The sequence below is a fragment of the Chryseobacterium mucoviscidosis genome, assembly GCF_002177115.1.
GTDB lineage: Bacteria > Bacteroidota > Bacteroidia > Flavobacteriales > Weeksellaceae > Chryseobacterium > Chryseobacterium mucoviscidosis.
Genome location: NZ_MVAG01000064.1, coordinates 1 through 57671, shown reverse-complemented (window position 1 = coordinate 57671; position 57671 = coordinate 1). Strand labels below are relative to the sequence as shown.

The 57671-nt window shown below is 36.4% G+C and carries 54 protein-coding genes, 3 tRNA genes and 1 pseudogene (1 of these 58 running past the window's edge); 34 read left to right on the top strand and 24 right to left on the bottom strand.

The features are described from left to right. From B0E34_RS02810 to pckA, 6 genes are all read left to right on the top strand, one after another. Window positions 1–934 carry the end of a putative porin gene (locus B0E34_RS02810; RefSeq protein ID WP_076391768.1) on the top strand. 1001 nt of this gene lie to the left of the window's left edge, so only the last 934 of its 1935 coding nucleotides appear in the window; the start codon falls outside the window, past its left edge; it ends in the stop codon at window positions 932–934. A gap of 13 nt (window positions 935–947) precedes the next feature. Beyond that, window positions 948–2534: a bacillithiol biosynthesis cysteine-adding enzyme BshC gene (gene bshC / locus B0E34_RS02805; protein WP_087706563.1), complete on the top strand. Its 1587-nt coding sequence runs from the start codon at window positions 948–950 to the stop codon at window positions 2532–2534. Between the two features lie 259 nt (window positions 2535–2793). Continuing rightward, a complete protein-coding gene (locus B0E34_RS02800; protein WP_228423000.1) occupies window positions 2794–4734 on the top strand; it encodes a LysM peptidoglycan-binding domain-containing protein in 1941 nt (646 codons plus the stop codon). Between the two features lie 70 nt (window positions 4735–4804). Next, window positions 4805–5680, top strand: a complete 876-nt coding sequence (fabD, locus tag B0E34_RS02795) for an ACP S-malonyltransferase (protein WP_087706559.1) — start codon at window positions 4805–4807, stop codon at window positions 5678–5680. A 14-nt stretch (window positions 5681–5694) separates the two neighbouring features. Beyond that, window positions 5695–6597 carry a GYDIA family GHMP kinase gene (locus B0E34_RS02790; RefSeq protein ID WP_087706558.1) on the top strand — a complete coding sequence of 301 codons (903 nt, stop codon included), beginning with the start codon at window positions 5695–5697 and terminating at the stop codon, window positions 6595–6597. Between the two features lie 130 nt (window positions 6598–6727). Next, window positions 6728–8347 (top strand): phosphoenolpyruvate carboxykinase (ATP), encoded by a 1620-nt coding sequence (gene pckA, locus B0E34_RS02785; protein ID WP_087706556.1) that lies wholly within the window; start codon window positions 6728–6730, stop codon window positions 8345–8347. A gap of 65 nt (window positions 8348–8412) precedes the next feature. Here pckA and B0E34_RS02780 read toward each other — a convergent pair whose 3' ends face one another. Both B0E34_RS02780 and B0E34_RS02775 read right to left on the bottom strand, forming a co-directional pair. After that, on the bottom strand, window positions 8413–8820 hold the full coding sequence (locus tag B0E34_RS02780; RefSeq protein ID WP_087706554.1) for a type II 3-dehydroquinate dehydratase: 408 nt from the start codon (window positions 8818–8820) through the stop codon (window positions 8413–8415). Window positions 8821–8862: 42 nt separating this feature from the next. Beyond that, on the bottom strand, window positions 8863–9846 hold the full coding sequence (locus B0E34_RS02775; RefSeq protein WP_087706552.1) for a helix-turn-helix domain-containing protein: 984 nt from the start codon (window positions 9844–9846) through the stop codon (window positions 8863–8865). 480 nt (window positions 9847–10326) lie between these two features. On the opposite strand from B0E34_RS02775, the gene B0E34_RS20975 reads away from it, so the two are divergent. The 13 genes and pseudogenes from B0E34_RS20975 to B0E34_RS02710 all read left to right on the top strand — a co-directional run bounded on the left by B0E34_RS20975 (window position 10327) and on the right by B0E34_RS02710 (window position 22317). Beyond that, window positions 10327–11619, top strand: a complete 1293-nt coding sequence (locus tag B0E34_RS20975; RefSeq protein ID WP_106408101.1) for a phage tail-like protein — start codon at window positions 10327–10329, stop codon at window positions 11617–11619. Between the two features lie 156 nt (window positions 11620–11775). Continuing rightward, window positions 11776–12195, top strand: a complete 420-nt coding sequence (locus B0E34_RS02765; protein WP_087706550.1) for a Fur family transcriptional regulator — start codon at window positions 11776–11778, stop codon at window positions 12193–12195. 44 nt (window positions 12196–12239) lie between these two features. Beyond that, on the top strand, window positions 12240–14192 hold the full coding sequence (locus tag B0E34_RS02760; protein WP_087706548.1) for a heavy metal translocating P-type ATPase: 1953 nt from the start codon (window positions 12240–12242) through the stop codon (window positions 14190–14192). Window positions 14193–14639: 447 nt separating this feature from the next. Further along, entirely contained in the window at window positions 14640–15002 is a 363-nt protein-coding gene (locus B0E34_RS02755; RefSeq protein ID WP_087706547.1) for a hypothetical protein, read from the top strand. 235 nt (window positions 15003–15237) lie between these two features. Continuing rightward, the gene (locus B0E34_RS02750) at window positions 15238–15513 is read left to right on the top strand and encodes a YHS domain-containing protein (RefSeq protein ID WP_050378248.1); all 276 of its coding nucleotides are present in this window, start codon (window positions 15238–15240) and stop codon (window positions 15511–15513) included. Beyond that, on the top strand, window positions 15500–16180 hold the full coding sequence (locus tag B0E34_RS02745; protein WP_087706545.1) for an SCO family protein: 681 nt from the start codon (window positions 15500–15502) through the stop codon (window positions 16178–16180). The genes B0E34_RS02750 and B0E34_RS02745 overlap by 14 nt, the downstream gene beginning before the upstream one ends. A 112-nt stretch (window positions 16181–16292) precedes the next feature. Continuing rightward, window positions 16293–16952 (top strand): annotated as a pseudogene (locus B0E34_RS02740) (superoxide dismutase); the annotation flags it as partial. 444 nt (window positions 16953–17396) lie between these two features. Continuing rightward, entirely contained in the window at window positions 17397–17762 is a 366-nt protein-coding gene (locus tag B0E34_RS21085; protein WP_123956515.1) for a hypothetical protein, read from the top strand. A gap of 429 nt (window positions 17763–18191) precedes the next feature. Then, entirely contained in the window at window positions 18192–19007 is an 816-nt protein-coding gene (locus tag B0E34_RS02730) for an NHL repeat-containing protein (RefSeq protein ID WP_123956512.1), read from the top strand. Between the two features lie 24 nt (window positions 19008–19031). Beyond that, entirely contained in the window at window positions 19032–19430 is a 399-nt protein-coding gene (locus tag B0E34_RS02725) for a T9SS type A sorting domain-containing protein (protein ID WP_087706539.1), read from the top strand. A 41-nt stretch (window positions 19431–19471) separates the two neighbouring features. After that, entirely contained in the window at window positions 19472–20299 is an 828-nt protein-coding gene (locus tag B0E34_RS02720; RefSeq protein ID WP_087706537.1) for an MbnP family protein, read from the top strand. After that, a complete protein-coding gene (locus tag B0E34_RS02715) occupies window positions 20292–21368 on the top strand; it encodes a cytochrome-c peroxidase (RefSeq protein ID WP_087706535.1) in 1077 nt (358 codons plus the stop codon). The genes B0E34_RS02720 and B0E34_RS02715 overlap by 8 nt, the downstream gene beginning before the upstream one ends. Window positions 21369–21375: 7 nt before the next feature. Next, on the top strand, window positions 21376–22317 hold the full coding sequence (locus B0E34_RS02710) for a transporter (protein ID WP_087706533.1): 942 nt from the start codon (window positions 21376–21378) through the stop codon (window positions 22315–22317). Window positions 22318–22470: 153 nt separating this feature from the next. Here the strand turns inward: B0E34_RS02710 and B0E34_RS02705 are convergent. The 6 genes from B0E34_RS02705 to B0E34_RS02680 form a co-directional block, all read right to left on the bottom strand. Continuing rightward, window positions 22471–22542: transfer RNA gene (locus B0E34_RS02705), tRNA-Glu, on the bottom strand. A gap of 94 nt (window positions 22543–22636) precedes the next feature. After that, window positions 22637–22708, bottom strand: a tRNA-Glu gene (locus B0E34_RS02700). Window positions 22709–22719: 11 nt separating this feature from the next. Further along, complete coding sequence (gene rpsT, locus B0E34_RS02695) at window positions 22720–22974, bottom strand: 30S ribosomal protein S20 (RefSeq protein WP_076391798.1); 255 nt, start codon at window positions 22972–22974, stop codon at window positions 22720–22722. Between the two features lie 67 nt (window positions 22975–23041). After that, the gene (locus tag B0E34_RS02690; protein WP_087706585.1) at window positions 23042–23362 is read right to left on the bottom strand and encodes a hypothetical protein; all 321 of its coding nucleotides are present in this window, start codon (window positions 23360–23362) and stop codon (window positions 23042–23044) included. 10 nt (window positions 23363–23372) lie between these two features. Then, window positions 23373–23447 (bottom strand) — tRNA-Glu (locus tag B0E34_RS02685). A 57-nt stretch (window positions 23448–23504) separates the two neighbouring features. Beyond that, window positions 23505–24791, bottom strand: coding sequence for an N-acetylmuramoyl-L-alanine amidase family protein (locus B0E34_RS02680; RefSeq protein WP_165762942.1), 1287 nt, complete (start codon window positions 24789–24791; stop codon window positions 23505–23507). A 65-nt stretch (window positions 24792–24856) separates the two neighbouring features. Here B0E34_RS02680 and B0E34_RS02675 point away from each other — a divergent pair, with 65 nt between their 5' ends. From B0E34_RS02675 to B0E34_RS02665, 3 genes are read left to right on the top strand one after another with little or no spacing between them, the layout of a single operon-like run. Continuing rightward, window positions 24857–27445, top strand: coding sequence for a putative LPS assembly protein LptD (locus B0E34_RS02675; protein WP_087706581.1), 2589 nt, complete (start codon window positions 24857–24859; stop codon window positions 27443–27445). A 56-nt stretch (window positions 27446–27501) separates the two neighbouring features. After that, window positions 27502–27882: a RidA family protein gene (locus B0E34_RS02670; RefSeq protein ID WP_076391804.1), complete on the top strand. Its 381-nt coding sequence runs from the start codon at window positions 27502–27504 to the stop codon at window positions 27880–27882. Then, window positions 27882–28334 (top strand): hypothetical protein, encoded by a 453-nt coding sequence (locus tag B0E34_RS02665; RefSeq protein WP_087706531.1) that lies wholly within the window; start codon window positions 27882–27884, stop codon window positions 28332–28334. The genes B0E34_RS02670 and B0E34_RS02665 overlap by 1 nt, the downstream gene beginning before the upstream one ends. A gap of 266 nt (window positions 28335–28600) precedes the next feature. Here B0E34_RS02665 and B0E34_RS02660 read toward each other — a convergent pair whose 3' ends face one another. Next, window positions 28601–30124, bottom strand: a complete 1524-nt coding sequence (locus tag B0E34_RS02660; RefSeq protein ID WP_087706579.1) for a trypsin-like peptidase domain-containing protein — start codon at window positions 30122–30124, stop codon at window positions 28601–28603. Between the two features lie 357 nt (window positions 30125–30481). Here B0E34_RS02660 and trhO point away from each other — a divergent pair, with 357 nt between their 5' ends. Next, complete coding sequence (gene trhO, locus B0E34_RS02655) at window positions 30482–31849, top strand: oxygen-dependent tRNA uridine(34) hydroxylase TrhO (protein ID WP_087706529.1); 1368 nt, start codon at window positions 30482–30484, stop codon at window positions 31847–31849. A 5-nt stretch (window positions 31850–31854) separates the two neighbouring features. After that, the gene (locus B0E34_RS02650) at window positions 31855–32430 is read left to right on the top strand and encodes a 5-formyltetrahydrofolate cyclo-ligase (protein ID WP_087706527.1); all 576 of its coding nucleotides are present in this window, start codon (window positions 31855–31857) and stop codon (window positions 32428–32430) included. Here the strand turns inward: B0E34_RS02650 and B0E34_RS02645 are convergent. Together B0E34_RS02645 and B0E34_RS02640 are read right to left on the bottom strand one after the other, a co-directional pair. Then, window positions 32379–32960 (bottom strand): hypothetical protein, encoded by a 582-nt coding sequence (locus B0E34_RS02645; protein WP_087706525.1) that lies wholly within the window; start codon window positions 32958–32960, stop codon window positions 32379–32381. The two genes, B0E34_RS02650 and B0E34_RS02645, sit on opposite strands and share 52 nt — an antisense overlap. Beyond that, complete coding sequence (locus B0E34_RS02640) at window positions 32944–34122, bottom strand: hypothetical protein (RefSeq protein WP_087706524.1); 1179 nt, start codon at window positions 34120–34122, stop codon at window positions 32944–32946. Before B0E34_RS02640 ends, B0E34_RS02645 begins: the two co-directional genes overlap by 17 nt. A gap of 183 nt (window positions 34123–34305) precedes the next feature. Here B0E34_RS02640 and B0E34_RS02635 point away from each other — a divergent pair, with 183 nt between their 5' ends. After that, window positions 34306–34575, top strand: coding sequence for a hypothetical protein (locus tag B0E34_RS02635; protein WP_076391816.1), 270 nt, complete (start codon window positions 34306–34308; stop codon window positions 34573–34575). Window positions 34576–34698: 123 nt separating this feature from the next. On the opposite strand, the gene B0E34_RS02630 is transcribed toward B0E34_RS02635, so the two are convergent. Together B0E34_RS02630 and B0E34_RS02625 are read right to left on the bottom strand one after the other, a co-directional pair. After that, window positions 34699–35466 (bottom strand): TrmH family RNA methyltransferase, encoded by a 768-nt coding sequence (locus B0E34_RS02630; protein WP_087706522.1) that lies wholly within the window; start codon window positions 35464–35466, stop codon window positions 34699–34701. A 66-nt stretch (window positions 35467–35532) separates the two neighbouring features. Further along, the gene (locus B0E34_RS02625) at window positions 35533–37041 is read right to left on the bottom strand and encodes a DNA recombination protein RmuC (RefSeq protein WP_371263835.1); all 1509 of its coding nucleotides are present in this window, start codon (window positions 37039–37041) and stop codon (window positions 35533–35535) included. Window positions 37042–37315: 274 nt separating this feature from the next. Between B0E34_RS02625 and B0E34_RS02620 the strand changes: the two genes are divergently transcribed. Beyond that, window positions 37316–37975 carry an SGNH/GDSL hydrolase family protein gene (locus B0E34_RS02620; RefSeq protein WP_087706520.1) on the top strand — a complete coding sequence of 220 codons (660 nt, stop codon included), beginning with the start codon at window positions 37316–37318 and terminating at the stop codon, window positions 37973–37975. A 49-nt stretch (window positions 37976–38024) separates the two neighbouring features. Here B0E34_RS02620 and B0E34_RS02615 read toward each other — a convergent pair whose 3' ends face one another. Further along, window positions 38025–38780, bottom strand: coding sequence for a DUF5995 family protein (locus tag B0E34_RS02615; RefSeq protein WP_087706518.1), 756 nt, complete (start codon window positions 38778–38780; stop codon window positions 38025–38027). A 141-nt stretch (window positions 38781–38921) separates the two neighbouring features. Between B0E34_RS02615 and B0E34_RS22395 the strand changes: the two genes are divergently transcribed. Next, on the top strand, window positions 38922–39095 hold the full coding sequence (locus B0E34_RS22395) for a bacteriocin-like protein (protein ID WP_214588322.1): 174 nt from the start codon (window positions 38922–38924) through the stop codon (window positions 39093–39095). A gap of 268 nt (window positions 39096–39363) precedes the next feature. Here B0E34_RS22395 and B0E34_RS02605 read toward each other — a convergent pair whose 3' ends face one another. The 3 genes from B0E34_RS02605 to B0E34_RS02595 all read right to left on the bottom strand — a co-directional run bounded on the left by B0E34_RS02605 (window position 39364) and on the right by B0E34_RS02595 (window position 41630). Continuing rightward, a complete protein-coding gene (locus tag B0E34_RS02605; protein ID WP_087706515.1) occupies window positions 39364–39876 on the bottom strand; it encodes a YciI family protein in 513 nt (170 codons plus the stop codon). Window positions 39877–39880: 4 nt separating this feature from the next. Continuing rightward, complete coding sequence (gene pncB, locus B0E34_RS02600; RefSeq protein WP_087706513.1) at window positions 39881–41059, bottom strand: nicotinate phosphoribosyltransferase; 1179 nt, start codon at window positions 41057–41059, stop codon at window positions 39881–39883. Between the two features lie 94 nt (window positions 41060–41153). Continuing rightward, window positions 41154–41630 (bottom strand): Dps family protein, encoded by a 477-nt coding sequence (locus B0E34_RS02595; RefSeq protein WP_087706511.1) that lies wholly within the window; start codon window positions 41628–41630, stop codon window positions 41154–41156. Window positions 41631–41831: 201 nt separating this feature from the next. On the opposite strand from B0E34_RS02595, the gene B0E34_RS02590 reads away from it, so the two are divergent. The 6 genes from B0E34_RS02590 to B0E34_RS02565 all read left to right on the top strand — a co-directional run bounded on the left by B0E34_RS02590 (window position 41832) and on the right by B0E34_RS02565 (window position 47490). Beyond that, complete coding sequence (locus tag B0E34_RS02590; RefSeq protein WP_165762941.1) at window positions 41832–43337, top strand: DUF8728 domain-containing protein; 1506 nt, start codon at window positions 41832–41834, stop codon at window positions 43335–43337. A 103-nt stretch (window positions 43338–43440) separates the two neighbouring features. Continuing rightward, the gene (gene rpsL / locus B0E34_RS02585) at window positions 43441–43854 is read left to right on the top strand and encodes a 30S ribosomal protein S12 (RefSeq protein WP_027381287.1); all 414 of its coding nucleotides are present in this window, start codon (window positions 43441–43443) and stop codon (window positions 43852–43854) included. A gap of 23 nt (window positions 43855–43877) precedes the next feature. Next, window positions 43878–44354, top strand: a complete 477-nt coding sequence (rpsG, locus tag B0E34_RS02580; RefSeq protein WP_066695920.1) for a 30S ribosomal protein S7 — start codon at window positions 43878–43880, stop codon at window positions 44352–44354. Window positions 44355–44360: 6 nt separating this feature from the next. Further along, the gene (gene fusA / locus B0E34_RS02575; RefSeq protein WP_087706507.1) at window positions 44361–46478 is read left to right on the top strand and encodes an elongation factor G; all 2118 of its coding nucleotides are present in this window, start codon (window positions 44361–44363) and stop codon (window positions 46476–46478) included. Window positions 46479–46495: 17 nt separating this feature from the next. Then, a complete protein-coding gene (gene rpsJ, locus B0E34_RS02570) occupies window positions 46496–46801 on the top strand; it encodes a 30S ribosomal protein S10 (protein WP_002661363.1) in 306 nt (101 codons plus the stop codon). A gap of 188 nt (window positions 46802–46989) precedes the next feature. Further along, the gene (locus B0E34_RS02565; protein ID WP_087706505.1) at window positions 46990–47490 is read left to right on the top strand and encodes a low affinity iron permease family protein; all 501 of its coding nucleotides are present in this window, start codon (window positions 46990–46992) and stop codon (window positions 47488–47490) included. Window positions 47491–47513: 23 nt separating this feature from the next. Here the strand turns inward: B0E34_RS02565 and B0E34_RS02560 are convergent, their stop codons facing one another. The 7 genes from B0E34_RS02560 to B0E34_RS02530 form a co-directional block, all read right to left on the bottom strand. Next, complete coding sequence (locus tag B0E34_RS02560) at window positions 47514–50228, bottom strand: hypothetical protein (protein WP_087706503.1); 2715 nt, start codon at window positions 50226–50228, stop codon at window positions 47514–47516. 141 nt (window positions 50229–50369) lie between these two features. Next, window positions 50370–51347: a hypothetical protein gene (locus B0E34_RS02555; RefSeq protein WP_087706576.1), complete on the bottom strand. Its 978-nt coding sequence runs from the start codon at window positions 51345–51347 to the stop codon at window positions 50370–50372. Beyond that, the gene (locus tag B0E34_RS02550) at window positions 51347–51760 is read right to left on the bottom strand and encodes a hypothetical protein (protein WP_087706501.1); all 414 of its coding nucleotides are present in this window, start codon (window positions 51758–51760) and stop codon (window positions 51347–51349) included. The genes B0E34_RS02555 and B0E34_RS02550 overlap by 1 nt, the downstream gene beginning before the upstream one ends. A gap of 280 nt (window positions 51761–52040) precedes the next feature. Continuing rightward, window positions 52041–52841 carry a hypothetical protein gene (locus tag B0E34_RS02545; RefSeq protein WP_087706499.1) on the bottom strand — a complete coding sequence of 267 codons (801 nt, stop codon included), beginning with the start codon at window positions 52839–52841 and terminating at the stop codon, window positions 52041–52043. Window positions 52842–52855: 14 nt separating this feature from the next. Beyond that, on the bottom strand, window positions 52856–53587 hold the full coding sequence (locus B0E34_RS02540) for an MIP/aquaporin family protein (protein ID WP_087706497.1): 732 nt from the start codon (window positions 53585–53587) through the stop codon (window positions 52856–52858). Window positions 53588–53605: 18 nt separating this feature from the next. Continuing rightward, on the bottom strand, window positions 53606–55102 hold the full coding sequence (gene glpK / locus B0E34_RS02535) for a glycerol kinase GlpK (protein WP_087706495.1): 1497 nt from the start codon (window positions 55100–55102) through the stop codon (window positions 53606–53608). Window positions 55103–55122: 20 nt separating this feature from the next. After that, complete coding sequence (locus tag B0E34_RS02530; protein WP_087706494.1) at window positions 55123–56712, bottom strand: glycerol-3-phosphate dehydrogenase/oxidase; 1590 nt, start codon at window positions 56710–56712, stop codon at window positions 55123–55125. Between the two features lie 115 nt (window positions 56713–56827). Here B0E34_RS02530 and B0E34_RS02525 point away from each other — a divergent pair, with 115 nt between their 5' ends. Then, window positions 56828–57592 carry a DeoR/GlpR family DNA-binding transcription regulator gene (locus B0E34_RS02525; protein WP_165762940.1) on the top strand — a complete coding sequence of 255 codons (765 nt, stop codon included), beginning with the start codon at window positions 56828–56830 and terminating at the stop codon, window positions 57590–57592. Window positions 57593–57671 lie beyond the last annotated feature (79 nt).

The following is a 57671-nucleotide window of genomic DNA, read 5'->3' as shown; positions in this document are numbered from 1 at the left end:
ACTTGATGCCGGTCTTCGTTACCAGATGCTGAAATTTGGCTCCAATGAAATTACCCTTCCGATTTTAGTGATTCCTACAGAAATTAAAGAAAGCCGAATCGGGGCAGTCGGAAACTTACAGATTAAACTTTTTGATAAAATCCAGTTAAATTCATTTTTGGAATTTTCTAACGGAAGCCAGTTCGGAACCTATTTAAAAACAACCAACAATCTGAAATTCGAACCGGTAAAAGATTACTTTGTGAATGCAAAAGTAAACTTTCAAAGCGCATATCCATCATTCAATTATCTGTTGAATACTTCTGTGTATAATAATTACAACTATTATTTTCAAAACGCACAGAACCAAACCATCTCAGAAATCGGAGGAAGTGTTGGCTTAAAGTGGTTCAAAACAGAATTGTTCGCAAACTATTTCAGAATAGATAATTATACCTACTTTGATGCAATTGCCATGCCTCAGCAAAGCGGAAGTCCCGTTAATATTTCGCAGATCGGAGGTGACGCTACATTCAGCTATGGTAAATTTCATTTAAATACAAGACTGCACTTCCAGAACGTTTTAACCAACAAAGATTTACTTCCGTTACCCAGTTTTATAGGTCGTGCCAATTTCTTCTTCCAGTCCAAAGCCTTTAAAAATGCGGCAGAAATTCAGACCGGAATTAAAGTATATTATTTTTCGAAATTTGCATCTCGGGAATTTTTCCCTATTCTTAACGAATATATTTTGCCGGGTTCCAATTCATTTTCTATCGGAGGACAGCCGATTGCCGATGTTTACTTCAATCTGAAAGTTAAAAAAATGTTCTTTTTTATCGAAGGACAACAGGTCGGAACTTTCCTTTCTAACAACAAAGCATATGCATTTCCAAGTTATCCGGTCTACGATTTTAGGCTGAATCTGGGAATCGTATGGTATTTGTTCAACTAAAATATATATCAAGTTGAAAACTATAAAAAAAATATCTTTTCAGGATATCCAAAGCATCCCTCAGTTAATCAAAGATTTTTTAAATCATGATATCGAGGGATTTGAAGAAAAAACATTTTCTTTAGACCATTTTAAGAAACAGATCGCGCAGAAACAGAATTCTTTCACGGCGGATCAGAGAAATATTTTAGCCGGTAATTTAGAAAGGCAGCTTGCCCATCTTGAACTTTCTTCTAAACAGAACGAAAATATAGATCATTTAAGGCTTTCCAATACCTTCACCATTACAACCGGTCATCAGTTGAATCTCTTTTCAGGACCCGTCTTTTTTATATACAAGATTTTACAGACCATTAAAACCTGTACTTACTTAAAAGAAAATTTTCCTGAATTTAATTTTGTTCCTGTATACTGGATGGCTTCCGAAGATCACGACTTTGCGGAAATCAATCACTTTAAAACCGAGAACAATTTCTACGAAATAAACGAAAAATCAGGTAGTCCGGTTGGAAGGATAGAAATTAACGATACATTTTTCATATCTGAATTTGAAAGAGAATTCAAAGACTATGTTTTCGGAACCGAACTGATTTTAATGCTGAAAGAAGCTTATAAATCCGGAAATACATTAACTCAGGCAATCCAGATTTTAGTCAACAGACTGTTTTCAGACTTTGGTTTATTAATTTTAGATGGTGATTCTAAAGCGCTTAAAAATCAGATCAAAGAAACCTTTAAAGATGAACTGCTGAACTTCAGCTTATATAAAAATTCAAAAGAAAAAGTAGATTTCTTAACCGGAAAATATGGTAAAGTTCAGGTAAATCCTCGCGAAATTAATTTATTCTATCTTTCCGATACAAGAGACAGGATTGATTTTGACGGTCAGAAATACTTCGTTGTAGATAAAAATATTCAGTTTACCAAAGAAGAAATTTTAAATGAACTTGAAAATTATCCGGAAAAATTTAGCCCGAATGCTCTGATGCGTCCAGTTTATCAGGAAACAATTCTTCCTAACCTTGCTTACATTGGAGGAAATGCAGAAATCATGTATTGGCTGGAACTCAAAGATTACTTTTCAAAAATAAATATTCCTTTTCCGATCCTGATTCCCCGAAATTCCATGCTGTTTTTAAAAGAAAAAACACTCGGGAAAATAGAAAAACTGAATCTGAAAGTAGAAGATTTCTTCCAGAACTTTACAACAGTCATCAACAATAAAATGTTGGAAGATAATTCCATTCTGGAAATGTTGGAACAAAAGGAAAATACACTCATCAGTCAGTTTGCCAAACTTAAAAATATCGCCGAAACCACCGAAAAATCTTTCGGAAATATGGTGAAAGCCGAAGAAATAAGACAGTTGAAATCTTTTAAAAGAATGAAAAAACGTCTTCTTCATGCAGAAAAGATTAAAAAAAGCGAATTGATGGAAAGACTGGAAAAACTGTTTTTAGATGTAAATCCTTCTAAGAATTGGCAGGAAAGAGTTTATAATTTTAGCGTATTTTTTGCAGATCATGGATATCAGTGGTTAGATTTTTGTTTAGAAAAAATAGAAATAGAAAAATCAGAATTTATAATTATTGCTTATTAAGGATAAAGAATCTATTATTGCGTTTTAAAAATAAATGAAATGATGCAGAAAAATTCTTCTCTTTCGTCTACAAAAAAGATGTTCTGAAATTCTCAGGATAATAATTCTTAAACTGAAAGATCTATTATTTGGAGCATAACGAAGAAATTCAATTCTATCCCAAAGTAACACTCTGAATGTTAACAGAAAGTCTTTTCAAAACCAATAATTATTGTCATTTAATTTTAAAGAAGTATTTTTGCATTTATAATCACCGAATATGATAAAGAGGTTTTTTATTCTATCCAGTTTATGTATGGTTTTGGGTATGTCTGCCCAGAAATCGCACACCGTTGTAAAAGGAGATACTCCTTATAACATTGCTAAAAAATACGGACTTACTGTAGAAGAATTGCTAAAACTAAATCCTAAAGTGAAGGACGGTAAATTGGCGCTTGGAGATGTTCTTACAGTAAAAAATGATAAAGCAGCTCCTGCTTCATCAAAAACACCTGCTGGTTCAAAGCCTGTAAATAATTCTCAGCTTGGAAAAATAATTCTTCAGCCAAAACAAACCATCTACGGAATCACAAAACAATACAGAATATCCGAAACAGACCTCAGAAAAATGAATCCTGAATTGGATGCTCACATGAAGATCGGAGATGAAGTTACCCTGCCTCTTGAAAGCATTAAAAAATATGGCGGAGAACAGAGTATTGCCGTACATACTTCTCCGGTAGAAAAAACTGTTGAAACTGTTGCTGAAACTCATAGAGCAAAAGCTTCGGAAGACGAATATATTGTACAGCAGAAAGACAATTACTACAGAATTTCAAGACAGTTCAATATTACAAAAGAAGAATTGTTTGCCCTTAATCCCGGATTGGAAGAAAAAGGACTAAAACCGGGGGAAACAATTAAAATAAAAAAAGCAGGAACAAAAAATTCCGGAGCTGATATTTTTGAAGAAAATTCAAATCCGAAAACCAAAGTAGATTCAGGTAATGAAAAATCTTCATCGAACACGGTTTCTTCGGAAGACGATTATGTAACCTATACTGTTCAGCAGGGAGATACCGTTTTCTCGATTGTGAATAAATTTGGAGTTACAATAGATGAACTGATTGCGCTGAATCCTGAACTTTCCAAAGGACTGAAAACAGGAATGGTTTTAAAAATTAAAAAACTGGATCCTGCCTATGTAAAGAAAAACGGTGATGCGTTAAGCGTTGTAATGATGCTTCCTTTTGGCTACAGCACAGGAGAAACACAATATCGTACAATGGCTTTGGATTTTCTTACGGGGGCAAAACTTGCCATTGAAAGAAATGCCAGAAACGGACAAAAATTAGATATAAAAATTGTGGATTCCGGAAACGAAGCTTCGTTCCGAAATTCATTAACCCAGATAAATCCGGATAATACAGACTTAATTATCGGTCCCTTCTTCAAGTCGAACGTTGTAGATGTTCTGGACTTCACGAAAAACCAGAAAATCCCGATTGTTGCACCATTTGCCAACTCTCCTGAATTATACAACTACAGCAACCTGATTATTGTGGAAACCAACGATCAGACCTATGCCGATAAAATTGTAGAAGAAGTAAAATCTGCATTCTCGGATCAGAAAATTTATGTGGTTGCCGATTCCAAAAAAGAAAATGCCAACTACATTAAAGCTGGTCTTGAAAAAACGCTTAAAAATCCAAACATCACCATCGTAAATTCATCAGCGGATATTCAGCTTGATAAAAATATGATGACAGGACAGTCTGCTCCGGTGATCGCGATTTTAGCAAGTGATAGTGATTCGGCAGGTGAAGCTTTCGCCAACAGAGTAATCGCTTTATCCAAAGAAGTTCAGGGAGTAAAAGCTTTCAGTATGCATTATGCTCCGGTTTTCGAGAAAAAAGTAGATGATCTTAGTCTGGCAAATCTTGTCTATTTAATGGACAGAAAGATCAATACAGAAGGAAGCTTTGAAAAAGAAATTCTTGCCGCTTATAAAAATAAATACTGTAAAACACCTCCAAAATTTGCCATCGTAGGTTTTGATATTGTGAATGATATGCTGACCAGAGAAAACAAAAAAGGAGAAATTTTCAAGCAAATGAATAAAGTTCAGACTCAGCTTGCCACAAAATTTGAGTTTGTAAAATCCAAAGCAAACGGAGCCTATGTAAACACAGGATACCGTGTTATCAGATTGGTTCCATAATCATTTGATTGTGTTTTAAAGAATATTGTTAACATTATAATTATATTTGCATAATATTTTAAATTAATACATGAAAGCACTTGTATTTCCAGGGCAGGGTTCTCAGTTCGTAGGAATGGGAAAAGAATTATACGATTCTAGAAAAGACATCAAAGATCTGATGGAATCTGCCAACGAAATTTTAGGGTTTGATATCCTTTCGATGATGTTCAGAGGAACGGATGAAGATCTTAAAAAAACGGAGGTTACCCAGCCTTCAATTTTTATCCACTCGGTTGCTGCCCTGAAAGCAGTAAACGGTCTTGGAGCTGAAATGGTTGCAGGACATTCTTTAGGAGAATTTTCAGCATTGGTTGCCAATGGAGTTTTATCTTTTGACGACGGTCTGAAACTGGTTTCCGAAAGAGCAAAAGCAATGCAGGAAGCCTGTGATGCCAATCCAAGTTCTATGGCAGCTATTTTAGGACTGGAAGATGCTAAAGTGGAAGAAATCTGTGCAGCAATCAGCGGAGTTGTTGTTCCCGCAAATTATAACTGTCCGGGACAGTTGGTTATTTCCGGCGAAACAGCGTCTGTAGAAGAAGCTTGTGCAAAGCTGAAAGAAGCAGGAGCAAAAAGAGCCTTATTATTGCCTGTAAACGGAGCATTCCATTCTCCATTGATGCAGCCGGCGCAGGAAAGATTGGCTGCGGCAATAGAAAAAACAAAATTCAGAAAAGCAACCATTCCGGTATACCAGAATATTACCACCACCGCAGTTTCTGATCCTGAAGAAATTAAGAAAAACCTAATTGCACAGCTTACAGGTCCTGTAAAATGGACGCAGTCTGTTCAGAATATGATTAAAGACGGTGCCAATAACTTCGTGGAAGTAGGACCGGGAAAAACATTACAGGGACTCATCAAAAAAATTGATTCTTCTGTAGATGTAGCTTCAGCAATCTAATTAATAAAAAAATCATGGGCGAGATATTTTCACCGGGAAAGCTGATGCTTACTTCAGAATATTTCGCAATGGACGGAGCTCTTGTCTTAGCGGTACCTACCAAGCTGGGACAAGAGTTTTCTTTTGAAGAAATTCACGATGAAAAATCTCTCATTTTCTGGGAAGCCTATCATCAGAATAAATTATGGCTGAAAGCTGTCATCGATTACCAGAACTGGCAGATTTTAGAAACCAATATTCCGGCAAGTGCTGAATTTATTTTAAGGACATTAAAAAATGTTCAGTCACTTTCTACAACTACATTCAAAAATAACTTTACTTACCATTTAAAAACCAACCTTCAGTTTCCTGCAGATTACGGTTTAGGAAGCAGTTCAACTTTAATGACCAATCTTGCGGAGTGGGCGGAGATCGATCCATTTTATTTGAATAAGATAAGTCTGGGCGGAAGCGGATACGATATTGCTGTGGCAAAAGAGAAATCGGCAGTGCTGTATCAAAGTGTTCCTGAAATTAAATATGAAAAGATAAATTTTAATCCTTCTTTTAAAGATGAATTGATTTTTATTCACTTAAATCAAAAACAGGACAGCCGTGAAGGAATCAGTTTTTACAAGTCTAAAACCAGGTCCCAAAAAAGGGTTGATGAATTTTCGGATATTACAAGAAATATTTTACTATGCAATGAATTGGAAAATTTTTCTGAACTAATGTTGATTCATGAGCAAAAAATATCGAATTTTCTTGAAATTCCTACAGTTAAGGCTAAATTTTTTCCAGATTGCCCTATTTTTGTCAAAAGTTTGGGAGCTTGGGGAGGAGATTTTGTAATGAGCTCAAAATTTGATGGCTTTAAGGACTATTTTTGGGGAAAAGGTTTTCACACAATTTTCGAATGGTGTGAAATAATTGCTTGATTTTCAATTTTTTACAAGGTTTATTTTTTATTTGTCATTCTGACTTATATCATTATATTTAACCACCTTTAACAATTAATTAATATTTAATTTTGTTATACCCAAAAAAGAAATAGAAAATATAAGTAAAATGAAACACGCTAAAATCATCCAAGATTTAGAAAAATTAGGGATTAAAGGAAATTACGAAGTAGTGTACAATCCGTCTTACGAAGAATTGTATCAGGCTGAAGTTTCTCCTGAAAATCAGGGCTTTGAGAAAGCTGAGCTTACGGAATCTGGTGCAGTATCAGTAAAAACAGGAATTTTCACAGGTCGTTCTCCTAAAGACAGGTACATAGTTCAGGATGATGTTACAAGAGAAACGATTTTCTGGGACGGAAAAGTAAACTTGCCGACTACTCCGGAAATTTTTGCGTCTTGTAAAGATTTAGTGCTGAACCAACTTGCTGCTGCAAAGAAAATTTATGTAGTAGATGCTTTCTGCGGAACCAATGCAGATACGAGACTAAAAGTGAGGTTCATCGTTGAAGTAGCGTGGCAGGCACATTTCGTTACCAATATGTTTATCCGTCCTTCTCATTATGAGCTGGAAAACTTTGGTGAGCCGGATTTTACCGTAATCAATGGTTCTAAAACAACGAATCCAAACTGGGAAGCACAGGAACTGAATTCTGAAAACTTCGTGATGTTCAACCTTACTGAAAAACTTCAGATCATCGGAGGAACATGGTACGGCGGAGAGATGAAAAAAGGAATGTTCGCAATGATGAACTATTACCTTCCGCTAAAAGGAATGGCTTCAATGCACTGTTCTGCAAATGTTGGAGAAGAAGGAGACGTAGCTCTTTTCTTCGGACTTTCAGGAACAGGAAAAACAACTTTGTCTGCAGATCCTAAAAGATATCTGATCGGAGACGACGAACACGGTTGGGATAACAACGGAGTGTTCAACTATGAAGGAGGTTGCTATGCAAAAGTAATCGATCTTTCGGAAGAAAAAGAACCGGATATTTTCAGAGCCATTAAAAGAGATGCGCTTTTGGAAAACGTGGTGGTAAACAACGGAGTTTCAGATTATACAGACGGATCAATCACAGAAAATACAAGAGTTTCTTATCCTATTTATCATATCAATAAAATTGTTCTGCCTTCAAAAGCAGGACACGCAAAAAAGATCGTTTATCTTTCAGCAGATGCTTTCGGAGTATTGCCTCCGGTTTCTATTTTGGATGAAGATCAGGCACAATACCACTTCCTTTGCGGGTATACATCGAAATTAGCGGGAACTGAAAGAGGAATTATCTCTCCGGAACCGTCTTTCTCTCCTGCATTCGGGGAAGCTTTCTTAACATTGCACCCAACAATGTACTCTAAAACATTAATCGGGAAAATGAAAGAACACGGTGCAAAAGCATATCTGGTAAACACAGGATGGAACGGAACAGGAAAGAGAATTTCTCTGAAAGATACAAGAGCTATTATCGATGCGATCATCGACGGATCTATCGAAAATGCTCCGAAAACAAGAATTCCGATCATAAATCTGGAAGTTCCTACCGCATTGCCAAATGTTTCAGAAGGAATCTTAGATCCTAGAAATACGTATAATGATGCTTCTGAATGGGAAGAAAAAGCAAAAGACTTAGCTTCAAGATATATTAAAAACTTTGAGCAGTACTGCAATACCGAAGAAGGTAAAAAATTAATTCCTTCCGGTCCTCAGTTACAGGAGCAGACAACCAACTAAAAATAGAAATCCTCATCGTGCGATGAGGATTTTTTTATTTGTATTCCTGAAAATTTCTAGGGAAATTATTTCAGACTTAAAACAGCCAGTCTGTAGCCTTCCATCCCGAAACCGGATAAAACAGCATCCGTATTTGCCGCAGTTACAGATTTCTGGCGGAATTCTTCTCTTTTGTAAATATTGCTGATGTGAACCTCAACTTTTGGTTTTCGGATATTCTTTAAACAGTCGGCAATAGCATAAGAATAATGCGTAAAAGCTCCCGGATTAATAATCAGGGCATCAAATTCATCTTTCTGAAGCTGGTTGATAATTTCACCCTCGATATTAGACTGATAATATTCCAGTTTATGCGAAGGAAAATCGGCTCTGAGACGATCCAGATAATCCTCCATGGAAACTGTTCCGTAAATTTCTGGCTCTCGGGTTCCTAATAAATTCAGATTGGGACCATTCACGATAAGAATTTTCATTGAAAATAATTTATTCAAAGATAGCACATTTTAAAAACACAATTAAATGGTATTTTTAAGATGTTTCTGGAAATATTCCGAAGGCGTTATCCCTTCAATCTGTTTAAAAGCACGGTTAAAAGTCGACTGGTTCGAAAAACCGGCTTCCGTGTACAAATACATTAACGTTGCTTTCTGAAAATCGATTTCGGTGAATAGTTTTTTCACATAATTTACCCTGCACGTATTCAGATAACTGTTAAAATTAGGATACCCTTTGTAACGGATTGCTTTTGAAATATAACTGCTGTTAACTTCCAATGCAACACTCAAAGCAGAAAGGTTGAATTTCATATCCTTAAATAACAGTTTTTCATTCATGGAAATTTCAATTCTGGAAAAAAGTTTTTCCATACTCTCTATGTTTTCGGCAGTACTTTCGGCAGAGATATCCGCTGTTTTTTTATCCTCTGCAATTATTATCTTTTCTGTTTTCTCAAATTCCGAAAGAATTTCCAGCCTTCTTATTTTGTCTTTATAATAAATAAGCAGCGTAACCACTAAAATATTAGAAATAATGATGATAATATCTGTGAACAAAACCGTTTTCTGGGTACGTTCAGGAAATTCCAGATTGAAATTTGCGGTAATAAAATAACAGGCTAAAATAATAAGTACGGTATAAAGCGTGTAAAGAAAAACCTCTTTTTTTGAAAAGAAAATGTAGGCTCCGATAGGAATTGGCAGATACCAGCAAAAACTTACCACAGAATAATCCCAAAATGCCAGTACAATATAAATATTGAAAAGAGGCGCAATTAAAAGATGAAGATGAACAATTGTAGATTGTTTAAATCTTCCTCTCATCAGAAAATAAGTGTATCCCAGAAAAAATAATGCCGATCCCAAATACCAGATAAGAAAATTATCATAAGTATAAAATGTAAAGATAAAAATATAAAAAGCTAAAATGGCAAGCATGAGAATCACATACCTGTCCATGAGTTCCTGTTTCAGTTTTTCAATTTGTTCAAATTTTGTACTCATTTGTATTTTACTTCATTTTTACAAGTTTAAGCAGGCATTTTCAATAAATGACTTTTTTAAAGTATTGATATGTAAGCAAATATAATCATTGTAAATCATTTTCAGAATTATGATTTGCATAGCTCTTTTTTTGATTTATCAGAGGAAATAACTTTGCAAAACAATTTTTAACTAAAAAATGTACAAGATCAATGCTTCTAAGAATAGGGCATTTTTGTGACAAGGTGATGAAGATCTTTTTATTTATTACAAACAAAAAGAACAATAGAGTTCAAAATTAGAGAAAATAAATTGATAATGAATATTAATTAAACACGTCATTCCGATTTTTCATAAAGTCAGTATATAAAGAATATTTAATCTGCATAAAAAAATAAACAGATCAATCAGAGTCTATAAATTCTAAAAACAACAAATGAAGCAAAACTGAAAATGAGTTTTTAAAAAGTCTTTTTCAAAATCCCTTAAAAAAACATTCTTATGAGAAAAATTATTTTATCGATGACCATCGTGGCCTTTAATCTTTTTTATTCCCAAGTGGGGATTAATACATCCAATCCAAAAGGTATTTTTCATGTAGACGGAGCAAAAGACAATCCGTCAACAGGAAATCCTACGGCTGCACAACAGGCAAATGATTTTGTGGTAACCTCTTCTGGTAATGTTGGGATTGGAACCAACTCGCCGAATTCTTCTGCACTGCTGGACGTGAATGTGGACGGACTGGCTTCAGGAAGCAAGAAAGGCTTTTTGGGTCCGAAAGCAGCGCTAACTTCACAGACAGACCAGACAACCATCCCTTCTCCGGCAACAGGACTCTTGGTTTACAATTTAGGAACCGGAGGATTAGTCTATAACGGCTATGTTTTTTGGAACGGAACAGAGTGGAGAACCTTTAATAACGGATCTTTAGCGCCCGGAACAGTAGGAACAATTACCTGTAACGGAATTACCCTCTCTCCAAGTACATACACAACAGGAGTTCCTTATACCGGCACAATGAATGTCCCTTATACCGGAGGAAACGGAGGAATTTATGCTGCACAGACAATAGGTCCTGTAAACGGACTTACCGCAACTTTATCCGCAGGAAATTTTAACTCCGGCTCAGGAACGCTGAGTTATACCGTTTCCGGAACACCTACCGTAACAAGTCCCATTACAACTACATTTTCTTTAAATATCGGAGGCAAAACATGTAATGCCGTAATTGGAGCAGGAGACGGGCTGGCTCCCGGTGATCTCGTATTTTACAAAGCCGGATTTTCCGCAAATGTCTCTGGCTGGATGAGTGCTTTTGTTACAGATTTGCCGATTATCGGAGGAAAAATAAGACTTGATGCATGGTTCAACGGAGCTTCCAACGGAGGAAACGGAAGCGTAACGATGTGGCCAAGACTGGTAAATACATCTTCATCTCCGGTGAAACTGTGGTTTAGTGCCTTAACCAACGTAGACCGTTTTAATGCCTCAAATTATCTTTTGGCTCCAAGTACACCTACAGGTTCAGGAGCTACCCTTGCTCCTTCTGCGTATATGGAACTCGATAACGGAATTTACTACGGAGTAGGATATAATGATATCTTAGGATCTACAACACCAAGAGCAACAGGAAGCGGGGAAGGCGGACATCAGGAAGTTCTTACAATGGATCTTTCTTTAGATGATAAATGGTACAGAGTCTATTATTTCCCAACAGTTGATAATATGAATACAACAAGTACAGCAGATAATATGAGAGTAATTTATCTGTCGATCCAAAGATTATACTAACACTTCAGTATTTTGAAGCAGTGTGTTTTTCAAGAGTGGTTTGTAATGAACCGCTCTTTTTTGCTGTTTAGCTTTTTTTATTAAAATAGAATGAACATTCACAGAAACAAATTTTAAAACCACTAACTTTGAAATGGATATGCTAAATAAAATCGTATGAAAAAGGACATTGAGAATAAATTAATAAATAAAAATACCAAACCTACAAGCATGAGGATTTTGGTGTACGATTTTTTGAGTTCTCAGGAAGCCGCCCTTTCTCTTTCAGAAATTGAAAATCATTTTGAAAATGCAGACCGGACAACCATTTACCGCACTCTGAAAACATTTGAAGAAAAAGGAATCGTACACAGCATTCAGGAAAATACGACAACAAAATACAAACTCTGCCACGATGGATGCGATGAACATACCCACAAAGACTGGCATCTTCATTTCTACTGTAAAATCTGCAAACAGACCACCTGTAAAGAAGATATTTCGTTTCCCGAAAACATTCAGACCCAATTCAGGATCGACGAAATAAGGCTTTTTGCTAAAGGAATCTGCGAAAACTGTCTGGAAAGTTTGCAATAGCATTGCACGCATTTTGACTGTAATTTTGAATAAAAATTTAAGTTATGGAAGAATGCTGCAGCACAAAACCGAAAAAAGATCACCAACATCATCATGAAGGTCACGACCACGATCATTCTCATGAGACGGGAGATCAGTCTGTTTTCAGGATGTTTCTTCCTGCAATCATCTCTTTTGGATTGTTATTAATAGGAATCGCTTTGGATCATTTCATCAAAGCTGAATGGTTTTCCGGCTGGATTCGTCCGGTTTGGTATCTCATCGCCTATATTCCGGTTGGTCTTCCGGTTTTGAAAGAAGCGTTCGAAAGCATAAAAAACGGAGATGTATTTTCCGAGTTTTTCTTAATGGGAATCGCCACCGTAGGTGCTTTTGCCATCGGAGAATATCCGGAAGGCGTTGCGGTCATGCTTTTTTATTCCGTTGGCGAGGTTTTTCAGGCAATGGCGGTAACAAGAGCCAAAACCAATATCAAATCTTTACTCGATCAGCGTCCCGATGAGGTGACCGTTTTAAAAGACGGAAAACCTCAGATTATGAAAGCCGAAAAAGTAAACATCGGAGATGTCATTCAGTTAAAATCCGGAGAAAAATTAGGCTTAGACGGAGAATTATTATCTGAAACTGCCTCATTCAACACTTCTGCTTTAACCGGAGAAAGTAAACCCGATACCAAAACAAAAGGCGAAACTGTTTTAGCCGGAATGATCAATCTCAATACAGTAAGCGAAGTAAAAGTAACCACCGCTTACAAAGATAGCAAACTGAGCAAAATTTTAGAACTCGTTCAGAATGCGACTGCTCAAAAAGCTCCCACCGAATTATTCATCAGGAAATTTGCTAAAATCTACACCCCGATTGTTGTATTTCTTGCCATCGGAATCACATTTATACCCTATTTATTTGTAGAAGATTACCAGTTCAGAGCGTGGCTGTACAGAGCCTTGGTTTTCCTTGTGATCTCCTGTCCGTGTGCTTTGGTGATTTCCATTCCGTTGGGATATTTCGGAGGAATCGGAGCGGGAAGCCGAAACGGAATTTTATTTAAAGGAAGCAATTTCTTAGATATTTTGGCAAACGTTCAGAATGTAGTGATGGATAAAACCGGAACGATGACGGAAGGCGTATTCAAAGTTCAGGAAGTTAATTTTAATGATGAATGTAATACAGATGATATTTTAAAACTCGTTAATGCTCTGGAAAGTAAAAGCTCACATCCCGTAGCAACGGCTATTCATGAATATGTGGGAGAAGTCGATCATTCGATTCTGTTGGAAAATGTGGAAGAAATCGCAGGTTATGGTTTAAAAGCAGTCATCAACGGAAAAGAACTGTTGGTCGGAAACTTAAAACTGATGGATAAATTCAACATCAGATATGATATTCAGACTGAAAATATCGTCTATACTTTAATTGCTGTTGCATATGACAACAAATTTATAGGGTATTTAACAATTGCAGATTCTGTTAAAACTGATGTACAATTAACCATCAATAAATTAAAATCTTTAGGAGTAAAAACCACAATGCTGAGCGGAGATAAATCCTCCGTCGTGAAACACGTTGCCGATACATTAGGCATTCAGAACGCTTACGGAGATCTGCTTCCCGAAGACAAAGTCAATAAAGTGAAGGAAATAAAAGCAAAAAATCAAACCGTTGCTTTTGTAGGCGACGGAGTAAATGATGCTCCCGTTGTTGCGTTAAGCGATGTCGGAATTGCTATGGGCGGATTGGGAAGTGATGCGACGATTGAAACAGCAGATGTTGTCATTCAGGATGATATGCCGGGTAAAATCCCGATGGCCATTAACATTGGAAAACAGACAAAGAAAATTGTGTGGCAAAATATCATTCTGGCATTTTCGATCAAAGCGGTTGTTCTAATTCTCGGAGCAGGAGGTTTGGCAACCATGTGGGAAGCCGTTTTCGCCGACGTCGGAGTGGCGTTACTTGCCATTTTAAATGCGGTAAGAATTCAACGGATGAGGTTTTAATAAGCCGGAAGAGGGAAGTAGGATGATAGAAACTTATTGTATTGCGAATATATTGTCAAAAAGCTGTTTAATCATCAATAGGAACGGGCTTTAGCCCGTTTGCAAGGATAAATTTTTCAATCCGGCTTTAGCCAAAATTTATTTTCTCCTACAGATTTCGCAGATTCCTTTAATCATCATAAAGCATTTTTATTCATCTGTGAAAATCCGTGGTTTCGTGGTAGAATATTAATCAGCTTTATCTGCGAAATCTGCGGGAGAAAATAAAAAGTTTCCTGCAGATTTTGTGGATTTTTAATGCTTTAAATTATTTATCCGAAGCTGTGGAATTTGAGAAATCTCTACGAAAATAAAGCGTACAATTAAACCATTGCCAAAACTGACTTTCATCATAATCTATCTTAAAAACAAAATTTCATTAGTATATTTGTAGAGTAGAATACATCATTGAAGTTTTTCGTTTCCATATTTATCATTTTTACGATTGCATTACGTCCCGTTTTGCCTTTGATTAATTATGCCGTTAATTATGACTACATCGTAAAAAACCTTTGTGAAAACAGAAACATTCCGCAATCCACCTGCAAAGGAAAATGCTACGTAGAAAAAGAACTGGCAAAAACAGAAAAACAGTCCAATACCAATCAGACAGTAAAAATTTCAGGACTTGATGTATTTATCTCCCATGAAATACTTTCCTTTTCAGATAACAGTCAGTTGAGTGTTTTAAACAAAAACTCAGACTCAGATTATATCAGTTTTCATACTTCAGAATATTTTTCCAGAATATTCCATCCTCCTCTTGTGTAAAGTTTTAAACTAAATTTTCAGTAATTATTTTAACGGATAAATTTCAATAAGCTTTTAAGAGTTTTAGACTTGCTTTATATATGTCAGAAGCTTGAAATAAATATGATTTCTTAATAAGACTTAACTTCTTCAATCTTCTTAATGGTTTAAATTAATTCAGTAAGTATTAAATTTAGTTTAAAAATTCAATCAAATTTTTATTCAAATATCATTAATAATTTCAATGTAAATAAAAATGAAATCAAAACTTATCTTAACAGCACTATTGTCTGTTTCATTAATGGCATGTGCACAGGAAACCCCTAAAGTAAAGCATAAAAAAGCAAAAACAACTGCAAATTCCGGAACAAAAACAGTGAAATTTGCCAATGCGGTAGATCCCATCTGCAATATGCCCACCGAAGCCGATATGAAAGATACGGCAGTCTATAAAAATAAAACGTACGGTTTTTGCAGTGCTTACTGTAAAGACGAATTCAAAAAGAATCCTGAGAAATATGCCAAAAAATAAAAAGACCAGCAATTCCAAAAGCAAAGTAATCGTTCCGATTGTGATTATTGCTTTACTTTTTCTGGGGATCGGTGTCGGAATGGGGTATTTCAAAAAAAATCTGTACACCGTAATGAAAATTCCGGATTTCAAATTGACCGATCAGAACAACAAAACGGTTACCAATAAAGATATGCTCGGAAAAGTATATCTGGTCGAATTTTTCTTCAGCAAATGTCCCACGATTTGTCCGGTCATGAATACCAACATGAGAGCCATTGAAGAGGAGATTAACAATCCGGATTTCGGAATCATCTCTATAAGCATTGATCCGGAAAATGATACTCCGCAGACATTAAAGGAACACGCACAAAGAATTGGCGTAAAATCTCCGAACTGGCATTTTTTAACCGGAAACAGAGATTATATTGGTAAATTAGCAGATCAGTTCAATATTTATGTCGGAGATAAGGAAGATGAAAGCGAAAGTCTTAATCATAGCGGAATGATTGCTCTTGTGGATAAAGAAGGAAATATCCGTTGCCGATACAATAAAGACAATATGCCGATCCTGTATTATTCGGGATTAAACTATGAAGATCCGGAAGGAAAAACTCCGAAACTGACAGGGAAATACCATCCCGACAGAGAAATATTGATAGAGGATATTAAAAAATTATTGAAATAGAGGTTTGGAAAATGGAAGTTAGAGGCTGGAAGTTTTATGGAGTATGTAAAAGAACTTCAGGCTTCCATCATCTGTCTCCCAGCCAAAATAAATCACATAAAAATAAAATAGTATGAAGATTTTGAAAGTAGCTGCTCTGAGTGCAGTTTTTGCAGCGCAGTTTGCGTTTGCACAGTTTAAGCAGACACCGTTGCCGTATGCTTACAATGCGTTGGAAGGAAATATCGACGCACAGACAATGGAAATTCATTATTCCAAACACGCAGCAGCCTATGTTGCAAACCTGAATAAAGCAATCGCAGGAACGCCGCAGGAAAAACAAACCCTGTTCGAGATCATGTCCAATGCTTCAAAATTACCGGCTGCCGTAAGAAATAACGCAGGAGGACATTACAATCACGAGTTGTTCTGGACCGTCTTAACTCCGGAAAAAAATACACAACCTTCTGAAAAACTTGCAAAAGCAATCAATGAAGCATTCGGAAGCATGGATGCTTTTAAAGCGAAGATGGCAAAAGCAGGAGCCGACCGTTTCGGATCAGGTTGGGCATGGCTTTCTGTGGATAAGAGCGGAAAATTATTTGTTTCCTCAACGCCCAATCAGGATAACCCCTTAATGGATGTTGTAGAAGAAAAAGGAACCCCTATTTTCGGGATCGATGTTTGGGAACACGCGTATTACCTGAAATATCAGAACAAAAGAGCAGATTATTTAACCGCGATCTGGAACGTAACCAACTGGAAAGAAATCAGCAGAAGATACGAAGAAGCAACGAAAGCAAAAAAAGGAAAATTCGATGATTGGCAGGCTATGAAAGATTTTCACACCGTGATGTCTCAGACTTTCCATCCTGCGGAAGAAGGCAATCTTCAGCCTATCAAAACAAGAGCAGCAGAAATGGCATCAAAAGCAAAAGCATTGCAAACTTCGGCTGTTCCTGCTGAATTTAACAAAAAAGGCGTTAAGGAAGCCATTGCAAAACTTTCTAAGGACAGTCAGGATCTTGAAAAACAAATCAAGAAAAAAGATTCTGATGCAAATATTACAAAATCTCTTACTGCTCTGCACGATACTTTCCATACAATTGTAGGATTGTGTTCTGCTGAGGATGAACATTAATTGATTTACATAAAAGGCAGCTTATTAATTTTTGTAAGTTGCCTTTTTATGTTTAATATCATATAACAAAACAAAAAGTATTATTAAATTTGCTCCGTGAAATATATCATTTCTATTTTCATGATTATTCAGATGACAATACGTCCGATATTGCCATTTATAGATTATACAGTTAATTACGACTATATAACTAAAGAACTTTGTGAAAACAGAATGAAACCAGAGTTAATGTGTAACGGTAAATGTTACCTTTCAAAAGAACTCTCAAAAACTCAGGAGCAGGGAAACAAAAGCAGTCAGAAAATAAGTCTGAATTCCATAGATATCTTTATCGTAAATGAAAGTTTAGACGACAGCTTCATCCTCAAATCAAATATTCTGAAAAATACTGTCGGTACATTCAAAGCCGATTCTTATCATCATTTACACTATTTTCAGGTTTTTCATCCTCCATTAGTGTAGCATAATCTCTTCTGTTTCTGAAAATGCAGAAGAATAATTTTCCGGACAATCTATAAAGGTTTTTCTGATATTGTTTTACAGTGTCAATGTTAAGCAATTGCATAAAATTAAACGTTTAGCTGTAATGCCACGGCTGTAATCGTTGGCCTCGGTCTCCTTATATTTCAGAGGATACGCAATGCTGAAAATAAAAACTGTGTTTTTTATAAAATCCTGTAAAATAGTGTTCAGAAAATTCCTCAAAAATATCAACAAAACTTTTTTCTTCAAGAGAATCGGGATCTGCTCATAACAGAATGGGTTTAAGAAATCGTTTCGTTTCCATAATTGATTTTTACAGATCAATTTATTAGAGCATTTTGCCGATTCTCTTATTTGTTTAATATATATCCGGAGCAAAAATATCCCGGATCAAAATTTCATAAAGATATGTTTCAAAAAATATTATCTGTAATAGTTTTCTCTTTTTTCAATCTTATTTTTTCCCAGCAATATTCGTGGAATACTCAGGGGATTACCGTTGCCGGAGGAAACGGAGCGGGCGGTGCAAATAACCAGCTTAATTTTCCTTACTCTGTTTTTATTGATAGCAGCAGCAATTTATACATTACAGACACCCAAAATCATAGAATTGTAAAATGGGATTCGGCATTAAATCAGGGAGTTACTGTTGCCGGAGGAAATGGTTCGGGAGGTAATTCCAATCAGCTTAATACTCCTACTTGTGTTTGGGTAGACGATAATAAGAATATCTATGTTCTGGATTCGTTTAATGCAAGAATTCAAAAGTGGGAACCCAATGCCGTAACAGGAATTACTGTTGCCGGAGGAAATGGAGAAGGAGCAGCACTTGATCAACTAAACAAGCCCGGTGGATTTTATCTCAGAGGAAACACCTTCTATATTGTTGATGCAGGAAACAGCAGAATTGTGAAATGGGCAATAGGAGATTCTTCCGGAACTTTGGCTGCTGCGGGTACTTATGGCGCAAATGCAGATCAGTTAGCCAATCCTTCTGTTAACGGAACCATCTATGTAGACAACAATGAGAATCTTTATGTAACAGATTATATTAACAACAGGGTACAGAAATTTTCTTCAGGCAGTACAAATGCAGTAACAGTTGCGGGAGGCAATGGCTCCGGAACCGCTAATAATCAAATGAAAGCACCCAACGGTATTTTTATGATGAACGACGGAACAATGATTATTGCTGAATACACAGGAAGAAGAATCCTTTCCTGAAAAGAAGGACAGGCCAGCGGAAATGTGATTGCAGGAGGAAACGTAAATGGAAGTGGAGCAGATCAGTTCAAAAGTCCAAGAGGAGTTTTTGTGGCGCCAAACGGAGATCTTTATGTTACAGACATGGGAAACCACCGCATCCAGAAATTTATCTTCAACGGAACACTTTCTACTCAGGATGAGAGTAAGCATACCGTTTCCAGTTCCATATATCCTAATCCGGCAGATGAGGTCATTCATATAACTGCGAAATATCAGATTGAAAGCATCAAAATTTTTGATTGTTCAGGGAGAGATGTTACAGGAAACAATTCCGTTCAAAACAATTCTGTACTTACGGTTCAGAGTTTAGAACCGGGAGTATACTTCCTTCAGCTTTTTGGGAAAAAAGAACATGAAACTTTAAAATTTATCAAAAAATAAATACTAAACAACAATAATTTTTACAATTAAATTTAATCAAAATGAAAATTTACAAATTCTTATCATTACTTTTCGTAGCAATTACATTATTTACCGTTTCATCTTGCAGCAATAATGACGATGAAGAAGTTCTGGACACGACTCCGGGAAGTTTACAGCTAAAATTCGAAAACGGATTCAATAACCTTGGAGACATCGTTTTAAACCAGACCACACAAACTTCCGTTAACGGACAAAAACACCAGTTTTCTACTTTGAAATATGTAATCAGCAACATCACTTTAATCGATGAAAACGGAGGAGAATTCAAATACCATTATAATGATCCGGATAACGGAGCTTTTATCGTAGATCAGGCAGAAGCTGTTGCCGGAATTAATTACATCAACCTGAAAGAAGTTCCTAAAAACAATTACAAAAAAGTAAGAATCGGTTTAGGAATCAGTCAGTCCGCTTACCTTTTGGGACAAAGCGGACAGGGTGTTTTCTGGCAGAAAGCAAAAACCGCAGGAATGGCTTGGTCTTGGGCGGCAGGATACATCTTCACAAAACTGGAAGGTAAATATGGAACTTCTTCAGCCACTACAGAATTCATGAACCACTGTGGAAATATGGGGAACACTGCAGCAAACAACACTGCAGATCTTTACCGTGAAATTACCCTTGATTTTCCTTCAACGGCAAGAGTATCAAAACAGATTACACCATCGGTTCACATTTTAGCGGATCTTAACCAATATCTGAGCGGACAGACTGCTTTAACATTGGATACTTCTAACGACATGGCAATGGGATCAAACCAGCATTTGGTGAATGTTACCAATAATATTTCTAAAATGTTTAAAGTAGATCACGTTCACAATGATTAATTTTTTCATACAATCCAAAAGAGGGCAATTCTGCTCTCTTTGGATTTTTCTCTTTATTGTGGTATTTCCCCTGACTTCCTGCACGGAAGATGAGGTTTTGGAGCCTTTGCCAAAAGATGAAGCTTATCGTCTCGACAAACCTGCGGGTTTTCCGGACATCACTTTTGATATTACAGGAAATCCGGTCACGGTGAATGGAGTAGCATTGGGGAAAAAACTTTTTTACGAAGGAAAATTATCCAGAAATAATACCATCTCATGCGGATTCTGCCATATTCAGGAATATGCTTTTACCCATCACGGTCATACGGTGAGCCATGGAATTGATGACCGATTAGGCATCCGAAATGCACCACCAATACAGAATATGGCATTTCTGAAAAATTACACATGGGACGGAGTCAGCCACAATCTGGACGAAAGATCTCTGGTTCCCATTACCACAGATTTTGAGATGGACAGCTCGCTTCCTGAAGCGGTAGGAAAATTAAATGCTGATGCAAATTACAAGAAAATGTTTAAAGCAGCGTTCGGTGACGAAAACATTACCGGTGAAAAAATTCTCAAAGCCATTTCGCAGTTTATGGCAACCATGATTTCCGCGGATTCAAAGTACGACAGGATGAAAAAAGGAACAGAAGTATTTTCAGCAGAAGAAAATCAGGGAATGGCTCTGTTTCAGAATAAATGCGCATCTTGTCATTCGGGAGACTTATTTACTGATGAAAGCTATCGGAATACTGGAATGTATTATAATCCGCAGTTTGACGACAGAGGAAGATATCGTGTAACGCTGGACTGGAATGACAATATGAAATTTCGTGTTCCAAGCCTCAGAAATGTAGAATATACAGCACCTTATATGCACGACGGAAGACTTTACAGTTTGGAAGCGGTTATGAATTTTTATTCTGATAATGTAGAAAACCAGCCCAACCTCGATCCGTTGCTGAAGCAAAACGGTCACGTTGGAATTCCTATGACCGCTTCTGAAAAACAGAACATCATCGCATTTCTGAAAACGTTAAGCGATAAAAATTTTATAATGAATCCAAAATTTGCAGAATAATAGAATTATGAAGAAGGTATTTTTAACATTGGGTTTAGCCGGATGTTTTTTCAGTCAGGCAAAAGAAATCCATGACAGTTTATTTATTCCCAAAGAACTCAATCCACTGTTCTTTGATGATTGTGATGCATGTGGCTGCGCCGCAGGAAACGGTTCTTCCGGATTTGAATCTTTACTGAATCCTCAGTTTATCGGAGTTAAATATTTTGCACAGCATTACAGAGCCAAAGAAAATTTATTCGTCAATGATCTTACGCAGGATCAGTATTTCAATACGGTTCAGCTTTGGGGAAAAATTCCGCTTGCCAAAAATGTAAGTGTATATGCAAGTATTCCGTTTCAGTTTCACACCAAAAAAACGTTGCAGGGAGATATCAAAATTGAAGGAATCGGAGATGCGAATGTAATGGGAATCTATCAGATCATCGATTCCAAAGATTCTTCCCATCAACTGAATGGAGGTTTCGGCGTGAAAATTCCGATCGGAAAATTTGATGAAAAAGGAATCACAGGAGTAAATCCCAGTTTTCAGCTTGGAACAGGAAGCTGGGATTATCAGATGGTTTTGAATTATAAATTTCAGAAAGATAAGCTGGCGGTATTGCTGAATACAGATTATACTTTAAAAACAGAAAACAAAAAGCATTACCGTTTCGGCAACCAGTGGAATTATGCAGCGACAGGATTTTACAGACTCTGGAAAAATGAAAACAGTATTCTTTCGGGAAAATTCGGAATGCAGGGGGAAGTCTACGACTGGAACAGACAGTTTGGAGAAGTAATGCCTAAAACTGCCGGAAGCGCTTTATACGGAAAGCTGGGTTTTGAAGCCTCCTACAAAAAATTCAGTTTGGGAAGTGAAGTAATGCTTCCTGCTTACACAAATCTTGCCGGAGGAGATATTGAAGCGAAATCACGGTTCAGCATTTTCATAAATTTCGGAATTTAGATTTAATATATTAATTCTACCCAAAACCTTCATTTTACAGTGAAGGTTTTTCTTTTTGTAAACTGTAGTAATAAATATTAAGAATGAGATGAAATAGATGGTTTTCTAAGATTAATAAACAAAAAAAGAGATCCAATAATGAATCTCTTTTTGTAGCCCGTAGGGGAATCGAACCCCTCTTACCAGAATGAAAATCTGAGGTCCTAACCGATAGACGAACGGGCCATCTAATTTCTGCGAATTATCGCAGGGTTAGTTTTTTGTTTTTATAAGTTTCAACTCTTATTAATTACCAGGTTAGAGTAGTAATTAAGTTTTGTAGCCCGTAGGGGAATCGAACCCCTCTTACCAGAATGAAAATCTGAGGTCCTAACCGATAGACGAACGGGCCAACTATACTTATTAAGCTAGTTTATTAACGTGCTTAGTTAATTTGCTTTTCAAGTTAGCTGCTTTGTTTTTGTGAATAATATTTTTCTTAGCTAATTTATCCAACAAAGAGATAACTTTTGGCAATTGCTCTGCAGCAGCAGCCTTATCTTCTTCATTTCTTAACACTTTCATTGCTGTTCTAGCAGTCTTGTGGTAGTATCTGTTACGAAGTTTTCTTACTTCGTTTTGTCTGATTCTTTTTAATGCTGATTTATGATTTGCCATATCGTTCAAATGTGAGTGCAAAAGTAAAAACTTTTTTTTTATCCTCCAAATTTATTTTCAAAAATTTTTAATTTTCTTCAGATAAATATTTTTTGAGTTTATCTATTGCCTGTTCTATTTTAATATTCTCTTCTTCTCTTTCTAATTTTTTGATGGTGCTTTTCAGCATTACCATCGCATTGTTCCATTCTCCAGTGGTATTGGTGAAGGTAAGTCCGTCAATCGTTACTGCAAAAGTTACCCTTTCTCCAGTCCTGTCAAGTCTGAAACTTATTTTATCATCACTGCCTGTTATCCCGTCTTCATTGATTTTTAAATCATAACTTTTTGGGTTAGAGTGGATTTTCTTAAAAAGCAATTTTGCTTCTTGTATTTTTAAATCCGGCATGATATAAATTTGGTAGCCTATAGGAGAATCGAACTCCTGTTGCAAGGATGAAAACCTTGAGTCCTAACCACTAGACGAATAGGCCAAATTTTGAGGTTGCAAAAGTAATAATTAACTTTTTAACTTCAAAATTATTTTTTTATTATTTGAAAACTTTTTGAATAACGGTATTCTTAATTCCTTTAGCATCAAGCTCTTTCTGTAATTTCACCGCATCCTCCAAAGTATACACTTTTCCGTAGGTATAATAGAAAACGCCGCTTTCTTTGTTTCTTTCCACGTCTTTCAGCGTCTGAAGAATGAAAGAATTTCCATTCAGTTTTTCGCCCACGTAGACTTCAATGGTGTAGTATCCCGTATTTAATTTCTGGTTCGGCATGAATCCTACCGCATAGGCATTCCGGAATCCGGCGTCTTTTGCTGTTTTAATATTAATATCTCTTACAGAAGCAAGGTTGGTAACCCCGTAATAATATTTGTACTGTCCGTTCTCTTTAATAGGCAGAATATAATTTAACCCTTTTAAAGCAGGATCTCCCTCCTTGAATCTTTCCGGAGAACTCAACAGTAAGATTCTGAAATCATTTTTCAGTGCGATTTCCGCCAGTTTATCAGGTTCAGGTTTTTTTACCACTGCGGAAACACCTGATTTTCTGTCGATCGCTTTTTTATAATCAATAATTGCCTGATAAATACTTTCGGAAATTTCATCCTGTCCTTTTTCAGAAGCCAGATAATGACTTTCTTCGGGATGATTGATGAATCCGGTTTCAATTAATACGGAAGGCATTGCATTCATACGCAGAACGTGCAGGTTTTTCTGGAACACACCGCGGGAACTTCTTTTGTCTTTATTTACAAAATTATTTTCTACCAGTCCGCCCAGAAGAAGGCTGGATTCCAGATATTTGCTTTGCTGAAGTTTCAGGGCAATTAAAGATTCCGGAGAACTTGCATCATAAGAACCGAAGGTCTGCTTATCTTTTTCATCCAGAAAGATCACATCATTTTCACGTTTTGCCACTTCGAGATTGGTGTCATTCTGATCCGGTCCCTGTACATAAGTTTCGGTTCCGTACGCGGTTGGTCTTTTGGAAGAATTACAGTGGATGGAAACAAAAAGATCCGCTTTGCTTCTGTTCGCAAGATTGGTTCTGTCCGACAAAGAAGGATATTCGTCGATCTTTCTTGTGTAGATTACTTTAAAATCTTTATTTTTTTCGAGCATTGCCCCTACTTTAAGCGTAATGGAGAGCGTTACATCCTTTTCGGAGATCCTTCCGATATCGGTGTAGGTTCTGTTTGCTCCGTAATCACTTCCTCCGTGTCCTGCGTCCAAAACAATGGTAAATTTCTTTTGCGAAAAAATAAAGTTGGCAGTCAGGATGAAGAGAAATGATAAAATTATTTTAAAATTTACTTTGTACATCTTACAGTTTTAAAATTTATATTAATTTTGAGCCTTAATTGTATACATATAAATATAACAAAAAATTGGTCAAAACCGTCTCCAAAAATATATTACAAATTTTAATTATCCTAATTTTTAACAATTTTTTAGCACAGCAAACGCCCAAAAAATTGCCTGAAAATGCGGTTAATGATACTATTTCCAAAAAAGATACCATTGTTCTGAAAAAGGAACCTTTGGAATCTGTTCTGCAGACAAAAGCAGACTACCAGAGAAGAGATTTCCAGAAGAAAATGGTGTATCTGAACAAAAATGCGCAAGTGAAATATCAGGATATGCAGATTGATGCAGACTATATTTCCATTGATGAGCAGAAACATCTCATGTACGCACGAGGAAAACAGGACTCTTTAGGAAGAATTATTGAGCCTGTTATTACAACACAGGCAGGGAAGAAATACGAAACTACAGAATTTCAGTATAATACCTTAACAAGACAGGCAATTGCATTTAATGCAAGAACCGAAGAAAACGAAGGGGTTATTACCGCGAACAAAACCAAGAAGTACAACGACAGTATCTTTGCGATGAGCCGCGCAGATTATACGACGGACGATTATTACATCAAGAAAAAAGATACGGCGGCAGATTATTTTTTAAGAGCAAGATATCTGAAGCTTGTAAAAACAAAAAATAAATCTTCTATTGTTTCGGGACCGATCCAGATGTATATAGAACAGGTTCCCACTCCGCTTATCATGCCTTTTGCGATCCTTCCTTTTTCAACCAAAAGATCTGCGGGAATCCTGATTCCGAGTTTCGGGGAAAGACAGGATGTAGGATTCTTCCTGAACGGTTTAGGTTATTATCAGCCGATCGGGGAACATTTTGACCTTAAAATCCTTTCGGATATTTACACCAAAGGAAGTTGGAATCTGCGGCCTGAAATGAATTATATTAAAAAATACCGCTATTCCGGAAACTTTTCTGCGGACATCGGAACCATGGTTCGTGGGATCAAAGGTTTAGATGATTACAGCAAAACAGGAACGTACAGAATTGCGTGGAGACATACACAGGATTCCAAAGCCAATCCTTTCCTTACATTTTCTGCATCGGTAGATATTGTGAGTACAAAATTTTATAACAATACACTGAACAATAATTATATTTTAAATCAGAATGTTTTAAATACCCAGCAAAACTCTACGGTTACCCTTACCAAAAGATTTTTAAAACTTCCGGTTACCATTACGGGAACGGCTTCCTATTCGCAGAATTTTGCCACCGGTTTATCAGATCTTCGTCTGCCGCAGATGAACGTGGCAATCAATCAGTTTTATTTATTCAGATCCAAGACAGGAGTGCGTTCCGGTCTGCTTGAAAATTTAACCGTAAACACAGGAATTAATTTATCAAACTTTGTTCAGACTAACGAAGGCGAACTTTTTAAAGCGGCAATGTGGGATAAACTGCAGACCGGAGTGAAAAATAACATTGCTCTGGGAACCAATACAACCGTAGCGAAATATTTCACATTCAGTTTGGGAGCGAATATTGATAATGCATTAACCACAAAAACCATCAATAAATTCTACGACCCTATTCAGAATAAAGTAATTACGGAAACTAATAAAGGAATTTCAGGATATTCTACGTTTTCAACAACAGCAAGTATTCAGACTACGTTATACGGACAGGCAAACTTTAAGAAAGGTTCCGCCATTGAAGCTATCAGACACATGATGACACCAAGTATCGGGTTTACCTATTCTCCGGATTTCGGAGGTTCCGGGTATGGATATTTTAAAAACTATTACGATGCAAATGGAGCTTTAACACCATATTCTATTTTTGAAGGCGGAATTATCGGAAGTCCGACGACAGGATTAGTAGGAGCTTTAGGTTTTAACATCGGGAATAATTTAGAGATGAAGGTAAGATCGAAAAGCGATTCTACAGGAGTGAAGAAGATCAAGATTTTTGAATCTCTTAACCTTTCCGGAAATTATAATTTTGCGGCGAAAGATCATCCTTTTTCCATTATTACGATTACGGGACAGTCTTCTTTCTTTAATAATAAACTCAGCCTGAATACAAGTTTATCTTTAGATCCATACAGAATTATCTATCTTCCGGGGCAGGATGCCGGAATAAGAACAGAAGAGTTCGGCTACTTCAGTGTTCAGGGATTCAACGTTCAGATGTCTTATCCTCTGAGCAGCGAAATTTTTGGAGAAAAAACAGATTATTCTAAGAAATACAAAACCAAAGGAGAAGTAAGGAACGAAAATTATTATTTTGATGATGATAATTATGCGCATTTCGATCAGGCATGGACGTTAAATGTAAATGCAAACTATGCCTACACGAAAAGTTCAGCTTCCAGAACACCAACGAGACTGGCTTCTGTGGGACTGGACGGAAGTCTTAAATTAACACCCTACTGGAATATCAACGGAAGTACACACTATGATATGGTGACGCAGAAACTGGCGTATACCAGAATAGGTTTTGCAAGAGATCAGCGAAGTTTTACCATTAATTTCAACTGGGTTCCTTTCGGCCAGTATAAAGTATATGACTTCTTTATCGGGATCAAAGCCAATATCTTAAGTGATGCGCTGAAGTATAAAGACAGAAGTTTTACACAGCCAAATGCACCTTTCTAATATTTGATTATAGAAATAGAATATAAATTTTATATTTGCACCCAAAATAAATTTTCATGAAAAAAGTAATCAACACCGTAAATGCTCCTGCAGCGATCGGACCATATTCACAAGCCAATATGGCAAACGGAATATTGTATATTTCCGGACAGATCCCTGTAGATCCTGCAACCGGTAAACTGGTAGAAGGAATTGAAAAAGAAACCCATCAGGTAATGAAAAACCTTGAAGCAATTCTTACAGAAGCAGGAATGACTTTTAAGAATGTGGTAAAAGCAACCATTTTCCTTAAAAGCATGGATGATTTTGCGGTAATGAATGATATTTACGCTTCCTATCTGGACGCGGAAAGCTTTCCTGCGCGTGAAACGGTACAGGTTTCCTGTCTGCCGAAAAATGTGGATATCGAAATTTCTATGATCGCACATCAGGATTAATGAATTTTATAAGAAATACAATTGCGGTTATCGTAGGTCTTGGGATTGCAGGACTCATCATTACTCTTGGGATAAGAGCATTTCCGCAATGGGTAAATTTCGACGCTTTTGCTCCGTTTGAGCATTGGCAGAGATTTCTTCAGAGCAAGCAGAACGACGGTGCGTTTTTCGGTTTCCTGCTGTTTGTTTCCGGACTGGGAACTACAGTGGGAGGAGTGGCAACTGCCATTATCGTAAAATATGCTAAAGTAGCTTATGCTATTCTTATCGGTTTCATTATGCTTTTTATAGCCATGCTGGATGTTATTGTTTTCCCTTATCATCCTACCTTCTATAAAATCTCTATTTTTCTTACGTTCTTCCCGTTTTCGTGGATCGGTGGTAAAATTGTAGAAGTCATTTATGAACGAAAGAAAAAAAGAAGAATCGCTGAAAAAATGAATAAATCATAATTATAAAAACGTTGCAGGTTGCAGCGTTTTTTGTTTGTACTCAATTTCCGGAAAGTTTCTTACTAGGGTGCGGGAAGGTTTCCCGCTTTCCGGAAAGTTTGCTGCAGGGGTGCAGGAAGCTTTCCGGAAGGATCGTTTGCTAATTTCAGTTGCAGGATTTCTTTTTCAATTAAATAAGATGTTTCTGAATATTAAACTAAAAAAACTCGGCTGCCTCATTTGAGGCAGCCGAGTTTTTGATATGAAGTGAAGTTTAGCTCTTTTTATTAAGGCATTTTAAAGCCTCTCTGATACCCTCTTCCGTAGTCATCCATGTATTTGATCTGGGCAGTGCCATTGAACTTATTCAGAATGTTTTCTACATCTTTCTGAGAGTTTACAGGTTTTCCGTTGATCTCTGTGATGATGTATCCGTCTACGACTCCTGCTTTAGCCATTTCACCGCCTTCAACTACATTTTTGGCAATTACTCCGCTGTTCAGACCATAATATGCTTTTGTTTTATCATCAATACTCTGGAAATCGGCTCCGATTTTTTCCGTTACGCTCAGATCCGCTTTCGTTCTTGTAGAAGTTCCTCCTTTCTGATCTCTTAATGTAACGGTTGTAGTGGAAGGTTTTCCGTTTCTCTGGTAAGTTACCGTCACTTTATCTCCAGGACGTTTGCTTCCGATGGCAATGGAAAGATCTGCAAAATCTGTAATTGGTGTTGTATCAATTTGGGTAATGATATCACCTACTTTTAATCCTGCATCTTCTGCACCGCTGCTTTCTCCGAATCCTGTTACCAGAACTCCTGAACCGGATTTATAATTGGTCTTTTTATCTTTATTGTAAGCGGCAACAAGCTGATCGTCGGATAGATCTAAAGAAGTTACTCCTAAGAATCCTCTCTGTACGATACCGAACTTCTTAATGTCTTCAACAATCTTTCTCGCTAAGTTTGCCGGAACTGCAAATCCGTATCCTTGGTAATAACCTGTCGTAGACTGAATCGCTGAGTTAATCCCGATCAGATCTCCGTTTGTATTTACCAAAGCTCCTCCGGAGTTCCCCGGATTAATTGCTGCATCGGTCTGAATAAAACTTTCAATCGGATTGGCTGCTTTTCCCTGTGAACTTAAAATTCCGATTCCTCTGCCTTTTGCAGAGACAATTCCGGCTGTAACGGTAGAATTCAATCCAAGCGGATTTCCTACGGCAAGTACCCATTGTCCTACTTCAATATTATCGGAATTCGCAAAATTTAAATAAGGCAATCCTTTTTCTTCAATTTTAAGAAGGGAAATATCTGTATTCGGGTCTGTTCCTACTAAAGTGGCGATATACGATTTTTTGTTACTCAAAACAACTTCCAGTTTATTGGCTCCTGCAACAACGTGGTTGTTTGAAATGATGTATCCGTCCGGAGAGATGATAACTCCCGATCCCATTCCGGAAGGCATATTGTCCGGAACCTGCTGCTTTTGTCTCTGCTGTCCTCTTCCTCCGAAAGGATCTCCAAAGAAGAAATCGAACATATCCTGCTCAGAAGCTCTGCTTGTGGTTCTGGACTGATAATTTTTTATGGTTACCACTGCCGGAACTGTCGTTTTGGCAGCTTTTACAAAATCGTCCCCCACTGCAGCGGAATTCATCCCTGCGAAGGAAACATTAGAAGATTTTGTAAAATATGATTGATCTGCGTTGTTGGAATCGTGATTAAGATACTGTAATCCTCCAACGGTAGTAGCACCGGAAATTACTCCCACTACTGCAAATGGTAATAGTTTTTTTAAAGTACTCTTCATTGTATATCTTTCTTTGTTATTTATTGATGTTAACTTTTTCATTTTACTGGAAACAAATTTAATGCTAAATACGTATGCAATTGGTACATAATGTTTCATTTTTAACTAAAATTTAACAACAATTGCAATAATTTATGCATTATCCCATAAATTTTAAAATCTCAATTAACGAACCTTAAAAAAATCTTAATGACATTATGGCATATTGATGTTTTAAATGTCATAAAATTACAAAGGTTGAAGATGATTCATCCAAAAGAGTACCAATCTGAATATATACCTGACAAATCTTATATTTTTCATTAATCTGAAAATAATTATCTTTGCAAAAATTTTCTCACTTAAAACGTTTATAGCATGCAACTGTACAACACCTTAAGCGCAGAAGAAAGAGCTCGACTAATTGATGAGGCCGGAAAAGAGCGCCTTACCCTATCTTTCTATGCGTATGCCAAAATTGAAGATCCCAAAAAATTTCGCGACGATTTATTTATAGCCTGGAATGCACTGGATGCGCTTGGTCGTATCTATGTGGCGCATGAAGGAATTAACGCTCAGATGAGCGTTCCTGCCGACAACTTTGAGGCATTTCGCGAGACACTTGAAGCATACGATTTCATGAAAGGCATTCGTTTGAATGTAGCAGTGGAGCAGGACAATCATTCATTTTTAAAATTAACCATCAAAGTCAGAAACAAAATCGTAGCCGATGGTCTGAACGATGAGACTTTTGATGTTACCAATAAAGGCGTTCATTTAAGAGCAAAAGAATTTAACAGTTTGCTTGAAGATCCGAACACCATTGTCGTAGATTTCAGAAATCACTACGAAAGTGAAGTCGGGCATTTTGAAGGAGCAATTACTCCCGATGTGGAAAACTTCAGAGAAAGTCTGCCGATTATTAACGAACAGCTACAGGATTTTAAAGAAGATAAAAACCTTTTGATGTACTGTACCGGAGGAATCCGTTGCGAAAAGGCAAGTGCTTACTTCAAACATCAGGGTTTTAAAAATGTATTTCAATTGGAAGGCGGAATTATAGAATACACCCGTCAGATAAAAGAAGAAGGCATAGAAAGTAAGTTTATCGGTAAAAACTTTGTATTCGATCATAGATTAGGCGAAAGAATTACCGATGACATTATTGCGCAGTGTCACCAGTGTGGAAAACCGTGTGACAATCATACGAACTGTGCGAACGATGCGTGTCATTTATTGTTTATCCAGTGTGATGAATGTAAAGCGGCGATGGAAAACTGCTGTTCGACAGAATGTCAGGAAACCATTCATTTGCCTTGGGAAGAGCAGGTTGCTAAAAGAAAGGGTCTTCAGGTAGGAAATAAAGTATTCAGAAAAGGAAAATCTGAAGCTTTGAAATTCAAAAAATCCGGAGATTTACCAGATAAGCCTTTAGCAAAAGCTGAAACAAAAGATATCCGCCAGAAAATAAAAGTTAAAAAGACTTTGATCGGAAAGGCGGAGCATTATTATTCAAAATCTAAGATTGCTCAGTTTTTAATTGAAAACAATGAACTTGCAGTAGGAGATAAAGTATTAATTTCCGGACCCACAACAGGAGATCAGGAAATAACCATCTCTCAGATTTTTGTGAACGGAGTTTTCAGCGACACAGCAAAAGCAGGAGATCAGATTACTTTTGAACTGCCTTTCAGAGTTCGTCTGTCTGATAAATTGTACAAAATCCTTGATTCTGAAAACGCATAATCGATATGTTAAAAGCAGAGTTAAGAAAAAAATATATGCAAAAAAGAAAAGCCTTGTCGATTGATGAGGCTTTCTTGTTATCTGAAAAGGTTTTTAAAAATTTCATTGAATATTTCAAGCCTTCTCAAAACCAGAAAATCCACATTTTCATCCCGATTGAGAAGTTAAGGGAAGTAAATACCCAGATTTTCGTCAGCTACTTTGTAAGCGGAAAGATTCGTGTTTTTGTTCCTAAAATTGTCGATACAAGACTGATTTCGGTAGAAATTTTTGCAGATTCTAAATTTGAATTGAATAACTGGGGAATTTCCGAACCTGTTTCTGATGAAGATTCAGGTATTCTGGATTATGATTTTATAATTACCCCTTTATTATACTGCGATTCTAAAGGAAACAGAGTAGGATACGGAAAAGGTTTCTACGATGGTTTTTTTGAAAAAGTATCGGTAGAGACAAAAAAAATCGGAGTTAATTATTTTAACCCCGAAGAAAATATCGATGATGTCTGGGAAAATGATATTCCGCTCGATTATTTGGTTACACCTGATGTGGTACTGTCTTTTTCAGGAGCATCAGAGTAAAATTTCACAAAGTAAAATTTAAATTCCTTGCTTTTCTGAGCCGGTTTTGATACCAAAGTGTATTGTGCATTTCGCTCAAAATTTCCCAAAGATTTATTTTTATCCCCAAAATATTCCACATTGAATTTGGCGAAATTCAGCGTGTCCTTTTCTTTTATTTTCTGGAAAACATTCAGATTGCTTACGCGTACATTTTTTACATTCAGGCTTTCGAGTTCTTTAAAAAGATCCTTAAAGGTCGTAGAATCAGATTTCTGGAAATACTTTTCTATTTTAGAATAAATTGCCGTGTCAATTTCCGTATTTCTCTGTCCGGAAAGATATAACGTAGACAAATCCAGCACATCCTGCACTTTTTGCGAAGTAATGGAATTGATAGCCTGAGTACTGTCCATTTTTACCGTTTTGTTGTTCGTATTTCGTAGCTTTTCCAGATCACTCTGTCCTCCGTTTTCTTCTTTTTTAATGCACGAAGTCATGGTGAATCCTATTAATATGATAAAAAACAAAAAGTTATTTATTGTTTTCATTGGCTGAGATTTTAAATTTAATAGATACGATTTTCCCTTTGTTATCCGTCTTCATCTCGATAACATTAAGGTTTTTAAGTGATGTTGTAGGTGTGGTAACTAAGGTAATGTAATCTTCCTTATCCAAGGTTTCAAGTCCGTAAATATCACTGTCATAAACCTGAGTGATCACGGCGTTGTTGCTGATTCGGTTTTCCAGTTGTCTTCTTTTCTGGGTGATGAGATCATTCTGTTCCTGCGAATTTTCTCCCTTTACATCCTTTGTTGAAAAATAATAAAGCGCCATCTTATAATCATCGGGTTTCAGCTCGATGGTTTCCTCTTCGGGTGCATTTTCTAAGTTTCGGTTCACTTCCAGATATTCATAAAACGGAGAACTGATCTGCATTTTAAGATTTTTGTCCTTTGTGGCATATCTGAAACATTCTCCGGGTTTTATTCGGTAAAGAATAGGAGATTCGTTTTCCTTGATCACTTTGATTTCTATTTCACGCTGAATACTTAAATTTCTGTCGGCATCCGTAAAACAGTACACATAAGTTTTTTGGAAGATCGCATCTTTAAATCCTAAAAGTCCTGTAAGAATTACCAAAATAGTGGTGACAATTGCCCAAACATTCTTTCTGATGAAATTTTTCTTGGGTTTTTCAGCTTCTGCTAAGGAAATTTTTTCAGTCTCTGAATTTTTAGTAATTAATTGATTTTCAATTATTGATTTTTGTAAATCTGAATTTTCAGGGGCTTTAAATTCCTGTTTTTTAGGTAAATCTTCATCTTTTGGCAAATCAAGTGATGCAGAAACTGTTTTTTCCAGTTCTTTAAGTTCATTGTCTTTCAAATCTTCATCATCCTGCAGCAATTCACCTGCAAAAAGATGCTGTTTTTTGAATTCATACCATGAGTCGTATCCTGCATAAATACTGAGTAAATTCAGCATATCGATTCTTGGCAGTTTGGTAACCGGCGAATTCTTAAAATAGGTATAAAAAGATTTTTCGCTGATGTTCCCTTTTGCCTTTTTTCTGAGATCTTCCTGAAAATAAATGATGTCGATACCCTTCCATTTCGAAATATCGTCATAGGAAGGAGTGTATTCTTTCAGATATTGAGCCTGGACATCCTTTTTTAACTGCTCAAAATGTAATAGATCTAAGTCCGTCAATTTATTTTAAAATGATTAAATTATTGATTATCAGTAATGTTATTTTGTAAAACTATTTTACAAAGGTATTACAATTATTTTTCCTAAACAAATTTTCTATCTGCTATACCTTTGTCTTGTTCAAATAACAGAACAGAAAAAGATTTTATAAAACAATATTAACAAAATTAAATTTAATTTATTATGAAAAAGTCATTATTCGTAGCTGCTATCGCTGCAATCTCTCTAGTTGCTTGTAAAAAAACTGAAGCTAACACTACTGAAGCTTCTACAGATTCAGTTGCTGCTGCTACAGATTCTGCTACTACAGCTATCGATTCTACAGCTAACGCTGCTAAAGATTCAGTAACTGTTGCTGCTGATGCTGCTAAAGATTCAGTTAAAGCTGACGCTAAAGTTGCTAAAGAAGAAATCAAAGCTGAAGCTAAGAAAGAAGAAGCTGCTAAGAAATAATCTAAGCTTAAAAATAAAAGAACCGTTTCACTCAGTGGAACGGTTCTTTTATGCTTATATGTTTAGTAATTGTTGTTTTGGTAACAATCAATGATGAACCATCACCAATCTCCAACAACCAAATTAGCCCTTCTTCTGCTTCAGTGTTTCGTAACACGTAATCGCAACAGCATTGCTCAGGTTTAAAGAATCAATGCTTCCTGCCATCGGAATCAGTGTATTTTTTCCTTTCCCGATCCAGAAATCACTTAACCCCGAATGTTCTGTCCCGAATAAAACGGCAGATTTCTGTTTAAAATCTCTTTTGTAAAGATCTTCGGCAGTTTCATCCATGATCGTTGTGTAAATATTGAAATTATTTTTCTGAAGAAATTCAAACGTTTCCTGATTTTCTGCCTGAAAAATTTCCATTCCGAATAAGCAGCCTACACTTGAGCGGATTACATTCGGATTATAAAAATCGGTTTTTCCGTCTGAAACAATTAACGCATCAATTCCGAAAGCTTCACAACTGCGCAAAATAGCCCCCAGATTTCCCGGTTTTTCAACACCTTCTACAATAATGATCGTAGAATCTTCCTTTGGTTTAAACGCAGATAGATCGGCTTCTTTTGTTTTGTAAATCCCGATAATTCCTTCCGAAGTTCCGCGATAGGCGATTTTTTCGTACACTTTTTCGCTAACGAGATGAATTTTCCCTTTGGGAAGTTCTTTCTGAAAAATAGTTTCACAGATAAAAAATTCCACGGGTTCAAAATGATATTTCTGGGCGCGGTCGTTTTCCTGCTGTCCTTCCACCACAAAAACATCCGATTTTTTACGGAATCTATTATCAGTAAGAAGTTTGGTAATGTATTTTACTTTTTCGTTCTGAAAGCTTTCTATTAACATCCTGCAAAATTAGTTAAAATTTACAGTTAAATAAAAAACCTCAGAGCCGATCTGAGGTTGTAGATTTTATTCTTCTAAATTTTCTAGTGCGGTCTGAGAGTTTTCTACCAGACTCTGCGGAAGGTCTTTCTTATTTTTTATCCCCAAAGATTTCAGCTTTTGGGTTTGGATCACCAAATTGTCATTTCCTGTTGAAAGCTGTTTGTAAGCATCATTATAAACATTTTTCGCCTGATCCAGATTTTTTCCTACTTTTTCCAGATTTTCGATAAAACCTACGAATTTATCATACAGTTTTGCTCCTCTTTCTGCTATTTCCATGGAATTTCTGTTCTGGTATTCGCGTTTCCAGAGATCGGCAATCAGTTTTAAAGAAGTAATCAGGTTGCTTGGATTCAGCAGCAGAATTCTTCTTTCGTAGGCAAAATTCCAAAGATTCTGGTCTGCCTGCATCGCTGCAATATAAGCAGGTTCGCTCGGAATAAACATCATCACGAAATCCAGAGATTTTCCGTAATCATCATATGCTTTTTGACTAAGCTGAGTAATGTGATTTTTAATGGAAGATAAATGCTGATTGAGTTTCATTAAATAAACATCCTGATCGGTTTCGTCTACCAGTTCGGTAAAAGCTGTGAGCGAAACTTTAGAATCTATGATAACATTTCTTTCATCGGGATATTTTATAACCGCATCGGGACGCATTTTTTTACCGGAAAATTCTGAGAACAATGCTTTGTTGTCTTCATCGCGAAGTTCATGTTCAAGAAAATATTCTCTACCTTTTACCAGACCGGATTTTTCAAGAATGCTTTCCAGAATCATTTCGCCCCAGTTTCCCTGCGTTTTGCTTTCGCCTTTCAGAGCTCTCGTCAGTTTTTTTGCATCTTCAGAAATCTGCTGATTCAGTTCTGCTAATTCCTTTACTTTTTCGGCAAGAGAAAAACGCTCTTTGTTTTCCTTTTCGTAGGCTTCATTCACGCGGTTTTTCAATTCCACGATTCTTTCCTGAAATGGTTCAAGGATAGTTTTAAGGTTGTTTTGATTTAAGGTGGTGAATTTTTCCGTTTTTTCTTCAAGGATTTTATTGGCTAAATTTTCGAACTGCAATTTAGATTCCTCCTGAATTTTTGCGATTTCTTCTTTCTGCGTCTGCAAAGATTTCTGTAAGCTTTCGTTAATCGCGGAAAGCTCGGAGTTTTTTGCAAACAAAGTCTGTTTTTCTGTTAAAAGATTTTCGATCTGAAGATTCTGTTTCGCATTAAATTCTTTCTGTTCGGAAAACTGAGTGTTTAAAGAAGCGTATTCCGCAGAAATTTTGGCAAATTCATTTTTCAGATCATTAAGAAGGTCGCTCTGCTGTGCATTGATTTCTTTTTCTCTGCTGATATTCTGCGTTAATTCCTGAATTTTCTGATTGGAATTTTCTAAATCGGAACTGTTTTTAATGTGTAAATTATTGAGTTCATCGTAAGAATTCCTCGAAACGGTAGACGATTTCTGGGCGAAATATAAAATAACCGCACCAAGAATTCCTCCGGCTATAAATCCTATAATTAAATATGTCATCTCCATTTTTCAAAATTACAAAAAGGAAAATTGATTTCTTTTATGGAAAACCGTAAGTTTTATATTAGGAATTATTTTTTTTAGCCGCAAAAGCTGCAAAAGATCATTATAATACTGTTATTACGATATTCAAAACTTTCAGTGTAATAAAAAATTAAAAATCTTTTGTGACATTGTCTTTAAAAATTAATCAACTAAAAGTTTTGGTTTTTCGGAAAAGATATTTGCAGAATCAATTTGTTTTCCGTTATTTCATCTTTTCAAATCAAAAATAAGTTTCATGAAATTCTTAAGCATTGCGGCCGTTATGTTTTCAGCCTTGTTTTCCGCACAGGATTTTGCCAATTATGCTAAATATGAAAAGCAAAATCGGGAAGTTGTAGCCAAAAAAACGGCTCCAAATTCTGTTTTTATGGGAGATTCTATTACGGAAGGCTGGTTTTCCACAGATCCATCATTTTTTACAAAGAATAATTTTGTCGGAAGAGGGATCAGCGGACAGGTAACTTCGCAGATGCTTTTAAGGTTCCGTGAAGATGTCATTAATTTAAAACCGAAAAGAGTCATTATTCTTGCCGGAACGAATGATATTGCGGAAAATCAGGGACCGATTTCCCTGGATAAAGTTTTTGGAAATATTGTTTCGATGGTGGAACTTGCAAAAACGAATAATATAAAAGTGGTACTTTGTTCGGTACTTCCTGCTTATGATTTCGGCTGGAGAAAAGACATGCATCCGGCGGAAAAAGCAATTGCCCTGAATACAATGATTGAAGCGTATGCGAAAAAGAACAATATTCCGTACGTAGATTATCATTCGGAAATGAAAGATTCCCGAAACGGACTGGATAAGATCTACACCGAAGACGAAATTCATCCAACGGCAAAAGGCTACGAAAAGATGGAAGCTATTCTTATGAAAAAGCTTGGTAAAAACTAAGAGTCTTACTTGGGTCGGATTAAATTAATTGTAAGGTTACATAAGAAACTTAAACATTTTTGGTGGAAGCCAGAATTTCTATGTTTTTTACCACGTCATTGCTCTCGCATTTTTTCAATTCCTTTAATAAAGAAGGAGTGAGGATTTTAGGATTCAAAATTTGGGTGGCAACTTTTGCTGCGGCATAATCAACAATTCCGATCACGTTCTCGCGTAGGAAATTTGGCGTATTTGACGCGATAACGGCAGTTGCCCATGAAGTATCTCTTGCTTTTGAAATGGCAAAGTCCAAAATAACGTTGTCTTTTCCGTTCGAAAGCTTATCAATTAATTCTACTGGATAACAAATCTTGTTTAAAGAATCCTGAACTTTCTGGTTAATGGAGGCAATCACATTGTTGATGTTTTCGAAATCTTTTTTCAGCGGATTTATTTTTCGATAAGGCATAATGGAAGCAGCGGAAATTCCTAAATCGAGATTGATGTGAGCATTCATGCCTAAGAAAATATGCTGTAAGATGAGCAGATTTTTGTTTTTTGCGGCTTCAAAAGCTAAAAACCATGAGTTGGTGCATTTTTGTCCTTTCGAATAAGCTTCCCACGCTTCAAGATAACGTGTGGCAAAAGCAATATCCAGTACAGTCATTCTCGGATTGTCTTCAAATTTTTTCTGTTGAATTCCTTTCAGAACCTGTGCTGTCATAATTCTGTAGGTGCAGGCAAAATATCCGACCGGACTTTGATTTTCTTTCGCCCAGATGATGATTGCGTCTAATTTTTTCAGGACTTCTTCTATGGTTTTCATGATGTTTTGTTTTTTATAAAGATAAGAAAACCAGTCAAAAGTTTTTAATTAAAATATTTTGTATATTTAAATCTCTATAAAAGGAATTATTAAAGAGGTGTCCGAAAATCTTAAGAGTAGGAGCAAAATAAACAAAATACTATGAAAAATTTAAAATCTTTAAACCGAAAAGAGCTGAAAACAATTTCAGGAGGGCTTTATGAAAACTGCCAAGTTCCTTTAGAATACGGAGTCTGTAATCCGGGATATACCTTCTGCAGTAATCCTTATTGTTGTGTACTTGCGCGTAAACCTTATATTTGCATTGATTATTAGAAAAAACAGGCTGTCATAATTTTGACAGCCAGTTTTTTATTTCATAGTAAGTTAATTGAATCTTATTGTCTCTTATTTCCAAAATTCCTTTTTGGGGATGTTGGAAATATAATTTGAGATGGTTGTCTGCTTTTAAATGCTTAAGTTCATCAATAATATTTTTTGAAACATGATTTATTTTTACTTCAAATACGGAAGATTTATTCTTGCAGTTGATTAATGATAGTAACAATAAAACATAAGATAGTTTTCTCATTGACCTGAGTAATTAAGGATTTTCTTTCGCAATTTCCTCATGGTGCTTCAGGTATAAAGGCAGAGCTGCCGATCCGTACCATGGGAAGATTTCATATCCGAAGACTCCTGCTTTTACAGCGGGATCTGTTTTTACCCATGATTCTGCTTCTTCTTTGGATTTTGTATTGAAGATGAACATCCCTTCAAAATTTTGTTTGTTATCTGAGGTGAACGGACCTGCCACTACAACTTTTCCTTCTTTAGCAAGTTTTCCGATATTGGCTAAATGTTCTTTCATTAACTCAGCCATTTTTGTCTTGTCTTCAATTTTTGTAGTTCCTGTTGTTAGCATTACGATTACGTACGGCTTCATTCCGTATTTATCGGCTCCCAGTTCTGTAGCCAGTTCTTGATTAAATGTATTTTTGGAGCTTGTGTTAGAAGCGTTTTTTCCAGCTTTTCCAGGTTGTCCGTCTTTCCCTTTTGTAATGACACATGAAGAAAGAAATAGAGACAAACCTATCAGCAATGAAAATTTTCTCATCGTATTACTCTTTTATTCTTAAAAATTCTTTAGCCAGTTCAATCATTTTAGGATCTCCGGTGTATTTTCCGTGTTCATCGGATAATTTTACAGTTGGAATCCATTCTTTGTTCGGAGCCTGAACACCGATAAGTTTCATGACGATATTCATCGGTTTTAAGCCGACATCATTGGTAAGATTGGTTCCTATTCCGAAAGATACTCCGATTTTTCCTTTGCAGTAATTGGTGATTTCTTCTACTTTCTCAAGATTTAAACCATCTGAAAAAATAATATATTTGAATAACGGATTAATGCCGTGTCTTTCATAATGAGCAATGGTTTTATCTGCGAATTCCAGAGGATCGCCGCTGTCGTGACGAACACCGTCGAAAAGTTTCGCAAACTTTTTATCAAACTGCTGAAAGAAAACATCTGTTGTGTAGGTATCTGAAAGAGCAACTCCCAAATCTCCACGGTAAACATCCACCCAATGTTCCAGAGCCAGTTCGTTTGCCATTTTGAAACCATATTCCGCAGCGTGGAACATAAACCATTCGTGAGCGTGGGTTCCGATAGGTTTTACACCATACTTCATGGCGAAATGCACATTGGAAGAACCGATGAATGTAGACTCTTTCTTTTGTGTTAAAGCTTCCATAACCAGATTCTGAACTTTATGAGAGTGTCTTCTTCGGGTTCCGAATTCCGCGAAATTAACGCCCAGTTTTGCCAGTGTTTCAGCTTTTTCCAGTGTTTTGTTCATCACCACTTCATTGGAGTCTCTTTCCATGTGGTTCATTTCGTAGTGAAGCTCGCTGATAAGAGCTAATAATGGGACTTCCCAAAGTATCGTTCGGTACCATAATCCCTCAACGGTTACGGAAAGATCGTTTCCTTCCTGATGAATTTTAACTTCGGAAGGATCATAATGATAACCTTCAAGGAAATCAAGATAGGGAAGATCAATATAAGGGCAGGTTCTTGCCATGAACTTTTTTTCGTCTTTCGTCAGCTTCAGTTCAGCCATCTTATCAACGGCTTCTCTTAAAGCAGCGTCAAAGCCTTCCGGAAACTGGTGTTTTCCGCGGTTGATGAATTCATATTTTACCACAGAACCTGGGAATAATTTTACTACTGCATTCTGCATGGTTATTTTATAAAAGTCGTTATCTAAAATGGAGTTTAATCGTACGTTGTGCATAATTGTGTAATTTATACGCAAATATAGTTATTAAAAATAAAATCACCTAAATGTAAGGTGATTTTTTTTAATTTTCCGGATATTTTTTCTTTCTTTACTTTCCAAGATAAGAGTTGTACATCCATACTTCTTTTTCCTGTTCTGTAATGTAGTCGCTCATTTGCGAGTTGGTTCCTTCGTCTCCTGCTTTTTCCGTCATATCCAAAAGTTCTCTCTGAAGATCGATAACTACTTTAAATGAATTTAAAATGTTTTCAACACTTTTTGTAGCATCGCTTACTTCCACGCTTTCTTTTATGGTTGACACTTTAAGGTAATCTGAATAATTGTGAGCCGGTGTAGCACCCAATGTTAAAATTCTTTCTGCAATTTCATCAATCTTTAAAACAAGACTATTATAAAGCTCTTCAAATTTTGGGTGAAGCGTAAAGAACTGATCTCCTTTAATATTCCAGTGAGAGCCTCTTGTATTCTGATAAAATACGGAATAGTTAGCTAAAAGAATATTTAATTTTTCTGAAATCTTTTTGCAGTCGGTTTCTTTAAGACCGATAATGTTGGCGTTTTTCATATCTCTATTGTAGTTTATTTTTCTGTAACAATATTATGTAAATATTGTGCCGAAAATGCGGTTTCGTGATTGATGATACTTATCTTTGATATTTTTAGAATGAATTTAAATATGCAAGCTTCGTCAAAAGTTAATTTGAAAAGTTTTATTATCTCTCTTCTTTTTTTTGCTGCTGTATGTGCAGCTTATTTTTTGATATCCTTGTCAAAAACCGACGGACATTATATATATATGATAGATGATGCGTATATTCATTTGGCAATGGCTAAAAATTTTGCGCTGTATGATGTTTGGGGAGTTACGAAATATAAATTTTCTTCAACTTCTTCTTCTCCTTTATTTACCTATATTTTAAGTGTTTTAATAAAAGTTTCAGGAAATAATGATCTCCTTTCGCTATGGGTAAATATTTTTTTTGGAGTCGGAACGGTTTATTTTCTGAATAAATATTTTTCGGGCGTTTTCAATACGGCAAAAAATATCGTGCTTTCAGTGCTTTTTATCCTTTTCTTTTCTGTAATGCATTTGCAGGTTTTATCCGGAATGGAGCATGTTTTTCATGTTTTTTTATTTGTGGTAAATATTTTCTGTCTTTCAAATTTTAAAAACAAATATTCTGTTTTTGGATTTTATCTCACCTTATTATTGATGGGGTTGGTACGTTTTGAAAGTATGTTTTATTTTGTAATTCTTGCTTTTCTGTTTTTTTTAATTAAAAAATGGAAGAATGTATTCTTGATTTTGCTGGTAGGTTTTATCCCGATTGTACTGTTTTGTTATTTTAATTTTCAGCATGATGGTTATTTATTTCCGAATTCAGTAATTGTGAAAGGAACGAGGTTTACTTTTGATTCCCATTTTCCGAATCAGTTGAAAACTATTTTTCTTGATAATTTTTTGTTAAATGTGAGCTTTTATAAAATTGGGCTCTTTCCTATTATGATTTGTCTGATTTTAATGATTAGAGATTTTAGAACAAAGAACTTTCAACAAATAGTTAAAGATCATTTTTTACTGATTGTTATTTCTTTGCTAATGATCTGTCACTCTATGTTTGCTGATCTGAAAGGAATGTTCAGGTATGAAGCTTATATTCTTACGGGTTTTTCCATGGCTCTGATTCCAAAACTTAAGGGCTTATTTGAAAATTTCAGGACTTACATTAAAAAGGAATTAATTATTTCAGGATTTATCTTGGTAAATATTTTTCTATTGGTATATAAATTTTCCTTCGCTCACAAAATGCTGATTGACGGGGGCAAAAATATTTATGAACAGCAAATTCAGTCTGCTAGATTTCTGCACACCTACTATAATAAATCAAAAGTTGTTGCCAATGATATTGGAGCTGTTACTTATTATACAGATATTCATTTGCTTGATATAGCGGGTTTAGGTTCGAAGGAAACAATTGTCTTTAATGAAAATAAAAGGCATGCAGATTCTCAGTTTCAAAGTTTTCTAACAAAATATACTACTGTAAATAATTATGATATTGCCATCATTTACGAAGCATGGCTTCAAACTTACATCCCCAAAAACTGGACAAAGGTAGCCGAACTCAAGATCAGTAATCCCATTACGGTAGCAAAAGATAAGGTGTCCGTTTATTCTGTTAATGGTAATAATCTGGAAGAACTTAAAAATAATATCAAAGATTTTCACTGGAACAGAAATGTTCGTGTTACAATTGTTGATAAACCGTAAGTATCTGTTAATTAAATTTTAAATAAAAATATTATTTCTATATAACTGCTTGTTAATTAAAAAAATATTACTATTTTTGCACCCTAAAATAAAAAGCAATTAAATGCCTACTATTCAACAATTAGTAAGAAAAGGAAGAGCCACGCTTGCCAAGAAGAGCAAATCGGCTGCCCTAGATTCTTGTCCACAAAGACGTGGTGTATGTACGAGAGTATATACTACTACACCTAAGAAACCTAACTCTGCACTAAGAAAAGTTGCAAGGGTAAGACTTTCTAACGGTAAAGAAGTGAATGCCTATATCCCGGGCGAAGGACACAATCTTCAGGAGCACTCGATAGTATTGGTTAGAGGCGGAAGGGTGAAAGACCTACCGGGAGTACGTTACCACATCGTAAGAGGTGCATTAGACACTGCAGGTGTAAATGGAAGAACGCAGAGAAGATCGAAGTACGGAGCTAAGAGACCTAAACCAGGTCAGGCACCAGCTGCACCAGCAAAAGGAAAGAAAAAATAATCATTAAATAAGGTACAGAAACAATGAGAAAGACGAAAGCGAAAAAAAGACCGTTGTTACCAGATCCAAAATTTAATGATCAGTTGGTAACGAGATTCGTAAACAATTTAATGCTTGACGGTAAGAAGTCAATCGCATTTAAAATTTTCTATGATGCGTTGGATATCGTAGAAACTAAAAAAGGAGATTCTGAAAAAACAGCCCTTGAAATCTGGAAAGATGCATTAACAAATGTTATGCCTCACGTAGAAGTACGTTCTAGAAGAGTAGGTGGAGCTAACTTCCAGATCCCAATGCCAATCAGAGCAGATAGAAAAATTTCTATGGCAATGAAATGGTTAATTAGCTACTCTAAAAAGAGAAATGATAAGTCTATGGCTTTGAAATTAGCTAATGAGGTAGTAGCTGCTTCAAGAGAAGAAGGTGCTGCTTTCAAAAAGAAAACAGATACTCACAAAATGGCGGAAGCAAACAAAGCTTTCTCACACTTCAAATTCTAATCTGAAATGGGAAGAGATCTTAAATTTACAAGAAATATTGGTATTGCTGCTCACATTGATGCAGGTAAGACTACCACTACAGAAAGGATTTTATTCTATACAGGTGTAAACCACAAAATTGGAGAGGTTCACGATGGTGCTTCTACAATGGACTGGATGGAACAGGAAGCAGAAAGAGGTATTACTATTACTTCTGCTGCAACTACTTGTAACTGGAATTTCCCAACAGATCAAGGTAAGAAATTACCTGAAACAAAACCTTACCACTTCAACATTATCGATACACCGGGACACGTTGACTTCACTGTAGAAGTAAACAGATCTTTGAGAGTATTGGACGGTTTGGTATTCTTATTCTCTGCAGTAGATGGAGTAGAGCCTCAGTCTGAAACAAACTGGAGACTTGCTGACAACTATAAAGTTGCGAGAATGGGATTCGTAAACAAAATGGACAGACAGGGTGCTGACTTCTTGAACGTTGTAAAACAAGTAAAAGAAATGTTAGGATCTAATGCAGTTCCAATCGTTTTACCAATCGGTGCTGAAGAAGATTTCAAAGGAGTTGTAGACTTAATTAAAAACAGAGCGATCATCTGGGATGAAGCAGGACAGGGAGCAACTTATGAAGTAGTTCCGATTCCTGAAGACATGAAGGATGAAGTTCTTGAATATAGAGAGAAATTAGTAGAAGCTGTAGCGGATTATGATGAGACTTTGATGGAGAAATTCTTCGAAGATCCGGATTCAATTTCTGAAGAGGAAATCAACGAAGCATTAAGAAAAGCGACTATCGATCTTTCTATCATCCCAATGACTTGTGGATCTTCTTTCAAAAACAAAGGAGTACAGTTCATGCTTGATGCTGTTTGTAAATATCTTCCTTCTCCACTAGATAAGGATAATATCAAAGGAACAGATCCAAGAACTGACGCTGATATCGAAAGAAAACCATCTGTTGAGGAGCCTTTCGCTGCATTAGCTTTCAAAATTGCTACTGACCCATTCGTAGGTAGATTAGCATTCTTCAGAGCTTATTCAGGAAGATTGGATGCTGGTTCTTATGTACTAAACACAAGATCTGGTAACAAAGAAAGAATCTCAAGAATCTATCAGATGCACGCAAACAAGCAAAATCCGGTTGAGTATATCGAGGCTGGAGATATCGGTGCAGCTGTAGGATTTAAAGATATTAAAACAGGAGATACATTATCTGATGAAAAGAACCCAATCGTTCTTGAATCGATGATCTTCCCAGACCCGGTAATCGGTATCGCTGTTGAACCTAAAACGAAAGCTGACCAGGATAAAATGGGTAACGCTTTAGCTAAATTAGCTGAAGAAGATCCAACGTTCCAGGTTAAGACAGACGAGGCTTCAGGACAAACTATTATCTCAGGTATGGGTGAGCTTCACTTGGATATCATCGTAGACCGTATGAGAAGAGAGTTCAAAGTAGAGGTTAACCAAGGTCAGCCGCAAGTAGAATACAAAGAAGCTCTTACACAAAAAGCTAACCACAGAGAAGTTTACAAAAAACAGTCTGGAGGTAGAGGTAAGTTCGCAGATATCGTATTCGAAATCGGTCCTGCAGACGAAGGTAAAACAGGTCTTGAGTTCATCAACGAAATTAAAGGAGGTAACATTCCTAAGGAATTTGTTCCTTCAGTTGAAAAAGGATTCAGAGAAGCAATGAAGAACGGTCCTTTAGCTGGATTTGAGGTAGAATCTATGAAGATTACATTGAAAGATGGATCTTACCACCAGGTTGACTCGGATCAGTTATCTTTCGAATTGGCTGCGAAGCTAGGTTTCAAAGAATCTGGTAGAGCTGCTAAAGCGGTTATCATGGAACCAATCATGAAGCTTGAAGTAGTAACTCCTGAAGAGTACATGGGTGATATCGTAGGTGACCTTAACAGAAGAAGAGGTACTGTAAACGGTATGGACGACAGAAACAACGCTAAAGTTATCAAGGCTTTCGTTCCACTTTCTGAAATGTTTGGTTATGTAACTTCTCTTAGAACGTTATCTTCAGGTAGAGCAACATCTTCTATGGAATTCGAGAAATACGAAGCTGCTCCTACAAACGTTGCTGAAGAAGTAATCGCTAAGGCTAAAGGTTAATATTAAATTAGATTAAAATGTCACAAAGAATCAGAATAAAACTTAAATCTTACGATTACAACTTGGTAGATAAATCTGCAGAGAAAATCGTAAAAACGGTAAAGGCTACTGGTGCTGTTGTAAACGGACCAATTCCATTGCCAACCAACAAGAGAATCTTCACAGTGTTGAGATCTCCGCACGTAAACAAGAAAGCAAGAGAGCAGTTCCAATTATCAGCTCACAAGAGATTGATGGATATCTACTCTTCTTCTTCTAAAACTGTTGATGCTCTAATGAAATTAGAACTTCCTTCAGGAGTTGACGTAGAAATTAAAGTGTGATAATTGCATACTTTGCAATGATTATATAAAATCCGTTCCTTTCGGGGAGCGGATTTTTTATGTATTGTCATATTTTGTTTTTAGAAACAAGGTATAAAATGTAACTGAATTTAACATTTTGATTATCCACAAACTCATCTTTTTCGGCGGAGTTTTTGATGCCTTAAATCTCATTAAAACCAACGAAAATGGATAAGTCAGATAAAAGTTTTTTCGAGAAATTTTCAGACTGGGCAACAAAATTTACAGGAAGTTCTTACGCCTTCATCGGGGCAACCTTAATCGTTATTATCTGGGGTGCTTCAGGACCGATTTTTAAATATTCCGAAACATGGCAGCTCGTAATTAATACCGGAACAACCATCATCACATTCCTGATGGTATTTTTAATTCAGAAAGCACAGAATAAAGACTCGAAAGCCATTCAGATCAAATTAAATGAACTGATCGCCGCGAATGAAAAAGCCAGCAACAGAATTGTGGATATTGAAGATTTAACGGAAAAAGAACTCGATCAGCTTCATTGTTACTATGAAAAACTGGCAGATTTTGCAGAAGAAGATGAAGATATCCATTCCTCACATTCTATTGATGCTGCCAAAAGAAATCAGGATTACAAGCACGATTTTTTCAGAAAAAAACATGAAGAATGGCTGCAGAAACAGAAACAAAAAAAGGAATCGATCTGATTCCTTTTTTTTTATTAAACATTCTATTTCATAAAATACCCGAAATAAGAACAGCTTCCCATCAGATTTTTTGCAGTCTCTGTATCGGCATACTGTGTTTTCAGCATGGCAAAATAGGTTCTGTATTTCTGATTTTTAATCTGATCTAACTGCTTTTGGAAAGCATCCGTTTTCTCGCTCCATTTTGGATCCGAATAATCTACGTTCGAAGGATTTTTAGCTTCATACTGATAATATTTCCCTTGTTCCGCACTTGCCATCTGAAACAGAATTCTTGCTTTTTGTTCTTTATCCGTTGATGTATTCAATGCTTTTTTATAATAATTAATTGCCAGATCAAAATTATCAGGTTCAATAAAAGTAGTACTCGTAAAGTTTTTATAATAGTACTGATAAGGTGTTTCATTGTCGGTGCTCCAGAAATTATATTTTCCGCCATTCGTATTGTCAACATCCATCACAAATAACTGTCTGTAATATCCCAAAGAAGAAGTATTGTAAAGAAGATTTCCGATGAGCTGATTGGCTTTTGTTGATTTTTCGTCCTTACCGCTTCCTATTTTTTTAAGCTGAATTAAAGCATCTGCCAATTCAAGTTTATTCATCATAGGTTTAATGAAAGAAAACTGAGAAAAATCTTCCTTCACCATACTTTCTTCAGGTGTACTCTGATAACTTTCCCAAACATTATGTCCGAAAACAAGATCCGAAATACTTCTGAAACCATTGTATTCTGAAGCTCCGTATTGATGAGGCGTTTTTTTCTGAGAGTTCCCGTCCCAGTCATAATTGATTCTAGGAATTCCTGTGAAATTCTGTGCTTTTGTGTAGTATGATTTAGCTTTCTCAAAATCTGCCTGTCTCATGGCTCTGTCACCATAAATCACTGCGAAAAAGGCATCAATATTTCCCACATCATCAATATTTTTAGCAATAATCTGTTCCTCGAATTTCGTTTTGTTCGGCTTTCTGTAAAAATCTTCCACACTTTTTACCAGACTGGAGTTGGGATTGTACTGAAGATCAGAAAGCGTATTGCTCATTAGGAAAGATTTTCCGTCTTCACCCTGCAGGAAATAACGGTTGGCAAGAACATCTTTCAGGAAATCTTTTGTAGAAGGAACCTCACCATAATAATCATATTCTGTTTCCGTACTGTCTTTTTTAGGTGGTTCCGGTTTATCCACAAAATATTCAGCATAATCTTTCATTAAATGATCTTCGAAATCCGCATCAATTTTAGGCTGCGAAACGATATCATTCAGAATCTTCATTCTTTTAATCTGTTCCAGATATTCGGGATTGCTGGTTTGAATGTCTGATAAAATCTCTGTACTGGCTTTATAATCTTTCTTAAGAAACTTCAGATAAGCATCTGCAATCTGCCAGTATTCGTCCTTAGATTTTTCTTTCGTTTTGCTTGTGAATTTTTCCAGATCATCTAAGAAATCTTTCGTCTGATCGTCATAGTAATAATTATTCTTGTTGAAAACCGGAATTCTGTTCGGGTTGTCCAGCAATTCATCATCGCTTTGATCTGCTTTCATTTCAGTACTCGTTTTATCTTTAACACCGAATAGCTTCTTAAAAAAGCGCACAATTTTCTCCCAGAACGATATTTTTTCCTCTTTAGGAGCTTCCGCAGCCTCAGTTTTTGGCTGATCTGCTGTAGTTGTAGTGTTTGCAGAAACTTTTACCGCAGATTTTTCATTATTGTTGGTGTAATAATAAATCGGAAGATAGTTTCTTTCCAGTTCATTGATGCTCCTCACCGCCATCACTTTCAGAATTTCAGAATCAGGATCTATTTCAAACATTTTTTCCATGATCGGAATCGGATTGTTGAAATCTTCATAGCCTAAAAGAAAATAAGCCATGTTTTTTTCTTCATTTGTTCCCGCTCTTTTCATAATATTATTAAAAGAAGCAGTGTCCGAAAGTTTCATAGACACGAAGGCAGACTCTTTGCGGCTTTTACTGTTCATAAAAACCTGAAAGAAATTCCAGTTGGCATCACTTTTCAGATCCAGTCCGCGTTGTGCACCCGCCAATTGATCAAGAGCCATAAAATAAGTAGCTCCTCTTGATTTTATGGGTTCAACATAATTCTTGAAAGCTTCAACCGCTGCTTCGTAATTTCGCGTGTAATGGTTGAAACGCACCAATTGATATCCGTAACGCTGTTTGATTTCAGGATTTTTTGCCGCATTGTAAAGAGAGGTTAATGCCGTGATGGTTTTATTGTAATCAAGATTTGTTGCATTTTGTGAACTTTCGCTTTCACGGTAATAAAAAGAATCCGGACTTTCAACGTAGTTGATTTTCATGTACGGTTCAAGATATTTTGCCTCAATAAGATAATCAATCGCTTCCTTATATTTAGAATAAAAACCAGATCCGAGTTTCGTAAGAAGCTGATTGTTCGTGCTGCCATTTTTCAGAGCATTCAAATCATTGATGTTCATTTTATTCACCAGATAATCTGTTTCCGCGAAAGTCAGTTGATTATTAAAGAATTTTTTCCAGACATCCACATTTTCATTAGGAATCTGGGATTGTTTAAAATCAGTATAAAATCTGGTGGAATAGCTGTGAAGAAAAGGCAGGTAAGATTTATCCTTGATGATACTCTGCGTAAACAGATTGAAATATTCATAATCCGGATCAGACCATGCGCATGCTTCAGTTTTACTGTAAAAAAGCGATAGAACCGCAAGCGAAAGAAAGTACTTTTTCATTTTGTTAATGGTGTTTTTTTAAGTTTATAATTTTAATGAATGTATGTTTATTTTAAATAAATCTTACGCTGATCCGTTTAAAAAATCTGTAAGAGTTATCTTTTTAAGCATAATGCAATTTACGCAGAATTTTAATTGAATTTACAAGCTAAAGTTCTGACCTGTAACAAATTTACTGTCTAGCTGATAATAAATCATAGTAAAGTTGTTTATTTTTTTCTCCAGAAAACGGATAACTTCCTGAAGCTGCTGATCCGAAATTTCTTCAATTTTAATTCTGAAACCTTTGTTCAGATAACTTCCGAAATAAAATCCGTCCTTCTGTATTTCAATTTCTGTGTCGGATATTCGCTTGAAATCGGGGTTTTTAAGATCCTTTTCAGATAATGCATTAATCAGTTTATGTTTTCCCAAATGGTTGGTTACAATTCCCCACGAATAAATCGGCAGGGCAACCTCAATTTTTTTAACAGGATAATCTTCCAGCTTAGAAAGGTAATTTTTGAGTGTACTCACATCCAAAATAGAATTTTTATCTGAGTTTTCCAGCGGAGAAGAAGTGGAGTAGCACATGAGAAATACCTGCTCAACCGGTGGAATTCCCATGATATTTTTATCTTTTACCTGATGAAGACGAAGTGTACAGGTTACCGATTTTTTAGAAACTTTCTTTAATTTTTTCAGAAATTTAAAATAATCATCGCGAGTTCCTGCAGTCCAGTCGCAGTCAATTTGTATTTGATTGTTCGTTTTCAACTGATATTCTGAAGTCTTTTTTGTAATTAAATCATTAATGCTTGCTGCAAGAAACTGTATTTCCTCATTGGTGATGTTGAGAAACGCACGGTTTGTAATAAAAACCGTCGGAACAATATTTTTGTCGGTGCTGAAACTCTGATCTTTTGTAATAACTCCGACAGGCTGAAATTTCCCGTCCAATTTATCAACATCAAAAAAACGCGTATATAAATAAGGATCGGTTGCTTTTTGTAAAACGTCTTTCTCTGTTTTGTCTAAAGCCAAACGGGTTTTCCAGTAATAAAAAGTGTACGGATGAGACTGTTTTTTACCACAGGAAACAACAAGAAATAAAATTAACAGAAGTTGAGAAGCTTTCATCATTGGTATAATATTCCTGAGCATTCGCAATTCGTTTTTTCCATTTCAGAAACTGGACAGCAATCGTCTGACTTTTTTACTTTTCCGTTTTCATCGGTCAGATAAATTTTTTCTTTATCAAATTTCACGTAAAATGTTTCATTATAGGTTTTAAAATAAACTTTCATCACTTTCGGATCATATTTTCCGGCATTGATCTCTTCTTTGGTTTCTGTTCCGTCTGCCTGATTGATCTGTACAAAACCGAAATAGACATCGCCGTTATCTTTGATGTTGATATAATAGCTTGGTGTTCCTGAGCCATTTGTTCCATCTTCTATATTGAAATCTTTTTTCCCTGAAAAAGGAGCTTTCGACTGTGCAAATAACAGGAAGCCTAAAAGAAGTGTGAGTAGAAATAAAAGTTTTTTCACAAGTGAATTTTTCCCAAAATTAAAAATATCCTATCAAAAATTACACCGTAAAATCACGGTAATTACTTTTATACAAGATTTTGTAAAGTTTAATTTTACTCTTTGTTTAACTTAGCGATGAAACTAAACGCAAAGAAAGACAAAGAAAATTCAAATTATTAACACCGTAGATTTAGATAAGCAAAGGCATTTCACTTATTTTCGAAAAACAAAGTTTTTTTAATAAAAGCAAAAAACCACCTCAAAAAGAGATGGTCTGTACATTACTAACAATTAATTTTTAAAATACCGTTGCAGCTAATTGAATTCTTGCAAACTTATTGGAAGGATTCCACATTGCCATCATGGAAACAGGCAGGCTGTAATGATCTGTGATTTTTACGGTCTTATTAGCCTTCACGCCTACATTTACAATATCAAAACTTTTTTCTCCGTTTCCGTAAAGAAATCTTTTGTCATTTAACGCAAATCCGGCTCCTACAAAAGCGTCAAGATTTACTTTTTTATCTTTAATAACAGGATAACTCGCCTGAATATATGTTGAATATTTATTCTTTTTATACGTTCCGTCAGATTCCAGAACCACTTCTCCTGCATTAGCTCCTCCATACAGCATAATGTCTGCTTCAATATTTAAAGGAAAAGAAGCTCCAAATGTATAATTGGTTCTTAAATCAATAATATGCGCTGTTCTCCTATTGGAATAATTAAAAATATCTTCCGAAGCCACCGCAGTGTTTATATTTCTTGAATTAAATAAATCCCATAATCCAATGTAAAATCTTCCGTTGGAAAACTGTACATAATAATTGATTTCTTTATAATGTGTATTGTCTTTATCGTCCGCTAAAGCAGATGCGCCCCAAATCCCGACCTTCCATTTTTTATCTTTATCCAGAGCATAAGAAAGATTTCCCATCACAACCGGCTTATCGGTAATTATTAAGCCTCTCCAAAGATGGTTATTCTGAATGTTTGCAGTAAAATCCAGCCTGCTTTCTTCCGCTGTTTCTTTATTTTCCTGGGCAAAAAGAGTCCCTGTACCTGATAAAATCAGGCATAAATAGATTATTTTTTTCATAAAGTAAAGTGTTGTTAGCTCAGAATTCCGTGAAGTAAAGCGGCAAGTCCTGCTCCGATGATTGGTCCTGCAATAGGAATCCATGCGTAACCCCAATCGCTGCTTCCTTTTACCGGAAGAAGAGCATGCATAATTCTTGGTCCGAGATCTCTTGCCGGATTAATGGCATAGCCTGTGGTTCCTCCCAAAGAAAGACCGATTGCCCAGACCAATAAAGTTACCGGTAAAGCTCCTACACTTCCTAATCCTATTTTTGCTGTCGGATCATTATTTAAAGTCATACTTGGATCTGCGAAATGAAAAATCACGAACACTAGAACGAAAGTTCCGATAATTTCACTGATTAAATTGGAAATGGGTTTTCTGATGGCAGGTCCGGTACTGAAACATGCAAGTTTTGCCCCTTCGTCTTCCGTAATGGCAAAATGATCTTTATTGAAAATCCAGACCAGAGATGCGCCCAACATTGCCCCGATCATTTCTCCGGCAATATAGGTAGGAACCAGATCCCAAGAAAATTTTCCTGCGAAAGCCAATCCTAAAGTCACTGCGGGATTCAGGTGCGCTCCGCTGACAGGTCCTGCAACGGTTACTCCCACAAAAACGGCCAAAGCCCAGGCGGTGGTAATAACGATCCAGCCGGAGCTGTTTCCTTTTGTGCCTTTCAAAACAACATTGGCTACTACGCCGTTTCCTAAAAGGATCATCAGCATTGTGCCGATTATTTCTGCTGTAAATGGAGTCATAGTTTTATTTTAAAAAGGTTAATCTTCGATCCAGTTTTGAGAACGCTGTACCGCTTTTGTCCACGTTTTTACCATTTTTTCCACTTTTTCTTTTTCCAGTTGCGGGTGGAAATCTTTATCAATGATCCATTGAGACTGTATTTCATCAATATTTTTCCAGTATCCGACAGCAAGTCCGGCAAGATAAGCCGCTCCCAAAGCGGTTGTTTCCAGAGTTTTTGGTCTTGTAATCTTAAATCCGAATAAATCTGACTGAATCTGCATCAGCAAATCACTTGCAGAAGCTCCGCCGTCTACTCTTAATTCTAAACTTTCCGTTCCGGAATCAGCTTCCATTGCTTTTACAATATCATACACCTGAAAAGCAATACCTTCCAGAGTAGCTCTTGCGATATGCCCGTTTGTGGTTCCACGGGTTACGCCAACGATATTTCCGCGGGCATACTGATCCCAGTGAGGAGCGCCTAAACCCGTTAATGCAGGAACAAAATACACACCGCCATTATCTTCAACCGATTGTGCCAAAGTATTTACTTCCTCTGCGGAACGGATTAATTTTAAACCGTCTCTCAGCCACTGAATCGCTGCACCTCCTACAAAAACACTTCCTTCCAAAGCGTAATTCACTTCTCCATTAATTTTCCATGCAACGGTCGTCAGTAAATTGTTTTTAGATAAAACGGCTTCTGTTCCTGTATTCATTAAAAGAAAACAGCCCGTTCCATACGTGTTTTTTACCATTCCCGGAGTCGTACACATCTGTCCGAATAATGCAGCCTGCTGATCTCCCGCAATCCCTGCAATCGGAATTTTTGTGGAGAATAATGTAGTGGCTGTTTCTCCGTAGATTTCACTGCTTTGTTTCACCTCCGGTAAAATCGCTCTTGGAATATTGAAGAGTTCCAGTAAATCATCGTCCCATTCTAAAGTATGAATATTCAAAAGCATGGTTCTGCTTGCATTCGAAACATCGGTGATGAACATTTTTCCGCGCGTAAGTTTCCAGACAAGGAAAGTGTCTACTGTTCCGAAACATAATTTTCCGGCTTCTGCTTTTTCTCTTGCGCCTTCTACATTGTCTAAAATCCATTTCAGTTTTGTTGCTGAAAAATAAGCATCCAGTACAAGACCTGTTTTTTCTTTAATTTTCTCAGCATGACCCTGCTCTTTTAATTCGTCACAATATTTGGACGTTCTTCTGTCCTGCCATACAATGGCATTATACACAGGTTCTCCGGTTTCTTTATCCCATACAACGGTGGTTTCACGCTGATTGGTAATTCCGATGGCGGCAATTTCCCGACCGGAAATTCCGGCTTTGGCAATGACTTCTGCGGCTACGGAAACCTGAGAAGACCAGATTTCATTGGGGTCATGTTCTACCCAACCCGGTGTAGGAAATATCTGTTCAAAACTTTTCTGAGAAACAAATTCAATTTCTCCGCTGTGATTGAATAAAATGGCTCTCGACGAAGTCGTACCTTGGTCCAGAGCGAGAATCAACTTTTCACTCATGCTGTGATCGTAAATTAAGGTTAAATGGATCTTGGAGAATAAGGAGTCAGTAGATATCCTTTCGCCAATTCGATAAATTCTCTTTCCTGTTCAACTGCCCATTCCGCAGAATGCCCGTTTTCTTTTGCGATGATCTGTGCAATCTTGTGCGCGCTGTCGATTGCTGCTCTTGCATCTAAAAATAAAAGCCGTACTCTTCGTGCTAAAATATCCTCAATGGTTTGTGCCATTTCGCTTCGTATTGCCCAGACTGCTTCTGCCATGGTGAAGGGATGATCAGGATGTATTTTTTCTGATAATTCAGGATTGTTCTGCTGTAGTTTTTTTATTTCCGGAATATCGGCTCCGTAAACATATAAATGATTCGTTCTGTCTACCGTTTCGGGTTTCACATTTCCATGTATCGAAAGGTGTTCTGTTTTGGAAGTGGTTATTCCGAGGTTATGAACTTTCATGGCTTCATCAATCGTATCTTCCGCCATTTTACGGTAAGTCGTCCATTTTCCTCCGATAATCGAGATGAGTCCCGTGTCTGAGGTAACGACTTTATGACTTCTGGAAACTTCTTTTGTGCTTTTGCTGCCATCTTTTGGAGCTGCGAGAGGTCTGAGTCCTGCGAAAACAGATTTTACGTCTTCACGGGTTGGCTTTTTCGCTAAATATTGTCTTGCGGTATTCAGGACAAATTTAATTTCATCTTCCAAAGCTCTTGGCTCAAAACTTTCGTTTTCCAATAAAGTATCTGTTGTTCCTACCAAAGCTCTGTCGTGCCACGGAACGACAAATAAAACCCTTCCGTCTGAAGTTTTAGGAATCATGATGGCATCATCGCTTTTCAGAAACGATTTATCCAGAACCAAATGAATTCCCTGACTTGGAACGACGAATTTTCCGTGTTTCGGGTTATTCATATTTAAAATATCATTCGTGAAAACTCCGGTTGCATTGATGACTACTTTCGCTTTGATTTCGAATTGCTGTTTTGTAAACTGATCTTCTGCAACAACGCCGATGATTTTATTGGAATCATTTTTAATTAAATTAATCACTTTTACGTAATTAACCGCTGTTCCGCCTTTTTCGATAATGGTTTGTGTTAAGTTGATCGCCAGTCTTGCATCGTCAAACTGTCCGTCCTGATAAACCACTCCGCTCGCCAGACCTTTTTGTTCGATGGTCGGAAGTTTCTCTACGGTTTTTGATTTGCTGATGTATTTCGTTCTTCCCAAACTTAATTTTCCGGCAAGAAAATCGTAAACCGAAAGTCCTATTTTATAATAAATTCCTTCCCACCAAGTGTAATTTGGAATAATAAAAGACTGGTTTTTTACAACGTGCGCTGCATTTTTTGCCAGTAAACCTCTTTCTTTCAAGGCTTCTTTTACCAAGCCGATATCTCCCTGTGCTAAATATCTTACGCCGCCGTGTACCAGTTTTGTACTTCTGCTGGAAGTTGCTTTTGCAAAATCGTGAGATTCTAACAGTAACGTTTTAAATCCTCTGCTCGTTGCGTCCAGTGCCGAACCTAATCCACTCGCTCCTCCGCCAATGATGATAAAGTCCCATTCTTTAACGGTGGATAATTTGCTGAGTTCTTCGTTTCGTTTCATAATATTTCGTTATGTTTCGTTTTCAAAGTTATAAATTAAAAACGAAACCAAAAAGAAAATAAATGAAATTTTTCGAATCAAAATAAAAATGGTATTTTTGAGAAAACGAAACGTAATGGAGAAATTGCTTCCAAGGCATAATGATATTTTAAAGGAATTAGACGAAAAAGATCATATTCTGGTTCAGGATCTTTGTGAGAAATTCAATGTTTCGTCGGTTACGATCCGAAAGGATCTTAATTATCTTGAAAGTCTTGGATTGCTGTTCCGGAATCACGGAGGAGCAAGTAAGCAGGTGCGGTATGCTTATGAAAAGAATGTTGATGAAAAGGAAAATATTAATGTAGAGGCTAAGCAGAATATTGCGAAAGGTGCGCTTTCTCTGATTCAGGAGAATGACTGTATTATTCTGGCTTCAGGAACCACGATGCATTATCTTGCACGAATGCTGGTAAATTTTGGCCCATTAACAGTTCTTACTTCTTCTTTACGGGTTGCGATCGAGCTTTGCAATAATCCTAACATTAATATTATACAATTAGGAGGGGAGGTGAGAAAAAGTTCGACTTCTATTGTGGGTTCCATCTCTGAGACGATTCTGAAACATTTCTCGTGCAATAAATTATTTCTGGGAGTAGACGGAATTGATATGGATTTCGGGATCAGTACTTCCAATGCTGCGGAAGCTCATCTTAATCAACTGATGATTGAATGTTCGGATAAAGTAGTGATTCTGGCAGATTCTTCCAAGCTGAATAAAAAAGGTTTCGGAAAAATCGCGGATCTGGATAAAATTGATTTTCTGATTACAGATGGTGATATTTTAGACGAGGATAAAAATAAGCTTGAAGAAATTGGCGTGAGTGTTATTGTTAAATAAATATTTGAATATCCGTTTTCTAACCTAAAGCTGTGATATTAGCAATAATCAGCCTTTCAAATAACTTTTCTCCAAAATA

Excerpts from the sequence above, each read along its gene's own strand:
- pncB (WP_087706513.1), bottom strand. The coding sequence starts at position 41,059 with ATGCACAACGTACGATTAAACTCCATTTTAGATAACGACTTTTATAAA.
- B0E34_RS02645 (WP_087706525.1), bottom strand. The coding sequence starts at position 32,960 with ATGAAAACAATAAATAACTTTTTGTTTTTTATCATATTAATAGGATTC.
- B0E34_RS02630 (WP_087706522.1), bottom strand. The coding sequence starts at position 35,466 with ATGTTAATAGAAAGCTTTCAGAACGAAAAAGTAAAATACATTACCAAA.
- rpsJ (WP_002661363.1), top strand. The coding sequence starts at position 46,496 with ATGTCACAAAGAATCAGAATAAAACTTAAATCTTACGATTACAACTTG.
- B0E34_RS02560 (WP_087706503.1), bottom strand. The coding sequence starts at position 50,228 with ATGAAAAAGTACTTTCTTTCGCTTGCGGTTCTATCGCTTTTTTACAGT.
- glpK (WP_087706495.1), bottom strand. The coding sequence starts at position 55,102 with ATGAGTGAAAAGTTGATTCTCGCTCTGGACCAAGGTACGACTTCGTCG.
- B0E34_RS22395 (WP_214588322.1), top strand. The coding sequence starts at position 38,922 with ATGAAAAATTTAAAATCTTTAAACCGAAAAGAGCTGAAAACAATTTCA.
- B0E34_RS02625 (WP_371263835.1), bottom strand. The coding sequence starts at position 37,041 with ATGGAGATGACATATTTAATTATAGGATTTATAGCCGGAGGAATTCTT.
- B0E34_RS02565 (WP_087706505.1), top strand. The coding sequence starts at position 46,990 with ATGGATAAGTCAGATAAAAGTTTTTTCGAGAAATTTTCAGACTGGGCA.
- B0E34_RS02710 (WP_087706533.1), top strand. The coding sequence starts at position 21,376 with ATGAAGAAGGTATTTTTAACATTGGGTTTAGCCGGATGTTTTTTCAGT.
- fabD (WP_087706559.1), top strand. The coding sequence starts at position 4,805 with ATGAAAGCACTTGTATTTCCAGGGCAGGGTTCTCAGTTCGTAGGAATG.
- B0E34_RS02530 (WP_087706494.1), bottom strand. The coding sequence starts at position 56,712 with ATGAAACGAAACGAAGAACTCAGCAAATTATCCACCGTTAAAGAATGG.
- B0E34_RS02780 (WP_087706554.1), bottom strand. The coding sequence starts at position 8,820 with ATGAAAATTCTTATCGTGAATGGTCCCAATCTGAATTTATTAGGAACC.
- B0E34_RS02765 (WP_087706550.1), top strand. The coding sequence starts at position 11,776 with ATGAAAAAGGACATTGAGAATAAATTAATAAATAAAAATACCAAACCT.
- B0E34_RS02775 (WP_087706552.1), bottom strand. The coding sequence starts at position 9,846 with ATGAGTACAAAATTTGAACAAATTGAAAAACTGAAACAGGAACTCATG.
- rpsL (WP_027381287.1), top strand. The coding sequence starts at position 43,441 with ATGCCTACTATTCAACAATTAGTAAGAAAAGGAAGAGCCACGCTTGCC.
- rpsG (WP_066695920.1), top strand. The coding sequence starts at position 43,878 with ATGAGAAAGACGAAAGCGAAAAAAAGACCGTTGTTACCAGATCCAAAA.
- B0E34_RS02790 (WP_087706558.1), top strand. The coding sequence starts at position 5,695 with ATGGGCGAGATATTTTCACCGGGAAAGCTGATGCTTACTTCAGAATAT.
- pckA (WP_087706556.1), top strand. The coding sequence starts at position 6,728 with ATGAAACACGCTAAAATCATCCAAGATTTAGAAAAATTAGGGATTAAA.
- B0E34_RS02615 (WP_087706518.1), bottom strand. The coding sequence starts at position 38,780 with ATGAAAACCATAGAAGAAGTCCTGAAAAAATTAGACGCAATCATCATC.
- B0E34_RS02670 (WP_076391804.1), top strand. The coding sequence starts at position 27,502 with ATGAAAAAAGTAATCAACACCGTAAATGCTCCTGCAGCGATCGGACCA.
- B0E34_RS02690 (WP_087706585.1), bottom strand. The coding sequence starts at position 23,362 with ATGCCGGATTTAAAAATACAAGAAGCAAAATTGCTTTTTAAGAAAATC.
- trhO (WP_087706529.1), top strand. The coding sequence starts at position 30,482 with ATGCAACTGTACAACACCTTAAGCGCAGAAGAAAGAGCTCGACTAATT.
- B0E34_RS02660 (WP_087706579.1), bottom strand. The coding sequence starts at position 30,124 with ATGAAGAGTACTTTAAAAAAACTATTACCATTTGCAGTAGTGGGAGTA.
- B0E34_RS02635 (WP_076391816.1), top strand. The coding sequence starts at position 34,306 with ATGAAAAAGTCATTATTCGTAGCTGCTATCGCTGCAATCTCTCTAGTT.
- B0E34_RS02800 (WP_228423000.1), top strand. The coding sequence starts at position 2,794 with ATGATAAAGAGGTTTTTTATTCTATCCAGTTTATGTATGGTTTTGGGT.
- B0E34_RS02540 (WP_087706497.1), bottom strand. The coding sequence starts at position 53,587 with ATGACTCCATTTACAGCAGAAATAATCGGCACAATGCTGATGATCCTT.
- B0E34_RS02605 (WP_087706515.1), bottom strand. The coding sequence starts at position 39,876 with ATGAGAAAATTTTCATTGCTGATAGGTTTGTCTCTATTTCTTTCTTCA.
- B0E34_RS02525 (WP_165762940.1), top strand. The coding sequence starts at position 56,828 with ATGGAGAAATTGCTTCCAAGGCATAATGATATTTTAAAGGAATTAGAC.
- B0E34_RS02650 (WP_087706527.1), top strand. The coding sequence starts at position 31,855 with ATGTTAAAAGCAGAGTTAAGAAAAAAATATATGCAAAAAAGAAAAGCC.
- B0E34_RS02595 (WP_087706511.1), bottom strand. The coding sequence starts at position 41,630 with ATGAAAAACGCCAACATTATCGGTCTTAAAGAAACCGACTGCAAAAAG.
- B0E34_RS02620 (WP_087706520.1), top strand. The coding sequence starts at position 37,316 with ATGAAATTCTTAAGCATTGCGGCCGTTATGTTTTCAGCCTTGTTTTCC.
- B0E34_RS02750 (WP_050378248.1), top strand. The coding sequence starts at position 15,238 with ATGAAATCAAAACTTATCTTAACAGCACTATTGTCTGTTTCATTAATG.
- B0E34_RS02665 (WP_087706531.1), top strand. The coding sequence starts at position 27,882 with ATGAATTTTATAAGAAATACAATTGCGGTTATCGTAGGTCTTGGGATT.
- B0E34_RS02545 (WP_087706499.1), bottom strand. The coding sequence starts at position 52,841 with ATGAAAAAAATAATCTATTTATGCCTGATTTTATCAGGTACAGGGACT.
- B0E34_RS02760 (WP_087706548.1), top strand. The coding sequence starts at position 12,240 with ATGGAAGAATGCTGCAGCACAAAACCGAAAAAAGATCACCAACATCAT.
- B0E34_RS02730 (WP_123956512.1), top strand. The coding sequence starts at position 18,192 with ATGTTTCAAAAAATATTATCTGTAATAGTTTTCTCTTTTTTCAATCTT.
- B0E34_RS02715 (WP_087706535.1), top strand. The coding sequence starts at position 20,292 with ATGATTAATTTTTTCATACAATCCAAAAGAGGGCAATTCTGCTCTCTT.
- B0E34_RS02720 (WP_087706537.1), top strand. The coding sequence starts at position 19,472 with ATGAAAATTTACAAATTCTTATCATTACTTTTCGTAGCAATTACATTA.
- B0E34_RS02555 (WP_087706576.1), bottom strand. The coding sequence starts at position 51,347 with ATGAAAGCTTCTCAACTTCTGTTAATTTTATTTCTTGTTGTTTCCTGT.
- fusA (WP_087706507.1), top strand. The coding sequence starts at position 44,361 with ATGGGAAGAGATCTTAAATTTACAAGAAATATTGGTATTGCTGCTCAC.
- B0E34_RS02680 (WP_165762942.1), bottom strand. The coding sequence starts at position 24,791 with ATGTACAAAGTAAATTTTAAAATAATTTTATCATTTCTCTTCATCCTG.
- rpsT (WP_076391798.1), bottom strand. The coding sequence starts at position 22,974 with ATGGCAAATCATAAATCAGCATTAAAAAGAATCAGACAAAACGAAGTA.
- B0E34_RS20975 (WP_106408101.1), top strand. The coding sequence starts at position 10,327 with ATGAGAAAAATTATTTTATCGATGACCATCGTGGCCTTTAATCTTTTT.
- B0E34_RS02745 (WP_087706545.1), top strand. The coding sequence starts at position 15,500 with ATGCCAAAAAATAAAAAGACCAGCAATTCCAAAAGCAAAGTAATCGTT.